This window comes from Planktothrix sp. PCC 11201, assembly GCF_900009135.1.
Lineage (GTDB): Bacteria > Cyanobacteriota > Cyanobacteriia > Cyanobacteriales > Microcoleaceae > Planktothrix.
The window spans coordinates 73,057-114,574 of the sequence record NZ_LT797706.1; the positions used below are offsets into that span (position 1 = coordinate 73,057).

Consider the following 41,518-nt stretch of genomic DNA (forward strand, 5'->3'; position numbering starts at 1 on the left):
ATATCCAGATCATCGTTTCACTTGAACATAGGGATTGGGATCTTCTGCAATCCATCCTAAATCGGAGTTATAACGGATTTCAAAATGGAGATGGGGTTGATCCGTATCCGGTTGTCCCGTTGTTCCTACTGTTCCTAATACATCCCCTAACTTTACCGCTTGACCCAATTTCACCCCAATATTGTCCAGATGGGCATAACGGGTTTGTTTCCCTGACCCATGATTAACCACAACTAATTTTCCATAGCCCTCCCGTTCTCCCGCAAAGGCTATTTTCCCTGCCCCAACGGATAAAACCGGAGTTCCCACCGTCGCCGTCAAGTCCAAACCACTGTGAAATATCACCTTACCCGAAACGGGATGGAGTTGCCAACCATAACCCATCTGTATTGTTGTCGGTTGGGGTAACGGATAACCTGGTAACACCAATATCGCCACAGTTGGTGGCCCTTTGGGTGACCAATTCACACCGGGTAAAAATAGGGCTGTTGGTTGGGTTTGACAACCATTCATTTCAAAAACCACATCAGGACGGGCATTATAAGCTCTGACCACTTCCTGCCAACTCCGACCAGGGGGAATATCTACCCGAATCCCATTATGGGGCGGAATCAAAATCTCCTGTCCGATGGGAATCGGCCCCCGTTGTAAAATTGGATTCATCCCCAGTAGGGTTGCTGGAATCAGATTATATTGGCGGGCAATACTTTCGAGGGTATCTCCAGGGGCAATCCGATGAGGTTTTAAACGGGATAATACCGGGGTTGGGCAAACATCTTGAGCTTCTGAGTTAAAGGGTTCATTTGCCTCTACAGACCTTATCCATGGCGTAATACTAACTAATATTCCGATTAGAGCCATCGACCGCAATAATAATATTTCTAAACGTTGAACCCGCATAATCAGTAATTAATCAAATTTAACTTTAAAGAAACCGATTCCCCTGTTAGTGATTGTTAAATAATAATCAGTTATCACCGTAATATGTAGTTTACAGTTATAATCAGATGGTGAAGTTTTTATTTTATTTCTTTCACTGATTACTGATAACTGATTACTGATAACTGATTACTGATTTCCACCACAGCAACAAAGATGGATTTATCATTCAAACAGTTTACGATATACCTAGCCTTAGTTTCATTAGGTGGCGGTGGTGGATGGCTGGGAAGTCGCTATGTCCAAACTAATAACTCTGCCCAGTTATCGGCGACGGTAGCCATCGTTAAACCTATGCCTGCGGTTTCTCCCCCTAGGGTTACAGAAGATCAGATGATTGACCGCAGTAGTTCTAATTTTATTGCCGATGCCGCCGAAATTGTTGGGCCGACGGTGGTGAGAATTGATGCGACCCGCAAATCGGCACAGGATGTACCCGATGCCTTTAAAAATCCCCTATTTAAACGCTTTTTTGGCAATCAAATCCCCACACCTGAAGACCGCGTTCGTAGAGGAACAGGTTCAGGATTTATTCTACATTCCGATGGTCGGATCATTACCAATGCCCATGTTGTGGATGGGGCGGATACGGTACAAGTTACCCTCAAAGATGGTCGGGTATTTGAAGGGAAAGTCAAAGGAGTTGACCCGATAACCGATGTGGCGGCGGTGAAAATTGAGGGGAAAGAGTTACCGACCGCTCCGATTGGTTTCTCTGACCATTTGGTTCCGGGTCAGTGGGCGATCGCCATTGGTAATCCCCTAGGATTAGATAATACCGTAACGATTGGGATTATCAGTGCTACAGATCGTTCCAGTACCCAAGTCGGAATTCCCGATAAACGAGTTCGCTTTATTCAAACCGATGCGGCCATCAATCCCGGAAACTCCGGCGGGCCATTATTAAACGATCAAGGTCATGTGATTGGGATTAATACGGCAATTCGGGCTAATGCCCAGGGTCTGGGATTTGCCATTCCCATTGAAACCGCAATCCGCATCGCCAGTCAACTTTTTGTTAAAGGGAAGGCAGATCATCCCTATCTGGGTGTACAGATGGTGGAACTCAGTCCGGTGGTGAAGGCGGAAATGAATCAGCAACTGGAAGTTAAATTAACCCAGGACACCGGGGTGATTGTGGTGCGGGTGGTAGAGGATTCCCCCGCCGCCCAAATGGGAATTCTCAAGGGGGATATCCTCACAGCCATTGACGGCAGTGAGGTTAATACTCCGGCTCAAGTCCAAGAACAAATTGAAACTAAGACGGTTGGGGAAGAACTTCCCGTCGAAATCAACCGTCAGGGCCAAAGACAAACCCTGATGATTAAAACCGCCGTGTTCCCAGAATCCGCCTTAGCCGGGGAATTCAATAATTAATCCGGTGTTTTGGAATCAATCGAAGCGGTGCGGGATAGGTTTTCTTCCAGGTGCATCCGTTGTTCCATTTGGCGTAAAAAGTACCCGGTCATCATTGCCGATGCTAACAGACCCGCCAAGTTTTCGCGGTTGGTTGTAATCTGCACATCAAAGTGATCGGAGGGGAGTACCCCGACTAATCCTTGGACGTTTTTACTAATGATTTCTTTAATTTCCAAACTCGCAGACTGAGCAACTGTCGCCAAGACATCGGGATGTTGACTTTGCAGGTAGGTCAACAACGGATTTTCGGCGGTCTCTTGAACATCAGATTTAAGGAAGTCAGAGTTAAAAACCATGATCTGCGTCTCTATATCATGCTTATGCTATCTATAGTTTATCTTATTTTTACACTTCGCTGGTAGGCTTGGTGTCGAGAACCGGTAAAGGGGCATCCAGGGGTAAATCGTCGCTAAAGTTTAATGAAAGTTGTTGGGGAAGCTGATCAACTTGGAAATACTGATGGAATTTTTTAGTCACTTGTAACCAATGGGAGCGGGAATTAGCTTGTTTGCGTTTCTGAACAAATCCCAGTTCTACGAGTTCGGTGACTTGTTGATAGGCTCCTGACCCTCTTAATTCTACTAAATCGGTTTGGGTAATGCCACCCTTGAGGGCGATCGCTGCTAAAGTTCTTAATGCCCCAACCCCTAACTCCGGTGCTACTAAGCTTTGCATTAATGACCGATAGGCTTCTCGCAGTTGTAAGCTATATCCAGAATCGGTTTCTACGACTTCTAAGGCACTATCCCGATGGGCGTAGTCAGACATCAGTTGAATCAGTGCTTCTTCGACTTCGGTGCGATCGCACCCGGCTAATTCTGCGAGTCCAGCAATGGAAAGCGATTGACCTTTTAAATACAAAATTGCTTCAATTTTCGCCAATAAACTCATTTTGAACAACAGATGAAAGATCACGGTTTGGGGTTCGTAACTGTTGACTGTACACACTTGTCCGTCAAGCGTCAACTTTTAGCCGGGGATTGGTGTTAGAATCCCGGTCTGTACTTACAGTTAACAAAATTTTTGTATATTTTTTCAGCAAATATTATTTGATCCCCTTTCTGTCTAAGACAATATTTTTTTCAACTCTCTAAAGATAGATTTTACTTGGAAACGGCAACTTAATTAAACTTAACAAAAATATAGATGAACTGTAAGTTAGATAACAAAGTTAGGGAAATCGATCATCCATAATTGAGTTTATATAATTATTTGGGATCGATCAACATGAACAGGGAAAATGCAGTTCCCTCAAATTGCCGTAATTGCCTCCACTACAAACCAGAAGGCAGACGGGGAGGAACTTGTCAGATGTTCCACGCGCCTGTCCAAAGTCATTGGAAATCCTGTTCCTTAGCCGCCTTACCCTTTATTTACTTATTAGATCGGGCAGATGCGGAATTTTATGGCATACCCGATGAAAAAGAGCAGAAAGTTTCCTGAACCCAACCCCCGATCAATTTTATCATTAATTAGGACAAAAACCATGACTGACATCGCCAAAAAATCTATAAAAGAAAACAAAAATTGTTGCTGCTTTAAAGTATTAAATTTTGACTAAATTTCCAGAAACTTGTTTTGAAAATTTATGTTAGAATGGAATTTCAGATTTTTTTAAGATTAATCAATGACCATAAGTTTAAAATCCCAATTAACTCAGCATCTACAACAAATTATTAGAGAACGTGACCCTTATTTGGCTTCTGAGGGTCATTTTTATGTCCGTGAATATATTCGTCAGCAACTCCAACAATGGGGAACTGTGATCACCGATGAGTTTGAACTTAGGGGAAAAACTCATCAAAATTTAATCCTAAATTTACCTGCTATTTCCAAATCAAACAATTCTATTATTTTAATTGGTGCCCATTATGATACCGTACCAGGGTGTCCTGGGGCCGATGATAATGGTACAGGAGTTGCGGTTTTATTGGAATTAGCCGCATCGATTGCTCAACATCCTCTTAAATACCCGGTTCAATGTGTAGCTTTTGATTTAGAAGAATATGGTTTTTTAGGGAGTCAACATTATGCCCAATCCTTAAAAGAACAAAACCAGTCTATTCGCCTGATGCTTTCCCTAGAAATGTTAGGCTATTGTAATCCTAATCCTAATTCTCAACGCTATCCCCCCGGATTAAAATATTTTTATCCGAATTGTGGGGATTATATTGCTTTAATTGGTAACTTAAAAACTATCCCTGATTTAATTAGAATTAGTCGAGGAATTCGCCAAACTAAAACGCCTTGTCAATGGCTACCTGTTCCCAACCGAGGAATGATGGTTCCCGATACCAGACGGAGTGATCAGGTTCCTTTTTGGGATTTAGGATATGCAGCAATTATGGTGACAGATACAGCCAATTTACGGAATCCTCACTACCATCAACCGACGGATACTTTAGAAACCCTAGATTTAGATTTTCTCGCCGGAGTTTGTCAAGGTTTATTATCAGGTTTGCGAAGAATTTGACCTTCTATTCGGGAGATTCTGGGTTCAGAAAAAAAAATTTATAGGCGGAGAAAAAGTCCCTGAATAAATTAAAATTTATTACAACTTGTTGAACAGTTATAGCACTACGCACTAGGGAACAGGCAATAGATAACAGTAAGTAGTGAATGAATTTCGGGATTTAGAAGTGTCCTAACTGTAATGCGTAGCACTATAGCCACTGCCTGATTATCAGTTACAGAAATCATTAAGGAATGAAAAATAAATAACTTGCACAATTAAACCCTAGAAACCCTGATCTACGGTAAACTATTACTCAATTAGTCACCTTATTGGTTTTTCATTCCTAAGTTTTAAACAGTTGCCAAGGCGGTTAGGACATTCACCGAAAGCGAAAAGCATTCCCCATTCCCTTGCGTTCATTAGAATCACAATGACTATCGACTTAGCTGGTTATCAACTCGTTGAAACCCTTCACAGCGGGGTCAGAACTTCCGTTTATCGCGCTCGCAAGGAGTCGGAAGTTTCCAGCGTGATTATCAAAACCTTAAGGGCTGAATATCCCACCCTTTCTGATATCACCCACCTGCGGCACGAATATCAAATTCTGCACAGCCTGAACGCCGAAAATATTGTCAAAGCGATTAGTTTAGAAAGCCATAAAAACGGTTTAGCACTAATCCTAGAAGATTCAGGTGCGGAGTCTTTGAGCGATTGGATTCAGGGTAAAAAATTACCCATGATTCAATTTCTTTCCCTGGCTTTGCAACTGGTCTGTGCCTTAGCCGAACTGCATAAACATAATATTATTCATAAAGATATCAAGCCCCAAAATATTGTCATCAACCCAACCACAGAAACAGTTAAAATAATTGATTTCAGCATCGCTTCTCGCCTAGAACGAGAAAATCAGGCACTATCCCATCCCGACCTCCTCGAAGGCACTTTAGCCTATATGTCCCCCGAACAAACGGGCAGAATGAATCGGTCAATTGACTACCGCACCGACTTTTATTCCCTGGGAGTCACCTTCTATGAAATACTCACAGGACAGTTGCCTTTTAATAGCACAGATCCGTTGGAATTAGTCCATAGTCATATTGCTAAAACTCCCATTCCCCCCGATCAGATCAATCCAGAAATTCCGCCCCAAATTTCAGCGATCGCCCTCAAATTATTAGCCAAAAATGCCGAAGATCGCTATCAAAGTGCCCAGGGACTGAAATTCGACTTAGAAACCTGCTTAATGAATCTCAAGGCGAAGGTCGAGATCACCGACTTTGTGGCCGGGAGTGCGGATAAAGCCGGACAATTGAATATACCCCAAAAGCTCTACGGTCGCGACCCAGAAGTGAATGAACTCCTAGAAACCTTTAATTGTGTAGTCCGGGGTACAACGGAATTAATGCTAGTTTCCGGTTATTCTGGGATTGGCAAAACCGTTTTAGTCAATGAAGTTCACAAACCCATTGTCCGCCAACGGGGTTATTTTATTGCCGGAAAATTTGACCAATTCAAACGCAATATTCCCTATGCTTCCTTAATTCAAGCCTTCCAATCCTTAATTCAACAATTACTCACCGAAAGTGAAGCAGAAATTCAGATTTGGAAACAAAAACTCCTAGGTGCTTTGGGGGTTAACGGGCAAATCATTATTGATGTGATTCCCGAAGTTGAATTAATTATTAGTAAACAGCCTCCCGTACAGCAACTCGGGCCGACCGAATCTCAAAACCGTTTTAGTCGAGTCTTTAAACAATTTATTGGCGTATTTACCACCGTTGAACACCCCCTCGTTGTCTTTCTCGATGACTTGCAATGGGCAGATTCGGCGTCCCTGAAATTAATTGAACTCCTGATCACTGATAGCGACAGCCAATATTTATTAATCATTGGAGCCTATCGAGATAACGAAGTTTTTCCCACCCATCCGACCATTCAAACCATTGAAAAAATTCAACAAGCGGGTGCAACGGTCAAGAAGATCTTACTTAAGCCCCTGCAACTGGTTCATGTCACAGAATTAATCGACGAGACTTTGAATAATGAAGCAATCAAACCAGAATCTCTGTCGGTAGAGACGCAAACTTTTGCCTCTTTACTGTTCAATAAAACCCAAGGAAATCCCTTTTTCTTAACTCAACTGCTCAAAACTCTTTACCAAGAAGATTTGCTGGTTTATGACTTGTATTCAAGTTGGTGGCAGTGGAACATCGAACACATTCAAGCCATTGGCATCACCGATTATAATGTAGTGGAACTGATTGCCAGAAATATTCGCAAACTGTCCCCGGAAACTCAAAAAGTCCTAAAATTAGCAGCTTGTATTGGCAACACCTTTAACTTAGATGTCCTGGCAATTGTTAACGAGAAATCCTGCTTACTGACGGCTGCACATTTGTGGTCAGCACTTCAGGCGGGCTTGATTTTGCCCCTGGGCAATGAGTACAAAATTCCCCTGGCATTTAATCAAGAAGAATCGGCAGACGTCATTTTAACTGATGTCAAGGTAGACTACAAATTTTTACATGACCGCGTGCAGCAAGCCGCCTATTCTTTGATTCCCGACGAGCAAAAAAAACAAACTCACCTAAAAATCGGTCAACTGCTTCTACACTCAACCACACCGGAAGAACAAAAAGAAAATATTTTTGCTTTAGTTAATCAACTCAATTATGGGATTGAATTACTGATAACTAAAACAGAAAAATATGAATTAGCTCGACTTAATCTGATCGCTGGACAGAAAGCCAAAGCAGCCACCGCCTACGAGTCGGCGGTCAAATATTTGAATCTAGGCATAGGAATCCTCGCTTCAGATTCCTGGGAAACCGACTATGATTTAACCTTTGATCTGTATATAGAAACGATGGCTGCGGAATTTTTAAACATCAACTTTGAGCAGGCAAAACTGCTATCAGAAGTGGTGTTAAACCACGCCCAAACTATCCTAGGTCGAGTCAAAGTTTATGAACTACAAGTACAGTTTTATATTGCTCAAAACCAAATGCAACCTGCTTTAGAAGCGGGTCTGCAAGCAATAGAGATGTTGGGGATATCCCTTTCTAAAGAACCGCCCGGTCAGATGAACCCTGAAGATCTAGCCAATTTACCGGAAATGACGGCACTGGAGGAGCTTGCAGCCATGCGTCTGTTAATGATGATTGCCCCTCCGGTTTATTTCGGGGCTCCGGCGATGTTTCCCCAGGTGCCCTATACCATGATGGCTCTTTCGATTCAATATGGTAATTCACCACTGGCCTCTATTGGCTATGGATTTTATGCCATGATTTTGTGTGGTTCGTCCGCCGGGATTAATTCGGGATATCAATTTGGACAACTGGCGGTCAAGGTACTTGATCAATTTGATGCTCGCTCCCATAAAGCTCAAATCACCACCATATTTAATGCCCATATCAGACACTGGAAAGAACACATTAAGGAAACTTTTAACCCGTTGCTGGAGGGAATTCAAAGCGGGCTAGAAACCGGAAATATAGATTGGGCTGGCTACAATGCTTTTTACTATTGTGACCACATATTTTTTGCAGGTGAACCGCTAGATTTGGTTTATCAAAAGCAAGTGCAACACCTTGAGTTAATGCTAAAAGTTAAACAGGAAATGCACAGTGCTTATATCAAAGTCGGGATAGTAATGGTTTTAAAATTACTCAATGCCTCGCCTGAAAAATATCAAATTAAGGGCGAAATCTTGAACGAAGAAGAAATTTTACAAAAATTAATTGCAGCTAATCAAGCTACGTTTATTTTTTCAGCTTATTTATTCAAAACAATTCGCTGTTATTTGTTTAAAGATTACCAAGAATCGGTAAAAAATGCTTGTTTAGCCGAAAAATATGAAGAAGGCGTAACGGGTTTAATGACCACGGCTGAACTCAATTTTTATTATTCTTTGGCTCTCCTAGGTCAATATCCAGAAGTTTCTCAAAGCCAACAAAAAAAATCCTTAGAACAAGTGGTAAACAATCAGAAAAAAATGCAGGATTGGGCGATGAATGGGCCGATGAATTATCAACACAAATACGATTTAGTTGAAGCCGAGAAAGCGCGGGTTTTGGGGCAAAAAGACAAAGCCATGGATGATTACGAGCAAGCCATTCAAGGAGCCGCATTGCAGGGATATATCCAAGAAGAAGCCTTAGCGAATGAACTAGCAGCAGAGTTTCATCTCTCTTTGGGCAGACAGAAGATTGCTAAAACCTATATGACCGATGCCTACTATGGTTACATCCGATGGGGAGCCGCATCGAAAGTCGAAGATTTAGAAGCACGATATCCGCAATTACTCACCGATGTTCTGAATCAGAAATTGAGGGAAAAGACAGATCGAACAATGATCCAGACGATGCAAGGAACCCTAACTTCTAGCGGAGCAGGAATTTCAGAATTTCTGGACTTGGCAACAGTCATGAAAGCATCCCAGGCGATTTCTGGGGAAATTATTCTAGCTAATTTGCTTGATAAGTTAATGAAAATTCTGATAGAAAATGCGGGGGCGGAAACGGGCTCGCTGATCCACTCAAAGAACGGGCAATTTTTCATAGAAGCAGTGGGGAATAAAGATCAAGTGCAAGTGCTGCAATCTCTACCCGTATCCAATGGCCAGCAGTTGCCGATCTCAATCCTGAATTACGTCGCTAGAACTCAGAAAGATATCCTTTTAAACGATGCCAGTCGCGAGGGAACATTTAACACTGACCCCTACATCACCCAACACCAAACCCAATCGATTCTGTGTGTGCCGATTATTTATCAAAGCCAACTCACGGCGATTCTTTACCTGGAAAATAACCTGACAGTCGGAGCTTTTACTCAGGATCGGGTGGAAGTCTTGCGACTATTATCAGGACAAGCGGCGATCGCCTTAGAAAACGCCAACCTCTATCACAGCTTAGAGCTGAAAGTGGAGGAGCGCACCGAAGAATTACAAGTTAAAAATGCCCGCCTGGAAGTAGAAATTCAAGAGCGGCAGCGAGCCGAACAAGCAGCCGAAGTGGCGAATACTGCCAAAAGCAAATTTCTGGCGAACATGAGCCACGAACTTCGCACCCGCCTAAACGGTATTTTGGGTCATCCCCCAGGGTGAAAATTCGTTTCCAAGTCGAAGACACAGGAATTGGTATTGGAGCCGAGCAAGTGTCAAAAATATTTTTACCCTACCTGAAAAAATCATCAGAAGTTTCTCCGGTGCTCGACGGAAAGTTTTAGTGGTGGATAATTACCTTGAAAGATGTGATTGTGATCGGAACTTTTGTGAGTATTTCATCCACCTATACCGAGGGATGAGAAATTAACATGGATATCGAATTAATCAAGACATTTGTTGATCTAACTTAAGTAAGGCTTGAATTCTAGCTTCCGTTGGCGGATGAGTCGAAAATAAACTTGCCATTGTTTGTCCTGAAAAACTATTCATAATTAATAGGGCTTCAAAGGCAGGATTTCCTGCAATTGGTATCTGTCTAGCCGTAGCATCTAAGCGTTGTAAGGCTCTGGCTAATGCTTTCGGATTTCCGGTTAATTTAGCCGCCCGGGCATCGGCGGAAAATTCCCGGGTTCGGGAAATCGCTAATTGAATCACAGTGGCAGCCATAGGAGCTAGAATTATTGTTAATAATAATCCTATGGGATTTCCGCCCCCATTCCGATTGCGTGAACCTCCAAACCACATCGAATAACTGGCAAATTGAGCCAGTCCAGAAATAGCTCCGGCGATGGTTGCAGCTACGGCTTGGGTGAGGGTATCTCGATTTTGAACATGGCTTAATTCATGGGCAATGACGGCTTCTAATTCGTCTTCGGGTAAGAGTTTTATAATCCCTTCTGTGACAGCAACAGCAGCATTTTGGGGATTTCGACCGGTGGCGAAAGCATTAGCCGCTTGAGTCGGGACAATATAAATCCCTGGTACGGGTAAATTGGCGCGATCGCATAATCGTTGTACCATGGCATATAATCCCGGAGCCTGTTCAGCCGTAACAGGTTGGGCATTATAGGCTTTGAGGGCAATTTGGTCGGAAAAATACCAGCTTCCTAGATTAGTGACCGCCGCTAAGGCGATACCCACCAATAGACCGCCAGTTCCCCCAATCACCCAGTAGCTAATCATAACTAAAAGGGCACTTAATAATCCGAGTAAAGCAACGGTTTTAAATAGATTCATAGCAATTTTTCTCGGGTATAACTGTTTGTTTTGAGTTCTATTGTAGTCCTAAATGTGTCAAGAATAGGGGGAATATAACCCCAAATAATAGGTTTTACGGAATTCTTGAGAATCGAGTTGTTATACTAAATAACAATAATTTCATCAGAAACCCGAAAACCTATGCGAGAAATGTTAGCAAATACAATGGAGATTTTTGACCGACACAGTGGTTGGATTATTTGGAATCTTTTCCTCGCATTTATTCCTTGGGTTTTGAGTTTTTGGTTATTTCGCAGAAAAGTTATAACTCGAAATTGGGGTTGGTGGATTATCTATATTATTTTTATTGCTTTCTTACCCAATGCTCCCTATCTGCTCACGGATATTATTCATTTAATTCGGATTATTCAGGCGGGGTATTCGGTTTGGCTAATTACCTTAATTTTTATTCCACTCCATGTATTTGCAATTATGGCGGGTTTACAAGCCTATGTTTTATCCTTAATTAATCAAGGGCATTATTTGAGAAGGCAAGGGGTGAAACAATATATTTTTGCTTCGGAAATCATGACTCATCTTTTATGTGCGATTGGGGTTTATTTAGGAAGATTTAGGCGGTTTAATAGTTGGGATTTAGTGACTCAACCCGATGTTATTTTCTTGCAAACTTTAGATGATTTAACTGATAAAAAACCTTTGTTTGTGGTGACTGTTACCTTTGTCGTCATTACCATATCCTATACATTAATGAAGCAAGTCACCCTGGGATTAATTCTTCAGTTAAAACGAATTGCTTCAGGATTGGATGAATTAGACCCGGATGAATTTCCCCAAAGATAAATTGGCATCACCTATCAAAACGACAAATGTATTTAGGATTAATCGGACATTCAGTCGATGTTAGGGGGTTATTTTGAATAAACAAAAAACGCAGTTTATTCAAAGATTTTAAGGGTGTAATGTCAACCACTTGATTATTATTGAGATTGATTTCACTTACAACCTTTAAACTCTGAAGTGGGGAAACATCAGAAATTTGATTATAGCTAAGATTAATTCGGATTAATTTGGTTAAGGATTGTAAGGGACTAATATCCGTAATTTTATTATAACTTAAATCCAATTCTTCTAAATTAGTCATACTTTGTAAGGGAGTCAGGTCGGAAATATGATTATTTCTGACCTTCAAGACAGTAATATGGGTTAATCCTTGTAGGGGACTTAAATCAGAGAGGAGAAAGGTACTTAAATCTAACACTTTTTGTTCCGCTAACATTTGATTGGCGCGATCGCAATTGGAAGTTCCCACTTGTTGCAATAAAACATCGAGGGTTCTTTTCACTTCTGGTGACAATTGCTGACGATTCAAACACCAATCTTGAAAGGTTTTAAAAGTCTGGGAATTCGGATCTGACTGGGCTAAACTCGACTGCGGTAAACCTAAAACCATTAACATTAATAAAAATTTCCCGATTTTCTGTGGAATTGTCCTTTTTGTCAAGGGTTTTTTCATCGTGATCAATCCTCGGTGAATAGTTGTGGTAGAATAGTGCAAGTTGCTTTTTAACTCTAGTATTGACGACACGATCGCTCTTTGTTCCTCAACTTCTAAACTAATGAGTATTCGGGGTATTGACGTTTCAGATTACCAGCCTACAGTAGATTGGCAAGCCGTTGCCCGTTCTGGGATTTCCTTTGCCATCATTAAATCAACAGAAGGAGAAAGCTTTGTTTGTAAAGTTTTCCCCAGCTATTGGGAACAAACAAAAGCCAACGGTTTAATTCGGGGTGCTTATCATTTTTTTAAGCCTGATAGTGATCCCATTAAACAAGCCTATCATTTTCTGAAAACTGTTAAACTCCAAGCTGGAGATCTGCCTCCGGTCTTGGATATTGAAACCATGGGAACTGTAGATGCCAAAACCCTCTGTGATCGAGCCGCCCAATGGATTGATGTGATTGAAAAAGAAACGGGTTTTCGTCCGATTATTTATACTTATCCTGGGTTTTGGCAAAAACTCAATACCACTCGTTTTTCCGATTATCCTCTGTGGATTGCCCATTATACCACGGCCGAACAACCGATTATTCCTGGCGGCTGGAAAACCTGGGTCTTTTGGCAATTTACCGACCAAGGCCAAGTTGAGGGAATTAGTGGGGGTGTGGATGTTAATTTATTTGAAAGTATTCGCAGAGGGGATAAGGGGACAAAAGTTGAAAAGATTCAAACCCTGCTAAAAAATCAAGGTCATGATCCCGGAACTATTGATGGGAGTTTTGGCAATGGTACGGAAACCGCTTTAATCAAATTTCAGCAAAAAAAACAGTTACAAGCGGATGGAGTCGCCGGGTTAAAAACATGGACGGCGTTGATGGGGCCCTCTGATTCTTTTGTTCTGCCTGTAGGAAGTGTTGAACCTACACCTGAGCCCACACCCACACCTGTACTCACACCTGTACCTACACCCGAACCCACACCCGAACCCACACCCGAACCCACGCCCGCACCTGCCCCCATTCCCAGTATTGAACTCATTGATATTTGTAAAGTTTATAAAGGAACTCCCAATCAGGATCAGGTGCTAACCTGGTTTGAGCCACAAATTCCCCAGACTATATTATTAGAATTTTCTAAACTCTGGAGAAACCAAACAAAGGTTCCAACTGTTTCTGTAAAGTTCATTAATGTTTGTAAATATTATCGAGGTTTAGCTAATCAAGATCAAGCCTTGCGGTGGTTACAAGAGAAAATTTCACCCACCCTTTTAAGTGAATTGGCTCAAAAATGGAATCAACAAACTTTATCACCACCGAGTATTAAATTAGAGGACGTCTGTAAATACTATAAAGGTTTACCCGGCCAAGTAAAGGCATTAGAATGGCTACAAAGTCAAATTCCTGCGGCTACCTTAGATGAATTTGTTAGACAGTGGAGAAAACCTTAAATCAGTCATCAGTTATCAGTTATCAGTTATTAGTGGTCAGTTATTAGTTATTAGTTATTAGTCAATAAATTAACTTTTACACTGTTGACTGATAACTGTTTACTGATAACTGTTTAGGCGCCAAGCAATTAAAGGTTCGACTTTTCCTTTCACAAAAATTGGATCACAAGGTTGAACATTTAGTTTACAATTTAAGGCTTGATACATAGGATCAGAAAGGGTGATTTCTCCAGCCGGAGTAATTCCTTCTAAACGTTTACCCGTATTTACCACATCTCCAATAACGGTGTAAGTTCTAACTTTTTTTCCGCCAAATAATCCTTCTATTACTTCCCCACAGTGAATACTACAACCTGCTCCTAAGCCATAGGGATTAAGAACATTTTTAGCTGCTGCTTGCATGGCTTGAGCCGCTTGAATCCCCTGTTGTGGGGTAGCATAAATTGCCATAATTTCATCCCCTGTTAGGGTAACTTTTAAAGGGTGATATCGTGAAGATTCTGGTTCTACGGTTTGATAATAATGGTTTAAAACTTGGGCAGCAATATCGGGCTGTGTTTGTTCACACCATTGAGTAAAACCGCGAATATCCATAAATAAAATAGTGCGATCGCATTTTTGAAACGCCAAGGCTTCAGGATTATTTAAAGCCGTTGCTACCATATAACTGCCCATCCCCCATTCTGCCATATTTCCTAAGAGTCTTGCCGTCTTTTGGAGTTGATTTCGCTGTTGTGAGAGTTGAAACGCTTGCAAACCTAACAGTAACCCAATTAAAATCAGACTTAACGTTAAAAATGAGTGAGTTTTACTTTGAAGAAAATGTAAAAAAGTTTTCCCGTATAATCGATTAGACTCTTGGGAAATTTCAACAACAATATAAAAAGCAATAATCATTAAAGTTCTGGTTATACTTTCCAGAGGGAAAAATAACCAATCAGCCTTTAATTTCCCATGAAATCTTAATCCCTGGAGAGTAGCAATGATCAAAGAAAATATCAAGAATACTAGATGAATAGGTTCTTTAAAAAAATTTACTCCATCAATGGGTAAATCCATTGCTATGTACAAACCAACACCAACCAAATTTCCCCAAAACCGATTAGAATTGGGACGAGAAATCACCCATGCTTGGACTAACATGGCTACAATTAATAAATATTCTGTGGGGTTAGTAAAATATTCAATCCAACTTTTAGAAATAATAGTAGAGAGACTTTTTAAGATCAAAAAATAACCACTGTTACTGAAAAGCTCACCCCAAAAAGCACTCCAGCGATTTCCTGTGAATAGAGATTCTAAAAGGGGTTTGAAGGAATTAGATGATGTATACATGAGTTCATAGTTTAATACCAATCTCATTTTTGAGATTTATTGTTTCACACAGACTGCCGTACACCGATTGTTTTTACGCCAGCTTTATTCACATCAATAATTTATTTTTTATAGACTGTGAATAGGGATTTTTTAAATTCTCAGCACCCAAACCGTAAGTAGTTATATTAGAAAGCCACACTCTGCATTATAACATACTTTATGATCTGGAGTATTAGTAATTAATTTCTGAACTCAATTTCGCTTGAGTCCTATCTAAATTAACTGAACTTAACTAAAATTAAACTATATTTCCTTATATTTTAGCGATATAAGATGTTAATCTTTTTAAAAGAGTAACAGTGCCTAGAATAGCCATTTGGCGAAATAGGAAGTGAAATTTCAAGGAATAGTTCATCGGATGGAGCTTCCTTGCTCAGTATTGAACCGTTGAATGTCATCTAAACTTGAGAGTAAACCTAAAAAGTGACAATCTAGTGACGATGCAAGTGTTTTAGGAAGTAGGCTACCTTCCCCGTAACAGTCAGTGGCCCAGAATTATTCAAGAAATCTTAACACTCCCTTGATAAGTTCAGAAATTTCTGTAACAATAAATACAGTAGTGAAAATATTTATTAGGGCTGTTCCTGTCAATCAACCGACTGTTCAGGATGGGAGGAAACTGGGAAATGAATGTTTCTTTGTTCCGTTTTAACCCGATGGCAACAGGCTTGATAGTCCAATTCAAAATGTCAAGGCTATTTTTAGCACCTAAACCTTCTTAAAAAGGAGTGTTTCTTATGAAAACTCAATGGGAAATTTATCGCAAATTAGAATTAATTCCTGAGACAGTTTCATTACCTTTAGATGAACAGGGAATATCAAGATTTTATCAAAGTAAAATATGGCACTCTTGGGTAATTTTTTGCGCCAAAAATTTATCGGAACAACAAACATTTGACCATATCGAGGGCTGTTTTAAACTAGATTCTTCTGATCCTAATTCGACAAAAAGATTTCATTTATTCCGAACCCTTTGGCTGATTTTAAATCAACCCATTAAATTCTCTCATTTTTCCACAAAATCAGAACCTTATATTTGGAAAAGTTATAATTTGGGAGGTTCCACCCAATGGCATATTTACGATCCCAAAAGTGGACTAACCTATGATTTAGACTCGGAGGAAGATGTTTTAAGTTGGCTGGAAAAACAGAATTCTAATTAGGCAAAATTGAAATAGTTGTTGAGCGAGATCGGACTTTTCTCAAGGCTTGAATGGTGTTGATCGTATGCTCTGCCACTTGGTTAATTTCTGATTCTGTGGTGAACCGACCCAAACCAAAACGAATCGAAGCATAGGCTAAATGATCCGAATGACCTAATGCTTTTAAAACGTGGGAGGGTTCAATTTTAGTTGAGGTACAAGCAGAACCAGATGATACCGCCATCATCGTTTGTAATCCCAATAATAAAGCCTGACCATCAACGCCGTCAATACTAATATTTAAATTTCCAGCTAACCGTTGGGTTGGATGACCATTCAAATAAATTCCTTCTAGGGCTGATAATTTATTCCAGAGGGTTTCTCTGAGTTGAATTAATTGTTGAGTTTCTGTTAGTCTTTGGGATAGGGCAATCTCAATTGCTTTAGCAAATCCGACAATTTGGGGGGTACATAAAGTTCCTGAACGCATTCCCCGTTCATGCCCCCCACCATGGAGTTGAGCCGCTAATTTCACTCTAGGATTTCTCCGCCGTACATATAATGCTCCGATCCCTTTGGGGCCATAAATTTTATGGGCGGTTAAAGACATTAAATCAATATTTAATTGCTGAACATCTAAAGGAATTTTACCGACAGCTTGGGCGGCATCGGTATGAAATAAAACTCCATGATGATGACAAAGTTCTCCAATTTCAGCCAGGGGTTGCAGTACCCCAATTTCATTATTAGCCGCCATAATTGAGACTAAAATAGTATCGGGACGCAGGCCTATTTTCAGGTCAGCTAAATCAATAATTCCATCGGATTTCACCCCAAGATAAGTAACTTCAAACCCCAAAGTTTCCAAATAATGACAAGGATCAAGAACAGCATTATGTTCGGTCATGACGGTAATAATATGTCTGCCTTTATTAAAATAGGCTTCAGCTACTCCTTTTAAGGCTAAATTGTTAGATTCCGTGGCTCCACTGGTGAAAATAATTTCTTCAGGAGCACAGTTAATCCCATTAGCAATAATTTCCCTAGCCTGTTTAACGGCCGCTTCAGCTTCCCACCCATAAATATGATTAATACTGGCGGCATTGCCAAAATATTCGTTAAAATAGGGTAACATTGCTTCTAAAACCAAGGGATCAACGGGGGTTGTGGCGTTACAATCCAGATAAATTGGACGTTTAGACATAATTATTGCTAATAAAAATAGGTGGGTTTTAATCTCTAGTCCTCAAGTTTAGTCTATTTTTTTTGATACCGAACCCAGTAAACCCTTAATATTCTATAATAGAGATTGTGGTGCTGTTCATCCCTAACTATTTTATGGCTGAATCAAAAAACGCTTTAGATTTATTTCGGACTGCTTATGAACATCGTTATACCTGGGACTCTCACTTCCCCGGTTATCGGGCTGATATTGAACTGAAACAGGGGGATGAAGTCTACACCGGACAGATTCAGATTAACCCAGACCTGACGGTAGAAGTGAGTCAAATTGCCGACGAAGAAGTCAAGCAAAGCGTCTATACCCAACTGCGGGATGTGGTCACCCATCGCAAACGCAGTTCTTTTGAACAAGCCCATGGAAAAAATAAATTTAGTTTAGGAGAAATTGACGATACCGGGGCTTTAGAAATCCTAGTCGAAGGTGATGCGATGGGATCAAATTATTCCGTGCGTGGCGATCAAATTTCTCGGGTTAGTCGCGTCATGGGTCGGATGGCATTTGTGATTAATACCCATGAAAGTTTAGACACCGGAGAAGGTTACGCCGCCGCCCGTTATGATGCGGTATTTCGTAACCCTCAAACTCAGGAAATCATCAAGGAACTTGAGTTTGAAGATACCTTTGAAAAATTTGGCAACTATTACATTATGACTCGCCAAGTAGTTCATTCTAAAGAAGCCGACAAAACCACAAAAACGGAGTTCAACTATTCCCAAGTCAAACTACTTGAACCCGTTGCTGTTTAACTTTGATCAGTGATCAATAACCTAGAATTAATTGATCTGCAAATAACGTTAGGGTCAACAACTCACCGTTAAATCAAATTCTGTACTATCAATTTAAGGTAAATCATGGATACATTAGCACTAACTGAAGAAAACGTAGAGACAGTTTTAGATGAACTTCGTCCTTATCTAATGTCGGACGGGGGAAATGTAGAAATTGTTGAACTTGATGGCCCGATTGTTCGACTCCGACTCCAAGGCGCCTGTGGTTCCTGTCCGAGTTCGACGATGACTTTAAAAATGGGAATCGAACGCCGTTTACGCGAAAGAATTCCTGAAATTGATCTGGTGGAAGCCGTGGCTTAGGAGAGCTTTTCCCGAACCCATTGTCCAAGGTTCAATGAGCAATCATCATGAACTTTGGACTCGATAAATTTTCCCTTTTTCTCTCTCATTTCTGTTCCCTCCATGCGTGTTTTATTGGTAGAAGATGATCCGGATCTGGCTGAGACTTTGGTGGTGGCTTTAGTTCACCAAGGGTACACTGTTGACAGGGCAACAGATGGCAGGGATGGGTGGGAAAAAGCACAAAAATTGACCTATGATTTAATGATCTTAGATGTGGGATTACCCCATTTAGATGGGATTAGTTTATGTAAAAAACTGCGATCGCAAAATATTATAAATCCAATTATCTTATTAACCGCTTACAATCATCGAGAAGATAAGGTTAAAGGCTTTGATGCGGGTGCGGATGATTATGTGGTTAAACCCTTTGATATTCAGGAATTATTAGCTCGAATTCGAGCCATCTTGCGCCGACAGCAGCAAATACCCTCGACTCTCTTAGAATGGGAAAATCTACATTTGGATACAAATACCTGTGAAGTGACCTATCAACAAACTCACCTCAATTTAACCCCTAAAGAATATGGGCTATTAGAATTATTTCTCAAACATCATCAACAGGTTTTTAGTTTAGACCTCATCTTAGAAAAACTTTGGACATTTGAAGATCCCCCAACGGAAAATACTGTACGGGCGCATATTAAAGGATTAAGAAATAAACTTAAAAATGTGGGTGCCCCCTCAGATTTGATTGAAACAGTGTATGGCATAGGTTATCGTCTTAAACAACAATCTCACCCTAAAATAGAACCTAAAAAAAATAGTAAAAAATCCGAACCCAATCAAGATAAACTGAATCAAGCCATTGTTGAAATTTGGCATAGGTATCAAGGCAAAATTTTTGACCGCATTACCCTATTAGAAGAATTTTCTCTCTCCCACCAACAGGAAAAACCCGATCAAAATATTCAAAAAGCTCGACAAGAAGCCCATAAACTTGCCGGATCTTTAGGAACTTTTGGTTTAGGGGGAGGCTCAATTATCGCCAGAGAAATCGAACAACTCTGTCAAAATTCAACCTTAAACCTAGCAGAAATCACCCTCTTTCAAAAATTAGTCTCTAAACTCAAGCAGGAAGTTGAGCAATACTCTCCCGCTTCCACCAGAGAAAACTCCCAACCCACCCCGATTAAATCCGACCATCAAGTTTGGATTATTAGTCAAGATCAATTATTAATTGAATCCGTACAAATAGCCGCTAATAATTTAGGAATAAAAACCCAAATTCTCACCGATTTATCATTAATTACAGCCATCCAATTACAATCCCATAAAAAATCCTATCCTCCCCTCGTATTTTTAGATTTTGACTTCTATTTCTCCTATGAGTTATTAACCCAACTCACCCAACAAACTCCCCCGATTCCTGTGATTGTTTTAACGCAACAAAAAAACTTAACCCAACGGGTAAAAGTCGCCCAATTTGGCGGCCAAGGATTCCTAGAAAAACCCATCACCTCAGAACAAATTATTAAACTGATGATGGATACCTTTCGTCAAAACTGTAGCTTCAATGCTAAAGTTTTAATTGTTGATGATGATGCCCAGATTCTAGCCACCTTTCAAACCCTACTGGAACCTTGGGGAATTCAAACCTTTACTGTCGAAGACCCCCGAAATTTTTGGGAAATTCTCAAAACCACCACCCCAGACCTACTGATTTTAGATATTGAAATGCCCTATTTAGATGGTATTGAACTCTGTCAAATTGTTCGGGCTGACTCCCGTTGGAAAAGTTTACCCGTGATGTTCCTGACCGCCCATACCAATCGAGATCTACAACATCAAGTTTTTATGGTCGGTGCCGATGACTACTTAACAAAAACAACAGAAGCTTCTATCCTTGTTAATCGCATTTTAAATCGATTACGACGAACCCAGAGTTTACGAGAATCCTCAACCTAAGTTGAGTGGATTTTTCCCTAATCCCGATTAAAATTCACAAAACCATTGAAACTTTATTAAAATGATTAACTTTTTTCCTGAACCCGATCAAAATCAACAAAACCATTAAAACTTTATTAAAATGATTAATCAAAATTCCGAAACTGAAACTCAATTGATTGCTTCCCTACAAGCAATCAATCAGCGCTTAATTCAAGAAATTCAAGAACGAAAGCGGGTAGAAGAAGAATTGCGAGAGAGTTCAGAACGGTTGAAAACCTTAATTAATGCCATGCCGGATTTAGTCTGTTTCAAAGACGCTTCAGGACGTTGGTTAGAAGCCAATCAAGCAACCATAGAATTGTTTCAACTCCAGACCTTAGACTATCAAGGAAAATCCGATATTGAACTAGCAGAATTAGTGGCACAGTTTCAGGGTAGAACCCTCGGTCAAAATGCCTTAATCAATTTTAATAGTCAACAATCTGACCAAGAAGCCTGGAAAAACAAACAACCCTCCCAGCAGCAAGAAATTATCCCAGATGTTAATGGCAACCCTAAAATTTTTGATGTGATTAAGGTTCCTTTATTTCATCCGAATGGAGAACGAAAAGGATTAGTGATCTTAGGACGAGATATTACCGAACATCAACAAGCCGAAAATGCTTATAAACAATTAGCTGCCATTGTAGAATCCTCCGAAGATGGAATTATTGGCAAAACCTTAGAAGGACAAATTATTAGCTGGAATAACGGGGCGAAACAAATTTATGGTTACTCCGAAACTGAAGTTAAAGACTGTCCCTTTAGCTTATTAACCTTACCTGAAAGATCGAGTGAAGTGCCTCAAATTCTAGCCAGTATCCAATCCGGGGGAAGTATTGATCATTATGAAACCGTTCATATTCGTAAAGATGGACAACATATTGATGTTTCTTTAACCATTTCTCCGATGAAAGATGAACGGGGAAATATTACGGGAATCTCTACAATTTCTCGGGATATTAGTTATCAAAAAAGAATCGAAAAAACCCTAGAACAACTCCGTCATCAAAATGAGTTAATTTTAGATTCAGCCGGAGAAGGAATTTGTGGTTTAAACCAAGAGGGCAAAATCACCTTTGCTAATCCCGCTGCTGCCAGAATCACCGGATACACTGTCCGAGAATTACTGATGAGTGATTGGCAAAAAATTACCCAAGAAATGATCACTTTTTCTTCCTCTGAGACTCCCCAAAAAAACCTCTATTCCGGTTATAAATCACTAACTAATCAACAAAGTTCCCAAATTTTTGCCACCTTAGAAGATGGTTTAGTTCGTCATGTTGTTCACGAAGTTTTTTGGCATCGAAATGGGTCTTATTTCCCCGTCGAATATGTGAGCACGCCCATTCAAAACCAAGGAAAAATTATTGGGGCTGTGGTCATCTTTAAAGATATTACTGAAAGGCAAGCCATGGAAAAAATGAAAGATGAATTTATCTCCGTTGTCAGTCATGAACTTAGGACTCCTTTAACCTCAATTCATGGTGCTTTAGGATTATTAGCCAGTGGATTATTAGATACCCAACCCGAACGAGTTAAACGAATGTTTGACATTGCTGTTGCTAATACAACTCGTTTGGTTCGTTTAATTAACGATATTCTCGATTTAGAACGGATGCAGGCTGGGCAAATTACCCTCGATAAAAAATACTGTAATTTAGCCGATTTAATGGTTCAAGCGAATAATGAAATGATCGCCATGGCGGAAAAATCTGGTGTAAAGTTATCAATGAAACCCCTAGGAGTTCATCTCTGGGTCGCCCCAGACCGAATTATTCAAGTATTCACTAATTTATTAAGTAATGCGATCAGATTTTCTCATGTTGATAGTTGCATTTGGTTTGATGCCACCCTCCACCATTCCAGTCTATCCAGTTCCCGCTTGGAAGTTTTAATTACCATCAAAGACCAAGGACGGGGAATTCCCAGCGATAAACTGGAAACCATTTTTGGTCGTTTTCAACAGGTGGACGCCTCCGACTCCCGCCAGAAAGGGGGAACTGGACTGGGACTCGCTATTTGTCGCAGCATTGTGCAGCAACACGGGGGTCACATTTGGGCGGAAAGTCAATTGGGCAAGGGAAGCACCTTTTTTGTGCGTTTACCCATTGCGGCCGAAGTTGGAGAAGATATTGATTTTCAGTAATATAAAGTTTTGTAAAAAAAAACGAATTTCTATCACTATTTTTCTTTTCTTCACAAGATCTTCATACTTCCCTTTTATCCTGAATAGTGTAGTCCACCTGCACTTGCAGCCAGACTTAATGCAACTCACCTAGGAGGTGGAGATCATGCCCTCAGTCTATCTTATGCTTCTGACTTTTGCCCTGGGTTCCATCTGGATCTATACACAAACCTCTAATGATGTTCCCTTCGTTTTAGCGGGAGTGATTGGACTTATCTGCCTAGTTTGGGGGTTTGCCTTCGCCCATTGGAGTCTTCAACTTCTGATTTTACTGGGGTTGTGGCGTTTATATAAAGTTTATCTACCTGAAGAAGTTAACCTGGGTTGATCTCAATTTCCTTTGTCTATTTTGAACCGCAAAAATCCCCCAAACACTACGAATTTGAGGGATTATTGCTATTTAGGGAGTAAATGGGGTTCTGAGGTTAAGTCCTAGAACCCTTCAATGCGTTGAAAAGAATCCGAACAATTACATTAAACCTAATTGAGACAGAATCCCTTGACCGGTTAGGAATTCCGTGGCTAAACCAATAGCGAACCCTAGCATCGCTAAACGGCCATTCCAAGTCTCAGCGAAGTCTGTGAACCCAAACTTGGTATCTTTGCTTTCCATAATCAAAAACTCTCCTGTTTGCTTGAGCCAACTACATAAAAGTTAACACAAATTTCTCAAGTTTGCAACTTTTTGTTAAAAATGATTGACAAAAATCCAAAACCTTTATTTATCTGGGATTCAATTCTTGTAAATTCGATTGATCAACCACAGCGCCCCAGCAATCCCAACAAAATGAGCAAGAATCGTATGGGTATTGGCTAGAACCACGAAAAAATCCAGGGGTTGGATAAAATCCTGCAAGTTGCCAGAAGGGGAGAATAAACCCCGAGGTTGAGAGATGGCTTTTGCCAAGAGAATCCCATTAATGGCTTCTGAAGCCAGTAAGGTCACCGCCATTCCACTTAAATTACTGGTTAATCCTATACGAATGCGTTTGAAAGTTTCTCCCCGACTGGGACGGGTGATACCCGGCGCTTTCAGCCTACGGGCCAAACGAGTATAACCAAAGGCCTGAAAAATACTAAACCCCAAAATCCCCAATCCGATTAAGGCAAAGACCAAACCCCCACCAATTCCCGATGTAGAGGCCGTTGTTCCCGCCGTCCCGCGACTAAAAACTAAAATAGCGAAAAGCTGAATAATAACCGCAATTACCCATAAAACCAGTTGTGTCCAAAAGCAAATCCAGCCTGTGGTACGCAGGGCAGAGGCAACTCGTTGAACCGAATTCGGAGTCGGTGATGGGTCAGGTAGATAGGACATTTTTTATACGATCAGGGGGTAAAATCAAAATCAACGCATGAAAAACCCAAGGAATTCAATATGAACCAACCCCAACCCACAACAACCCCCAACCTCAACGAACCCAAATTTGGATTCAATCAATATGCTGAACGGTTAAATGGTCGAGCCGCCATGATTGGTTTTTTGATCACCTTGGCGATTGAATATTTTAGCGGGCAGGGTTTGTTATCCTGGCTAGGGCTGAGTTAATCTTACCAAATCGATTGATTATTGGTCATCAGTCTTCCGTTCAGGAGTGAGGGTAAATTTAGGATTTCAAGGGTTCACCAGCTGTTTTTGTGATTCACTCAAATCCAGGCTAAATAGAATCCTAAGTTTCCCCTCCATCGAGCGGATGACTAATCACCCAAATCCAGTCAATCCCTATAAATTAGGTTAAATTGGGATTAGATAAACTTTCAAGTGAAGAAGATTATAGGATAATGCTATCGGCTCCCAATCCGAGAGATTGTACTCAAGTTAACCCGTAAAAATTTAGAGTGAAATTGTGATGAATGCTTTATGGCCGCGTGTTCTCAAGTCTGCGTATCGTCGAGAACCTATTGTTAGTTTTGTGGTCACGGTGGGAACCGTAGATGCAGTGATTGGTGGGGTCAGTTCCAGTGTGTCCTTATTAAGTTTCGGCCTCTCCACCGTTGGGATCATCTTGGTTTTGCGGTGGTGGATGTGGCAAAAGTCTAAACTGCAACAAGCCGAAACCGCCCCAGAATATGCTCTCCCCCCAAGTTCTGCCCGCTCTCCCCTTCCTAGATTAACCGATAAGAATCGTTCTTCCTATTAAGTCCGTTAATAGTTGGGATTACGGAAAATGGATGCTGTGATTGCAGATGAAAGATTAAAAATCGGTGATGTCGCTCAACAAAGTGGCTTGTCGGTGAAAACCGTTCGCTATTATGAAGAAATTGGCTTGCTGGCGCCAACGGTTGAACGGTCAGACTCTGGATATCGACTGTTTGCTCCGTCGGTGATTAATCGTTTGGGTTTTGTTAGACGTGCTCAAGCTTTGGGTTTGAGTTTAAATGAAATTAGAGATATTTTAAAGGTTAGCGATCGCGGGGAACTTCCCTGTGAGGAGGTTAAACAACATTTGGCACTTAAAGTTGAGGAGATTAATCACCAAATCACAGCCTTGGAAATCTTAAAAGACGAGTTGCAACAGTTACTCAGCCACTGGCAAGATCATCCTTCATCCGTTCAGGTGAACACAACAATCTGCCCCAATATTCAGGGAGAATCCCCTTAAAAAAATCGGGAAGGAATCCGATTGATCCTTCCCGTTGCTTTGTTGATTCAGTTTATTTCTCAGGGTTTGCCGTTGTTTTTTTAGTTGTCGCGCCCTGGCAGAACCGCCTTTTCCTTTCGTATTTCTCCCTTGAGAGCGGGGAGATTCCCAACTTTTCAGGTACTGCGCCATTTTCTTTTGTTTTTTCCACACTACCCCAACATTCTACACTAATTTTTAGCTCTGTGTCAAGTCAAATAGCTGATTACTTCTGCCGCCATTCTTAACTCTTAGATATTATTAAAAAAAATCTTAAATATTATTAAAAAAAAATGAATATTTGGACTAATTAGAGTAATAATCTATACAGCAAAGGATTGCATAGATTAAAAATTCTAATCTTAAAAGTTCACTGGGAACTTTTTTAAAAAATTTATTAAGGCTACACTACAGATCAAATAAAGAAACGACTTTAGATGCAAGATATTTAGCAAAGTCTCATAACAACTAGAAAATTTCAAGTTGTTAATTTCAACCCCCTGGCTCGAATGTGACCTTATATAAAGGACTTTTCTATGCGAACCCTTTCTACTCAATATTTATCCCATTCTCCCGGGCATTATCTTTCCCCTGATGCTTCTCCCATGGGAATCGTAGCCCTCGGAGATAGTTTGATTTATGGTTTTGGTGATCCGGTTGGTGGCGGCTGGGTCGAACGTTTACGTCGTCAATGGATGTCCACGGGAAATACAGGTCATGCCCTTTATAATTTAGGAATGCGAGGCAACGGTGTGGCCCAGGTTTCACAACGACTGGAAAAAGAATGGAGTCACCGCGGACATCCACAAAATCGCCGACCGGAATTAATGATTCTTTCGGTGGGTCTGAATGATTCTCCCCGTTTAGGACGCCCTAACGGAAGGGGTTTTACAGAATTTGAACAGTGGAAAACCCAAGTGGCGCACTTATTAGATCAGGCGGTCAATCTCTGTCCCGTCGTATTTATCGGAATGGTACCTGTTGATGAAAGCAAAATGCCATTTCTTAACTGTTTTTATTATAATCACACTGACCAATATCGTTACAAAGAAGCTACAAAATCAGCCTGTGAACAACGTCAAATTCCCTATCTGGATATCTTTGATCTTTGGTTAAAACGAGGAGAAAATTGGCTGCGACTAAACCTGAGTGCCGATGGTCTTCATCCCAATGTCCGAGGATATCAAGCCCTATTACATGACATCCTCAACTGGTAATCAGTTATCAGTCAACAGTTATCAGTTATCAGTTTAAGAGTTATCAGTTATCAGTTATTAGTTACCAGAACACCGAAACACCGGAACAGTAAGTAGTGAATGAGTTGGTTGGATTTGGAATTGTCCTAACTGTAATGGGTAGCGCTATACCACCGATAATAACTCCCAAACTGATAACTCCCAAACTGATAACTTCTAAACTGATAACTTCTAAACTGATAACTTCTAAACTGATAACTGATAACTGATAACTGATGACTGATTACAAAGATCGCGATCGCTCGTTTGGACTTTAGGATTAGTTCGGAGATAATCATGAACCCAATCACAAGCACGATCAATCAAATTATCTAAATCCAGATTCCACATAATTAATGTACGATCCCGACTAGCAGAAACCAAAACCCGACCATCGGGACTAAAACTAATCCCCATCACACTATCCCGATGTCCTACCAGGGTTTTCAGTAAAGTGCCGTCATCACGACTCCACAACTTCACCGTACCATCGTAACTCGCCGAAGCAATTAACTGACTATCTGGACTAAACACCACACTGGTCACACTATCACTTGATCCCTTTAACAGCGTCTTCAGATAGTTCCCCCGATTATCCCAAAGTTTAACCGTATTGTCATAGCCAGCAGAAGCAATAAATTGACCATCGGGACTAAAACTGATACTCAGAACATAACCCTGATCAGCCATAATCGTCTTTAACAACTTTCCCTGATCATCCCAAAGTTTAATCGTCCCATCATCACTAGAAGTAACAATCTTCTCCCCATTCGGACTAAAGGTAACACTATTAACCCAGGAACGATGTCCGATCAGAGTGTGTAATAATTTACCCTGCCGACTCCACAATTTCACTGTTTTATCCTTACTAGCTGTAGCAATTTGTTCGGCATTGGGACTGAATGTGATACTAATAATGCTATCGTCATGACCAATCCAAGTCTGAAGCAGTTGAATAGATTCCATCGAAACCCGGTTTTTTGTTTGGGGCAAAGTCGCGTCGTGAGCCCCATTTGACAAGCCCATTAAACTGCTTCTACTTCGCTCAGGAGAGCCTTGTCGAAGGGACAATTTTAATTTTGCTGCACCCCAAAGACTAAAATGATCAGGCAATTTAAACAAACCCCCACGGGATTTTTCTGAGCTTTCTAAATCAGAACTCAGTTTCCACAATTTCACCGTCCGGTCAAAGCCCGCCGTCGCTAAAAGTTCTCCATCGGGACTAAAACTCACCGTCGTTACCCGGTTTTGATGCCCGGCTAAGGTGGTCAATAATGCCCCTGTCCGGCTCCAAAGTTTCACCGTTGTGTCCTGACTCGCCGATGCAAACATCTCACCATTGGGGCTAAAACTCACCCCTAAAACCCGATTTTGATGTCCCGTCAGGGTTTTGAGGGGAATTAAATCTGAACTCCAGAGTTTCACCGTTTTGTCATAACTTGAGGAGACTAAAGTTTTGCCATCTGGGGAAAATTGAATATTCGTCACCTTATCCCCATGTCCTTGCCACTGCTTTAAGAGAGTTCCCTCCACCGTCCATAAATAGATATTTTTATTGTCCGTAGAAGTTGCCAACAGTTTACTATCGGGAGAAAAATTCACCCCATACACATTAGAACGATCTCCTTTGAAAGTTTTTAAAAGTTGACCATGAGGAGTCCACAATTTCACCGTTTGATCTTGTCCTACCGTAGCAATTAGTTGACCATTGGGAGAATAACTCACCTTATAGACGGTTTTATTCGGATTAGCTGTATGATCCAAAGTGTGGAGTACCGTTCCATCCAGTTTTAGCAGTTTTACCGTCCCATCGGCTGCCGCGATCGCTAAAACCTGACCATCGGGGCTAAAAGCCACCCAGGTTAAAGGAGCCGCAGCCCGATAGACCGTTCGCAATAAAGTCCCCTCTCGACTCCATAATTTTAATCGACGATCATCGGACACCGAAGCGATTAAACGGCCATCGGGCGAAAACGTCACTGCGGAAACACCCTGGCGATGGGCTTGGAGAGTAACGGTCGTGACCGGCCCTTTGATTGTCGATAAGGCTGCGACGGGCCAAAGTTTAATCGTCCCATCTTGAGAAGATGAGGCGATCATTTGACTATCGGGACTGAAACTGACACTGGTGACACTTCCTCGATGACCGATTAGGGTTCGCAGCAGTTGACCCTCGGGTGTCCACAATTTCACCGTTTTATCCACACTCCCAGAAACAATATAATTGCCGTCGGGACTAAAGGAAACATCCCAAACCACATCCTGATGTCCTTCTAAACGGTTATGTTCGGTTGTTCCATAGACCGCCTGTTGCAAGGTAGCCGCAATTCGAGTTTCTATGGTTTTGAGTTCCGACTGCTCTTGGGTTATGGCTTTTAACCGTTGAAATTGCCGAGCCGCCCTTAAACTTTCCAGGAGAGCATCAAATTTATATTGGGAGAAAAATAGGGCGTCGGAAGCGGCCGTTAAGGTGGCTAAATCGGCAATTTGCTTTTGCCCGTCGGCCCGTCGTTGTTGATAGGTGGCTAGTTTTGTAGTAAAACCCAATAACAGGGCAACAATGATCGATACTCCTAACAATTGTTGTAACCGTTGATTACGCTGCAACAGTTGCTCCCGACTCATTTTTTTTAAAGCTGCTTCCGCCTTTGATTTTTCAGATTGGGCTTTGTGTAACCGTTGCTGAATATCGTGCTGGCGCTGTTTTTCCTGTAGTCCGTAGCGCTGTCGAATTGGCAGGACTAAATAATCATGTAAAAGTTGATATCGATCTTCAGGTTCTTCCCGTCTTCTTAATAGCAACCCTGATTCTAAAATGATATCAATAAACGCTTCTGCTTCTTCCTGATCTTGTATATTTTCTCTGAGTTGTTGACCATAAATTCCACAATCCAAATTAAACCTCCCCCTACCCTGTNCTGCCTCCCCTGCTCCCCCAACTCCTCCAACTCTCCTCGCAGTTGTAATTAATTCTGCTTTAGTTCTAATCGGACGAGTAAATTTTTCATCTGTTAGGGTAAATAAAACTTCCCAAGCTGCATCTTCATTGATACTTCCACAATCTTTGATCACCTGTTCAATGGAATGTTTAATTAATTCAGTTTTAGGACTAGTTCCTAATTGTTTATAGGCGGTTAAGGTGGTAATTCCATGGTCTCCTTCTTCCTGAAGTTGCGCTCCGACAACTTGCAATTCAATCGGGCGAATTTCCTGCCGTTCATCGGCTAAATCTGTGACTAAAGCATCAATTAAACCTGGCTCTAATTGGAGTTTAGCCCGTTGGGTTAAGCGCTCAATTACGGTTTTTGCTTCCGCTAAAGTAAAATCTCGCAAATGATAGCGATTTTTTTTATCGAGAATATTATTATTAATGGCATCCAAATTAATTAATTGATCACATTCTAAGAGATGATGCAAATAATCTTCCCTGAGAGAAAAAATTATTTTTACATAGGGTAAATCTAAGCAAATTTTGAGAAAATCATAAAATATTTTTCGCTTTTCCTGATGACAATGGGAGACAAAAAAGAATTCCTCAAACTGATCAAAAATTAAAACTGTGAGTAAATTTCTTTCGGCATTTTCGGTGAGTTGTTTCAAAACAAAAGAGGAAGGATGCAGAATAAAAGCTGCCGGATATTCTTGATCAATTTGATTAGGATTGCGATTATTCCAATCTTGAATAGAGGATTGGGCTATCACTTTATACCAAAGTTTTTTGATTGACTCGTGGGGATATTTAAAGGAATCACAATTTAATAAGGCACTCGCTAAACTTCTTTCTAATTCTCGATTCCAATTCATATATCCTTGAATCACCACGGGCAAACAATCCCGCGCACTAATTGCCGTATTCTTTAAAGCTGGAACTAAACCCGCATTCACTAAAGAACTTTTACCCACCCCAGAACGGCCATGAATAATAATCAATTTATGATCATCACGACTTAATCGATGCAGCAAGTTCTGAATATCATGTTGGCGACAGGATGCCATCATTTCTTCCGCAATCGTAACGACATTTTCTCCTCGGGTACTAGAGGGATTAATCGCTTGTTTTGGAGGTTGCAGTTGGGCGGCTCCAATGAAGGCACGAAACCCATATTGATGCTGAAGTTCCCGTTGTTTTTTCTTGATTCTAAAAGATTGACGATACTGACCTTGCTGATACTCAATATTGCGTAATTCCTCCAAAATATCCAGATACAACTGAGGATTATATTGGGGTTCTATTTGGGTCAAAGCTAATTCTAATTTCTGCTTTGCCTGTTGCCATTCTCCCTGATATTGATAACAACGGGCTAATAATAATAAACACTGTGCTTGACTCACCGTAGGTTTCCCAGATGGTAAAATCGTTAAAGCCAATTTTGCTAACATCAAAGCCCGATGCCATTCTGAACGTTTTAGGGCTACCTCCGCCATAAATACATAATCTTGAGCCAATTGACTCGACGTGCCATAAACCAAGTGCATTTTTACGCCCCCCAGGGCTAATTCTTGCAACATTTCCCATAATTGTAAGCGTTGCAATACTTCACCTAAAGGGGAAATCACTCCCGCCACTAAATCAGGGCGTCCGGCTTGTTGAAAAATTTGCTGACTTTGTTCAAAATAGCGTTTGGCTTCTGCTAATAAAACCTGAACTAAGTTGGGATTTCGAGTGGCTTGAATACAATAGGTTAAAGCAATATGAAACAATACAATTCCCTGACGTTCCCTTAAACAAAACACAAGTGGGCGGGAAGTCTGGGGGGCCATCACAGCCAGGGACAGTCCGACACCGGAGATTTGACCGGGGAGTTCACCTTGGGCGGTATAACCTCGTAAACCCGCCTCGTGTTGCAGCAGGGCTAAACTCTGTTGATAATGTTGGCGGGCAATTTCGATGTGGTCATGGGCATCGCAATCTTGACCCAAAATAAACTGACGACTGGCTTCTAAAGCGGGTTCTAACTCATAACCTCGATTTTGTAAATCCTGCCAATGGAGTTCTAATTCTCGCCGTCGGTTGGAACCCACGCCAAAATCAGACGGAGAACTACGCGATACGGTCGATTTAAACACCTGTTGGGTTTTGGGTTCCCAGGCTTTGATTTTTAATTCTGCTAGGGTAAATAGGGTATTGGCTTGTAATTTTAAGTAATCTAATAATTCAGTCGTGGTTAATTCAAATTTAATCGTGGCCGCAGCCCAACTTTTAAAATCAGGGGCTAAACGAATTAGACCCGTGGCGATATCATCGGTAATCCAAATAATAATCGGAAAATTAAATTGTTTTCTAAATTCATCCCGAACCTGATTGGTTGAACTCAGAAGAATATCCAGATTTTCCACGGTTTCTAACCCTAAAATCATTAGTGCCGAGGGAGTATTTTTCTCGGCCCTTTCTAATAAGGTTGTATAGAGAGTTTGGGTATGAGGAGATAAAATTAAAGGCTCAATCTCAATGGCAGAATCAAGCTGTACAGCCTGTAGAACTTTTTGTCTGAGTTGACTGGAATTGCATCGAACCAAAACTAAGGAAAACTGACCTTGGGACAAGGATACAGCGCGTAACAATCGATTCAAACCTCGTTCATTCACAGAGGCTACTATTTTGGGGTCAACAAGTTTATCCATGGTAAAACGGCACATTAATGATAATTACAATGAGTATTTTAGAGTATCAATACTCTCATTCGCTTCTGTTCCCAAAAGCCAATATTTCAGATTTGGAAAATTGGGCATCTGATCCCAAAACAAATTTGAACACTTCAAAAATTAGTTGAGTGCTTAAATGTTATTTAATCTTTAATATCTTTATATTCCCTTTATATAAATTTAGCTCGTCAGGTTAGAATTGGCAAGAAAATAAACAAAAAAAAATATATCCCCCATTTTTTTGTAAATTGGACTACTAATTAATAGGTAATTACGAATTACGAATTACGAATTACGAATGGGTAATGGGTAATAGAAAGAGTTTACCTCCCCCTGCTCCCCCTGCTCCCCCTGCTCCCCCTACTCCCCCTGCTCCCCCTGCTCCCATACCTCAGTTAAGCGGTTTTATTCAGGGAATTGACCGATAATTTGTATTGACTACTCTCCGTCAAAGCGGGATTAATTCCAAACCAACGCCCCTCTTGATCCCGATATTCAAATACAAACATACTTCGGAGTAGGGTTTGACATTCATCTTCCCCTGTCACCTTTTGGGTTTTAACTACTCGTAACAATAACTCCCATTCTTCCTGATTAATTGCCCCTAAAAGATCATCTCGATATTCTTGAATCACCTGTTCCAAACAAGCCCGGGTAAAAGGTGGATCTTCTTGTTGTAAACAACTGTACATCAACATCAATAGACGTCGAATATGGCCGCCACTAATTAAACACAAACGATCCAAAGTTTCGGGACTATCAAATAAACTAGAAATCAACAGAAAACGATCTTCGGCTGCCAGATCAGGAAACGCCCGAGCTAATACCATTTGTTGTAATTTTAGCATCCCGGCGGGATTTTCTGCCCCATCGCGTAAACGTACCGGAACCATCGGTAAAACCTTGGGTTTGACTCCAAATCGACTCGACAGGCGATCATAATCATTAGAAAACATCAAGGTCAAGGGAATAGTAAAAACCACATGACAATTGAGGCGTTTGAGTTGTTCGCCGCGATCGACAAATAGATATTCCGGTTGAGTTCTGCCCCAGGGTTTAGGAGAGTTATCAATTCGATCTAAATTATCGACAATCACGACAATGCCCTTTTTTCCTTTGGCTTGTAACGCCGTATTAGCCCGTCCCAATAATTCATCATTAATGGCATCTAAAATATTACTGGTACGCGGTTCTAAATATTGTCGTAACTGGGAACGTAATTTAGGAGAATCCTTGGTTTTGGCTGTAATTCTAGCAATTCCTACGGATAATTCAGCCTCGGCCGAGAGTTGAATCGGGGTTTGCATTAACTCGGAAATTTCGGTAAATAAGTTAGCAAAATATCCGGGTTTGAGACGAATTTGATCCCCTTCTAAACTTTCACTCACCTGACGAGCAATCATTAATAAAACATCACTGATATCCACATCCGCCATATCGAGATTTTGAGAGGATTCAAAGTAAACGACATGATATCCCTGATGTTCTAATAAATCTTTCAGACGAAATAATTCAGTCGATTTCCCACAGCCTATATGACCGCTAAATAATTGACAAGTTGGTTCATCATGGGACAACAAAGTAATGGTGCGACTCAATTCTCGAATAATATCGCTACCCCGGACGGAGGAAAAATCGATGTAATACTTTCGATCTTCCGGGTTCGCCATGTCGATGGTCTTACTGGGGTTACAGGCTTTATAAAATCTGCCTAAGTCAAGCTCGATCACAATTAGACTCTTAACCTCTGTATCAATTGAATAGATAGATGATTCGGGTATTATTCTATCTGCGGAAGCTGAGTTTCAGGGTGGGGGGGATCGGGGGTAGGGGGGATAATCAGTTATTAGTTATTGGTTATCAGTTATCAGTTATTAGTTATTAGTTATCGGTAAAGAAATCCCCAAAGCAATTAGAAATAGGGGGATACAGAATATGCTAAATTGTTGGCGGTGACCAGTGGTGAGGAGGAAAATCGGGCCGCTTATGGGCAATCTGACCAATATTGACTCTCTTTCAACCCGTCAATTAGGACGTCGCCGCCAGCAGTTACGACGTCAACGTCGTCTAAAGTTAGTTCAACTGTTATGGCAAACCATGGCACTGGGGACTCTGACAGGAAGCCTGTTTTGGCTGATTAACCAACCCTTCTGGTTTATTCGCCAACCTGAACAAATCAAAGTCGAAGGCAATCAGCTATTATCCGATCGAGCGGTTCGTTCCTTAATACCGCTATCCTATCCTCAGTCTTTATGGAAAATCCAGCCCCAGGTCTTAGCCTCGGGCTTGGAATCACGAGGTCAGATTGCCTCTGCCTCTGTCACCCGTGAATTATTCCCCCCCAGTTTAACGGTTAATATTCGAGAACGAAAGCCTGTAGCGATCGCCCATCCCGCCTCTACCCCTTCTCCTATCGAAGCAAATAACGCCATAGGATGGTTAGATGCCACCGGGGACTGGATGCCGTTAGAAAACTATACGGAATTAGAAAAATCCCAAAAACTCCCCACCCTCAAGGTAATTGGCAACTTCAAGCAGTATCATTCTTACTGGCCACCAGTTTATCAAGCTATCAGTCACAGTCCGGTGAAAATCTCCCAAATCAATTGGGAAGATCCAAATAATCTGATTCTGGAGACAGAAATTGGTACAGTTCATTTGGGCCCCTATACCTCCAAATTCCCGGAACAGTTGCGGATGATTGATCGCATGAGGAATATCCCCCAACAGGTAGATCGGACTCAGATGATGTATTTTGATCTAAAAAATCCCAACCAACCCCTACTCCAAATGCAACCCGAAAGCACCGATAAAAGCAGATTACTCGAGGACAAGTCTACCTCGAACTAACAGACCGATCGCTTGGGAAAGAATAACTCTCCTCCGGGACTTGGTTTCTAATCCAACTTACCTTATATTATTTGTGTTTATTTGGTTTAAAGTGATAGAACCGTTATTCATCTACTCCCCCTATTAAAATGACAGTTAAGAATAATCTGGGGTCAACCCTTGGCAATTCTGATGCTGAAGGAAAAGCGAATCCCTGGTTGACAGAAGATTCCGCCAATCCATTCCGTAGAAAAGAACTAATAGTTAACCCTAATAACGATTCTAAAGATATGCCCCGTGAAGATTCTTGGAGTGGCGATATTATTCCGAGCAATGCTGCAAAGATCAAAGTCATTGGTGTAGGTGGCAGTGGCGGTAATGCCGTTAACCGCATGATTGATAGCCAGGTTGCCGGAATTGAGTTTTGGTCAATGAATACCGATGCCCAGGCTTTAACCCTATCTAAAGCCCAAAAACGTCTACAAGTGGGCCAGAAATTAACTAAGGGGTTAGGAGCAGGTGGAAACCCGGCCATCGGTCAAAAAGCAGCCGAAGAATCCCGGGAAGAAATTCAGAAAGCCTTGGAAGGGGCTGATTTAGTCTTTATTACCGCCGGGTTAGGAGGAGGAACAGGGACGGGTGGAGCACCCGTGGTTGCGGAGGTGGCGAAGGAACTCGGAGCTTTAACTATTGGGGTGGTGACCCGTCCTTTTCACTTTGAAGGCAAACGCCGAATTTCCCAAGCCGATGAGGGAATCGCCGCATTACAATCGAGGGTTGATACCTTGATCGTGATTCCGAATAATAAGTTATTAGAGGTGATCGCCGAACAAACCCCCGTGCAGGAAGCCTTCCGTTATGCCGATGATGTCCTTCGTCAAGGGGTACAGGGGATTTCGGATATTATTACGATTCCGGGGCTAGTGAACGTCGATTTTGCCGACGTGCGGGCGGTGATGGCCGATGCCGGGTCTGCCCTATTAGGAATTGGCATTGCTTCTGGGAAATCCCGGGCTAGAGAAGCCGCCGTAGCCGCGATCGCCTCGCCTTTATTAGAATCTTCTATTGACGGAGCCAAGGGTGTCGTATTTAATATTACCGGAGGCACGGATTTAACCTTACATGAGGTGAACGCAGCAGCCGAAACCATCTATGAAGTGGTTGATCCCAATGCCAATATTATTTTTGGGGCGGTGATCGATGAACGGATGCAGGGAGAGGTGAAAATTACGGTAATTGCCACCGGGTTCTCGGGGGAAAACAAAAGTGCTATCCCCGTGGCTCGGACGACCAGCGTACCCCAAAGCAATATTCCAGCTATTCCGGCTCCAGTTAACCCCAACCAACCCCCAACCCCCGCCAGTCCCAGTCAACCAGGTTTGGATATTCCTGACTTCCTGCGACGCCGACGTCCTCCCAATCGTTAACCCATCCATCCATCCCGAATCGAGGCTTCCTTGCGCGAGTAATTATCGGCAAAAGCACGGTGACGGTGGGCAGCTTTCTGATTCAGCCCAGGGGGAGGGGGTACAGGGGATTCAGCAGCATGACGGGGCAAAATTTGGTGGGCAGCCTCTGGTTTTGGACTCTCCTCCTTCACCGGGGTGGATTCTTCCGGGGATAATGGGGTTGAGTGTCGTAGCAAGTCCCGTTGGACGGCTGCGATCGCCTGTCGGACTGCGGTTTTAATCGGGGCATGGAATTCTTCCCTTCCCCTCTTAAGTTGCTGTATCCAACCTTCTTGTGAAGAAGCATAAAGGGGTGGCAAACGGTTGAGAGCATAGGTTTCAACTTCAACTCGTTTAATGTATTGGCAGAGTCGAGGAGCCAGGGAAGCTAATTGAATCTTGACTTCCTGGGCAACTAAGTCTTCCATCACATTATGATATCTGCGGTTAGAATCTATAGTCATAGTATTCACCGTTCCAGATTCTGTATTCAGTATGATCACGGAGATTATCCTCTAGCTTCTAGTTTAACAATTTTCCTGGGCGCGGCGAGTTCCCCTAGAAAATCTAGGAGAGAACATGGTCGTGCTGCACTCTACTATTTACGGGGTAACAGGATTTTGGGCGTGGGTGAGGGTGATTAAATCTTCAATCTGTTTGAGATTTGGATCACCTGCTAGGTAACTAATTCCCCGATGCAGGTGCAGGCGGAACTGGGTGGCGAGGGTTTCTGCATCGGTTTCCAAATGGTCATTATGGCAACGTTGCTTCAGGGCTAGGGTGAATAAATCACCCATCTCTCCCCCAAAGACTTGCCAGGTCATTTCCACGTTACTATCGGCGGGGATGGGAACCGGGGAGGGAATGGTTGACTCGGCTAGGGAACGGCACAACGCCCAACGGCAAAGGATGTTCCAGTTATCTATTTTGGTAATTCGTTTGAGTTTGGTTAGCTGCTCCTTCGCTGTTTGGGATAGCCGAATTCGCTCTACGGGGGGTTCCATTGGTTCAGTGATCAGTTATCAGTGTGGGAGTTGTCATTGCCCATTGCCTATCTCCTATTCCGTTCTTAATATGGGAATCTACGGATTTCAGATTGATATACTAAGCATTTTATACCTGAAACCTGAGAAAGTGTTCCCCAGTATTGAGACTTCTTTACAAAATCTTGATTAAAAATGGACTTTTGTTAAGTTTTAGTTAATATAGCAAGAGGCAATAGGGAATAGGCAATCTCGCTTCGCTATGGGTAAATACTTACTGTGAGCAGCTTTTAGCTTTCAAGAATGTCCTAATAGATGTGGCGACTGCTGTACCACAAGTATCGGTCAGAATTAGATTTTTCGCCTTTTTTTCCAGCCGATAACCCGGTAAATATCAACCATTTCTTGTCTTCCTTTCAGTGGTATTAGTCCCCAAGATTCAACTTCAAAACTGTCCGCAATATATTGTAAAGTTTGGTAAGCAATTAAAATTCGACAAATACCCGGTTGTCGATCTTTTTCACAACTTTCTAAACGGGAGGCAATATTAACACTATCTCCCAATAAACCATATTCTAAGCGTTCTTTTCCTCCCAAACTTCCGGCGACAATCGGGCCAGTAAAAATACCAACTCGCATCGAAATTTCGGGGAAGTTGCGGTTTTTCCAATCTTGATTTAACCGCTTTAAATGGTCTTCAATGGTCAAAGCACAGGCAACCGCATTATAAGCATCTTCAGCAATAGATTCCTGGTTTTTCCGAGCGAGGGGAACGCCAAAGGCTGCCATAATTCCGTCCCCGGTAAACTTATTAATAATACCATGATGGGTTTGGACACATTGGGTTAAAACGGATAAATATTCATTTAACCATTCCATTAAGGTTTCTGGGGGCATTTCTTCAGAAACGGTACTAAAATTTCTAATATCACTAAATAGAATAGTGGCAATTAACTTTTGACCGGGTAATTTTCCATCTTCCAATAAACGATCGCGACTATTCCATAAAGCATTCGCAATTTCCGGTGAGGTATTTTGTCCTAATAATCGCATCACAATTTGTTGCTGACGTTGGGCTTGAAATGCACGGTAACCAGTAACAGTACCACTGGTAAATATAAGGGCCAAACCAGGAGTTGTAGTGGGAACCCAACGGTTATGTAAAAATAGGAAAAAACTTAATCCAAATAAAACACCGACTAAAAATGGATTCCCTAGGGTAATAATCAAAGGATTTCGACTTGACCAAGCTAAGGTGGCTCCGATTAAACCCCAACTACAAATCCATAAAAGTTCTCCCCATTGTTCCCAAAAAACAAATAAATCGCGCTGACCTAAAACCGCATCTAAAATTTGACTCACCATTTGAGCATGAACGATAACTCCTGGCATTTTAAAGGCATTCTTTTCCGCCGGACTATAGGGAGTTAGAAATAAATCTTTGCCACTGGGAGCTAATGTACCAATTAAAACAATTTTATCTTTAATCCAGTTTTCGGGAAGGGTTTGATCTAAAAATTCTGTTAAACTAATCATTCTGGCAACATGATTAGCAGCCCGATAATTTAATAGAATTTGATAGCCTTGATCATCAATGGTTTGATAACCGCCAGAATTTCGAGATAATGGAACAAATTCAGCCTTTCCCCAAGTAATAAAATTAGGATCTCCCTGATTATTAGCGGGTGCAATTCCTAGGGACAATAAATACTGCAATGCCATTCTTAAAGAGAATGAATAAAAAGTGCCATCTGGGGTACTAGCAAACATCAAATTTCGACGAATGACATTATCGGGGTCAAGCAATAAATCATTAAAACCGACTCTTTCATCAGAAATATTAGGCGGTGCCGGGATGCTTTTTATTTCACTATATCCTAAATTACTAATCACAATTACATTATCGGAAATTTGAAGTTGTTTCTGAAATTTATCATATCCGGGTTCATATCTAATATCACGATAAAGATCCAAACCAATAACTTTAGGGTTATATTCAGATAGTTTTTCTAATAATCGTGCAATCACTTCATCGGACAGAGGCCAACGCTCAAGTTTTTGAATATCTTCTTCGGTAATTCCGATCACCACTAATCGAGGATCAGCTGCTAAAGCCGGACGCAATCTGACCAGTTGATCATAAGCGACTAATTCTAAGGGTTGTAACCAACCTAAATAATAAATTCCCAAGAGTACAGATAACACAAAAATTGTGGCGATAATTACGGCAGAAATCTCCGATAGATCAAGCCACTTATTGCTCAATTTATTAATTCTTAAAATACTCACAATAATCAGTGATCAGTAAATAGTTATCAGTTATCGGTCATCCGTCGTCAGTGAAATAAATAAAATCGGGACTTTACTAATCAATTATAACTTTAGATTGCCTCCTAACTGAGTAGAGAGGTGTCATAGCACGTCTTTACACTGATTACCGATCACTGATTACTGATCACTGATTTTGCAGTAGTATGGGATAGGGGGGTTCATAGTCAGCGCAGGCGATTACGGACTACAGTGAGTAGTCTGAGGAAAGTCCGGGCTCCCGAAAGACCAAACTTGCTGGGTAACGCCCAGTGCGAGCGATCGTGAGGATAGTGCCACAGAAAAATACCGCCTTCGGGTAAGGGTGCAAAGGTGCGGTAAGAGCGCACCAGCAACGTCGTGAGGCGTTGGCTCGGTAAACCCCGGTTGGGAGCAAGGTCGGAGGAACTAGGGTTGGTCTTTTTCCCGTTTCGTTAATAGTGGTACCGCTAGAGGTGTTTGGTAACAGACATCCCAGATAGATAATCGCCGTTGGTGTGCTAATTCTAGCCACCAATAACAGAACCCGGCTTATGTCTGACTCTGAACTCCCCCTAATTTTTTCCCCTACAGTGAGTCCTATTTTCGCTCTTACTACCAAAATCTATGACTATTGGCTATCCAAATCGAAAACGCCAGTTGCAAAAGCTGATTCAACGTTTGGGACTCCCGGCTCATCTCCCGATTCGATGGGATTTGTTGGACTTGGCCCTCACTCACCCGACACTTTCCGCCGAGGCTAATTATGAACAATTGGAGTTTGTCGGGGATTCGGTGGTGAGATTGGCGGCGTCTGAGTTGCTCTATGAAGTTTATCCTGACTGTCCAGTGGGAGAATTTGCGGCAATTCGTTCGATTTTGGTGAGCGATCGCACTTTGGCTGAAATTGCTGATCAGTATGGGTTTGGTACGTTTTTACTGGCAGCCGGGAGCGCGATTCGAGACAAGGCGGGGGAAGAATCCCGTCTAGCGGACTGTTTTGAAGCAGTCTTGGCGAGTTTATATCTGAGTAGCCAGAATTTAACCTTAATTCGTCCTTGGTTAGATTCCCATTTTCGCGATCGCGCTGCCAAAATTATCCGTGATCCAGCCCGAAATAATTATAAAGCGGCTCTACAGGAATGGACACAAAGCCATTATAAAGTTTTACCTGAATATAAAGTCCAGCAAAATCGCCAAATTCATAATGATGAGGGGCGTTTTACGGCGGTGGTTTGGTTACAAGGTCGTCAACTGGGAGAGGGTACCGGACGCTCAATTAAAGCCGCGGAACAGGCGGCGGCGGAAGTGGCTTTTCTTTCTGTGGTAGAAACTCAAAAACCCGCCGGGATTAAGCGATAAAAACAAGAAAAATCACCAAATAAACAATCAGCAATTGATCTCATATAGAATCCTTTAAAAATGAATTACCATCGGAAACTAGAATAATTGTTGGTATTATTAAGACGATGGAAGAATAAATCCCCATTCCCCATTCCCCATTCCCCATTCCCCATTCCCCATTCCCCCTTCCCCATTTCCC

General features: G+C 41.6%; 34 protein-coding genes and 1 other RNA gene. 21 read left to right on the top strand and 14 right to left on the bottom strand.

Features of this window, described 5'->3' with window-relative positions:
- Window positions 1-9: 9 nt before the first annotated feature.
- Window positions 10-900: a LysM peptidoglycan-binding domain-containing M23 family metallopeptidase gene (locus PL11201_RS17470; RefSeq protein ID WP_079680174.1), complete on the bottom strand. Its 891-nt coding sequence runs from the start codon at window positions 898-900 to the stop codon at window positions 10-12.
- 195 nt (window positions 901-1,095) lie between these two features.
- Between PL11201_RS17470 and PL11201_RS17475 the strand changes: the two genes are divergently transcribed.
- Complete coding sequence (locus PL11201_RS17475) at window positions 1,096-2,316, top strand: HhoA/HhoB/HtrA family serine endopeptidase (RefSeq protein WP_079680175.1); 1,221 nt, start codon at window positions 1,096-1,098, stop codon at window positions 2,314-2,316.
- Here the strand turns inward: PL11201_RS17475 and PL11201_RS17480 are convergent.
- Both PL11201_RS17480 and scpB read right to left on the bottom strand, forming a co-directional pair.
- The gene (locus PL11201_RS17480; protein ID WP_079680176.1) at window positions 2,313-2,654 is read right to left on the bottom strand and encodes a DUF760 domain-containing protein; all 342 of its coding nucleotides are present in this window, start codon (window positions 2,652-2,654) and stop codon (window positions 2,313-2,315) included. The genes PL11201_RS17475 and PL11201_RS17480 overlap by 4 nt on opposite strands.
- Window positions 2,655-2,703: 49 nt before the next feature.
- Window positions 2,704-3,249: an SMC-Scp complex subunit ScpB gene (gene scpB / locus PL11201_RS17485; protein WP_079680177.1), complete on the bottom strand. Its 546-nt coding sequence runs from the start codon at window positions 3,247-3,249 to the stop codon at window positions 2,704-2,706.
- Between the two features lie 336 nt (window positions 3,250-3,585).
- Between scpB and PL11201_RS17490 the strand changes: the two genes are divergently transcribed.
- From PL11201_RS17490 to PL11201_RS27365, 4 genes are all read left to right on the top strand, one after another.
- Window positions 3,586-3,801 carry a hypothetical protein gene (locus PL11201_RS17490; RefSeq protein ID WP_079680178.1) on the top strand — a complete coding sequence of 72 codons (216 nt, stop codon included), beginning with the start codon at window positions 3,586-3,588 and terminating at the stop codon, window positions 3,799-3,801.
- A 184-nt stretch (window positions 3,802-3,985) separates the two neighbouring features.
- Entirely contained in the window at window positions 3,986-4,831 is an 846-nt protein-coding gene (locus PL11201_RS17495) for a M28 family peptidase (RefSeq protein ID WP_079680179.1), read from the top strand.
- A gap of 412 nt (window positions 4,832-5,243) precedes the next feature.
- The gene (locus PL11201_RS17500; RefSeq protein WP_079680180.1) at window positions 5,244-9,917 is read left to right on the top strand and encodes an ATP-binding protein; all 4,674 of its coding nucleotides are present in this window, start codon (window positions 5,244-5,246) and stop codon (window positions 9,915-9,917) included.
- Window positions 9,914-10,039, top strand: coding sequence for an ATP-binding protein (locus tag PL11201_RS27365; protein WP_255377708.1), 126 nt, complete (start codon window positions 9,914-9,916; stop codon window positions 10,037-10,039). The genes PL11201_RS17500 and PL11201_RS27365 overlap by 4 nt, the downstream gene beginning before the upstream one ends.
- A gap of 103 nt (window positions 10,040-10,142) precedes the next feature.
- Here the strand turns inward: PL11201_RS27365 and PL11201_RS17505 are convergent, their stop codons facing one another.
- Window positions 10,143-10,994, bottom strand: a complete 852-nt coding sequence (locus PL11201_RS17505; RefSeq protein ID WP_079680181.1) for a M48 family metalloprotease — start codon at window positions 10,992-10,994, stop codon at window positions 10,143-10,145.
- A gap of 162 nt (window positions 10,995-11,156) precedes the next feature.
- Between PL11201_RS17505 and PL11201_RS17510 the strand changes: the two genes are divergently transcribed.
- Entirely contained in the window at window positions 11,157-11,816 is a 660-nt protein-coding gene (locus PL11201_RS17510; RefSeq protein ID WP_079680182.1) for a DUF1361 domain-containing protein, read from the top strand.
- Window positions 11,817-11,823: 7 nt separating this feature from the next.
- On the opposite strand, the gene PL11201_RS17515 is transcribed toward PL11201_RS17510, so the two are convergent.
- Window positions 11,824-12,489, bottom strand: coding sequence for a leucine-rich repeat domain-containing protein (locus PL11201_RS17515; RefSeq protein WP_079680183.1), 666 nt, complete (start codon window positions 12,487-12,489; stop codon window positions 11,824-11,826).
- 103 nt (window positions 12,490-12,592) lie between these two features.
- Here PL11201_RS17515 and PL11201_RS17520 point away from each other — a divergent pair, with 103 nt between their 5' ends.
- A complete protein-coding gene (locus tag PL11201_RS17520) occupies window positions 12,593-13,921 on the top strand; it encodes a GH25 family lysozyme (protein ID WP_079680184.1) in 1,329 nt (442 codons plus the stop codon).
- 99 nt (window positions 13,922-14,020) lie between these two features.
- Here PL11201_RS17520 and PL11201_RS17525 read toward each other — a convergent pair whose 3' ends face one another.
- Window positions 14,021-15,256, bottom strand: a complete 1,236-nt coding sequence (locus PL11201_RS17525; protein ID WP_079680185.1) for an adenylate/guanylate cyclase domain-containing protein — start codon at window positions 15,254-15,256, stop codon at window positions 14,021-14,023.
- A gap of 779 nt (window positions 15,257-16,035) precedes the next feature.
- On the opposite strand from PL11201_RS17525, the gene PL11201_RS17530 reads away from it, so the two are divergent.
- A complete protein-coding gene (locus PL11201_RS17530; protein WP_079680186.1) occupies window positions 16,036-16,461 on the top strand; it encodes a hypothetical protein in 426 nt (141 codons plus the stop codon).
- Here PL11201_RS17530 and PL11201_RS17535 read toward each other — a convergent pair.
- Window positions 16,454-17,644, bottom strand: coding sequence for an IscS subfamily cysteine desulfurase (locus tag PL11201_RS17535; RefSeq protein WP_079680187.1), 1,191 nt, complete (start codon window positions 17,642-17,644; stop codon window positions 16,454-16,456). The genes PL11201_RS17530 and PL11201_RS17535 overlap by 8 nt on opposite strands.
- Before the next feature lie 134 nt (window positions 17,645-17,778).
- On the opposite strand from PL11201_RS17535, the gene PL11201_RS17540 reads away from it, so the two are divergent.
- The 5 genes from PL11201_RS17540 (at window position 17,779) to PL11201_RS17560 (ending at window position 23,258) form a co-directional block, all read left to right on the top strand.
- Window positions 17,779-18,429, top strand: a complete 651-nt coding sequence (locus PL11201_RS17540; protein ID WP_079680188.1) for a DUF3386 domain-containing protein — start codon at window positions 17,779-17,781, stop codon at window positions 18,427-18,429.
- Between the two features lie 105 nt (window positions 18,430-18,534).
- On the top strand, window positions 18,535-18,774 hold the full coding sequence (locus PL11201_RS17545) for a NifU family protein (RefSeq protein WP_079680189.1): 240 nt from the start codon (window positions 18,535-18,537) through the stop codon (window positions 18,772-18,774).
- Between the two features lie 102 nt (window positions 18,775-18,876).
- Window positions 18,877-20,721, top strand: a complete 1,845-nt coding sequence (locus PL11201_RS17550; protein ID WP_079680190.1) for a response regulator — start codon at window positions 18,877-18,879, stop codon at window positions 20,719-20,721.
- 121 nt (window positions 20,722-20,842) lie between these two features.
- Entirely contained in the window at window positions 20,843-22,891 is a 2,049-nt protein-coding gene (locus tag PL11201_RS17555) for a PAS domain S-box protein (protein WP_079680191.1), read from the top strand.
- A gap of 145 nt (window positions 22,892-23,036) precedes the next feature.
- Window positions 23,037-23,258 carry a hypothetical protein gene (locus PL11201_RS17560; RefSeq protein ID WP_079680192.1) on the top strand — a complete coding sequence of 74 codons (222 nt, stop codon included), beginning with the start codon at window positions 23,037-23,039 and terminating at the stop codon, window positions 23,256-23,258.
- 141 nt (window positions 23,259-23,399) lie between these two features.
- On the opposite strand, the gene PL11201_RS17565 is transcribed toward PL11201_RS17560, so the two are convergent.
- Both PL11201_RS17565 and PL11201_RS17570 read right to left on the bottom strand, forming a co-directional pair.
- Window positions 23,400-23,543, bottom strand: coding sequence for a chlorophyll a/b-binding protein (locus PL11201_RS17565; protein WP_079680193.1), 144 nt, complete (start codon window positions 23,541-23,543; stop codon window positions 23,400-23,402).
- Window positions 23,544-23,663: 120 nt separating this feature from the next.
- Window positions 23,664-24,248, bottom strand: coding sequence for a DUF3611 family protein (locus PL11201_RS17570; protein WP_079680194.1), 585 nt, complete (start codon window positions 24,246-24,248; stop codon window positions 23,664-23,666).
- A 60-nt stretch (window positions 24,249-24,308) separates the two neighbouring features.
- On the opposite strand from PL11201_RS17570, the gene PL11201_RS26885 reads away from it, so the two are divergent.
- The 4 genes from PL11201_RS26885 (at window position 24,309) to PL11201_RS17590 (ending at window position 26,768) form a co-directional block, all read left to right on the top strand.
- The gene (locus PL11201_RS26885) at window positions 24,309-24,479 is read left to right on the top strand and encodes a hypothetical protein (protein ID WP_186440269.1); all 171 of its coding nucleotides are present in this window, start codon (window positions 24,309-24,311) and stop codon (window positions 24,477-24,479) included.
- A 301-nt stretch (window positions 24,480-24,780) separates the two neighbouring features.
- Window positions 24,781-25,071 carry a hypothetical protein gene (locus tag PL11201_RS17575; protein ID WP_079680195.1) on the top strand — a complete coding sequence of 97 codons (291 nt, stop codon included), beginning with the start codon at window positions 24,781-24,783 and terminating at the stop codon, window positions 25,069-25,071.
- A gap of 27 nt (window positions 25,072-25,098) precedes the next feature.
- Window positions 25,099-25,533, top strand: coding sequence for a heavy metal-responsive transcriptional regulator (locus tag PL11201_RS17580; RefSeq protein ID WP_079680196.1), 435 nt, complete (start codon window positions 25,099-25,101; stop codon window positions 25,531-25,533).
- Window positions 25,534-26,156: 623 nt separating this feature from the next.
- Complete coding sequence (locus tag PL11201_RS17590; protein WP_234996762.1) at window positions 26,157-26,768, top strand: GDSL-type esterase/lipase family protein; 612 nt, start codon at window positions 26,157-26,159, stop codon at window positions 26,766-26,768.
- 225 nt (window positions 26,769-26,993) lie between these two features.
- Here PL11201_RS17590 and PL11201_RS17595 read toward each other — a convergent pair whose 3' ends face one another.
- Window positions 26,994-32,408: a WD40 domain-containing protein gene (locus PL11201_RS17595; RefSeq protein WP_079680199.1), complete on the bottom strand. Its 5,415-nt coding sequence runs from the start codon at window positions 32,406-32,408 to the stop codon at window positions 26,994-26,996.
- A 416-nt stretch (window positions 32,409-32,824) separates the two neighbouring features.
- Entirely contained in the window at window positions 32,825-34,159 is a 1,335-nt protein-coding gene (locus PL11201_RS17600) for an AAA family ATPase (RefSeq protein WP_234996754.1), read from the bottom strand.
- Window positions 34,160-34,415: 256 nt separating this feature from the next.
- Between PL11201_RS17600 and PL11201_RS17605 the strand changes: the two genes are divergently transcribed.
- On the top strand, window positions 34,416-35,279 hold the full coding sequence (locus PL11201_RS17605) for a cell division protein FtsQ/DivIB (RefSeq protein ID WP_200816808.1): 864 nt from the start codon (window positions 34,416-34,418) through the stop codon (window positions 35,277-35,279).
- Between the two features lie 128 nt (window positions 35,280-35,407).
- Window positions 35,408-36,685: a cell division protein FtsZ gene (ftsZ, locus tag PL11201_RS17610; RefSeq protein ID WP_079680201.1), complete on the top strand. Its 1,278-nt coding sequence runs from the start codon at window positions 35,408-35,410 to the stop codon at window positions 36,683-36,685.
- Here the strand turns inward: ftsZ and PL11201_RS17615 are convergent.
- The 3 genes from PL11201_RS17615 to PL11201_RS17625 all read right to left on the bottom strand — a co-directional run bounded on the left by PL11201_RS17615 (window position 36,682) and on the right by PL11201_RS17625 (window position 39,954).
- Window positions 36,682-37,170: a late competence development ComFB family protein gene (locus tag PL11201_RS17615; RefSeq protein ID WP_234996755.1), complete on the bottom strand. Its 489-nt coding sequence runs from the start codon at window positions 37,168-37,170 to the stop codon at window positions 36,682-36,684. The two genes, ftsZ and PL11201_RS17615, sit on opposite strands and share 4 nt — an antisense overlap.
- Before the next feature lie 138 nt (window positions 37,171-37,308).
- Window positions 37,309-37,710 carry a DNA sulfur modification protein DndE gene (gene dndE / locus PL11201_RS17620; RefSeq protein WP_079680202.1) on the bottom strand — a complete coding sequence of 134 codons (402 nt, stop codon included), beginning with the start codon at window positions 37,708-37,710 and terminating at the stop codon, window positions 37,309-37,311.
- A gap of 330 nt (window positions 37,711-38,040) precedes the next feature.
- A complete protein-coding gene (locus PL11201_RS17625) occupies window positions 38,041-39,954 on the bottom strand; it encodes a CHASE2 domain-containing protein (RefSeq protein ID WP_234996756.1) in 1,914 nt (637 codons plus the stop codon).
- Between the two features lie 226 nt (window positions 39,955-40,180).
- On the opposite strand from PL11201_RS17625, the gene rnpB reads away from it, so the two are divergent.
- An RNA gene (rnpB, locus tag PL11201_RS17630) (RNase P RNA component class A) lies at window positions 40,181-40,545 on the top strand.
- A 57-nt stretch (window positions 40,546-40,602) separates the two neighbouring features.
- The gene (rnc, locus tag PL11201_RS17635; protein WP_079680204.1) at window positions 40,603-41,337 is read left to right on the top strand and encodes a ribonuclease III; all 735 of its coding nucleotides are present in this window, start codon (window positions 40,603-40,605) and stop codon (window positions 41,335-41,337) included.
- Window positions 41,338-41,518 lie beyond the last annotated feature (181 nt).

Coding starts and splice junctions, on each gene's coding strand:
- PL11201_RS17475 (WP_079680175.1), top strand. CDS start 1,096: ATGGATTTATCATTCAAACAGTTTACGATATACCTAGCCTTAGTTTCA.
- PL11201_RS17510 (WP_079680182.1), top strand. CDS start 11,157: ATGCGAGAAATGTTAGCAAATACAATGGAGATTTTTGACCGACACAGT.
- PL11201_RS17580 (WP_079680196.1), top strand. CDS start 25,099: ATGGATGCTGTGATTGCAGATGAAAGATTAAAAATCGGTGATGTCGCT.
- PL11201_RS17570 (WP_079680194.1), bottom strand. CDS start 24,248: ATGTCCTATCTACCTGACCCATCACCGACTCCGAATTCGGTTCAACGA.
- PL11201_RS17525 (WP_079680185.1), bottom strand. CDS start 15,256: ATGTATACATCATCTAATTCCTTCAAACCCCTTTTAGAATCTCTATTC.
- PL11201_RS17540 (WP_079680188.1), top strand. CDS start 17,779: ATGGCTGAATCAAAAAACGCTTTAGATTTATTTCGGACTGCTTATGAA.
- PL11201_RS17605 (WP_200816808.1), top strand. CDS start 34,416: ATGGGCAATCTGACCAATATTGACTCTCTTTCAACCCGTCAATTAGGA.
- PL11201_RS17575 (WP_079680195.1), top strand. CDS start 24,781: ATGAATGCTTTATGGCCGCGTGTTCTCAAGTCTGCGTATCGTCGAGAA.
- PL11201_RS17550 (WP_079680190.1), top strand. CDS start 18,877: ATGCGTGTTTTATTGGTAGAAGATGATCCGGATCTGGCTGAGACTTTG.
- PL11201_RS17530 (WP_079680186.1), top strand. CDS start 16,036: ATGAAAACTCAATGGGAAATTTATCGCAAATTAGAATTAATTCCTGAG.
- PL11201_RS17490 (WP_079680178.1), top strand. CDS start 3,586: ATGAACAGGGAAAATGCAGTTCCCTCAAATTGCCGTAATTGCCTCCAC.
- PL11201_RS17590 (WP_234996762.1), top strand. CDS start 26,157: ATGGGAATCGTAGCCCTCGGAGATAGTTTGATTTATGGTTTTGGTGAT.
- PL11201_RS17470 (WP_079680174.1), bottom strand. CDS start 900: ATGCGGGTTCAACGTTTAGAAATATTATTATTGCGGTCGATGGCTCTA.
- PL11201_RS17500 (WP_079680180.1), top strand. CDS start 5,244: ATGACTATCGACTTAGCTGGTTATCAACTCGTTGAAACCCTTCACAGC.
- PL11201_RS17565 (WP_079680193.1), bottom strand. CDS start 23,543: ATGGAAAGCAAAGATACCAAGTTTGGGTTCACAGACTTCGCTGAGACT.
- rnc (WP_079680204.1), top strand. CDS start 40,603: ATGACTATTGGCTATCCAAATCGAAAACGCCAGTTGCAAAAGCTGATT.
- dndE (WP_079680202.1), bottom strand. CDS start 37,710: ATGGAACCCCCCGTAGAGCGAATTCGGCTATCCCAAACAGCGAAGGAG.
- PL11201_RS17560 (WP_079680192.1), top strand. CDS start 23,037: ATGCCCTCAGTCTATCTTATGCTTCTGACTTTTGCCCTGGGTTCCATC.
- scpB (WP_079680177.1), bottom strand. CDS start 3,249: ATGAGTTTATTGGCGAAAATTGAAGCAATTTTGTATTTAAAAGGTCAA.
- PL11201_RS17520 (WP_079680184.1), top strand. CDS start 12,593: ATGAGTATTCGGGGTATTGACGTTTCAGATTACCAGCCTACAGTAGAT.
- PL11201_RS17545 (WP_079680189.1), top strand. CDS start 18,535: ATGGATACATTAGCACTAACTGAAGAAAACGTAGAGACAGTTTTAGAT.
- PL11201_RS17480 (WP_079680176.1), bottom strand. CDS start 2,654: ATGGTTTTTAACTCTGACTTCCTTAAATCTGATGTTCAAGAGACCGCC.
- PL11201_RS17495 (WP_079680179.1), top strand. CDS start 3,986: ATGACCATAAGTTTAAAATCCCAATTAACTCAGCATCTACAACAAATT.
- PL11201_RS26885 (WP_186440269.1), top strand. CDS start 24,309: ATGAACCAACCCCAACCCACAACAACCCCCAACCTCAACGAACCCAAA.
- PL11201_RS17535 (WP_079680187.1), bottom strand. CDS start 17,644: ATGTCTAAACGTCCAATTTATCTGGATTGTAACGCCACAACCCCCGTT.
- PL11201_RS17555 (WP_079680191.1), top strand. CDS start 20,843: ATGATTAATCAAAATTCCGAAACTGAAACTCAATTGATTGCTTCCCTA.
- PL11201_RS17515 (WP_079680183.1), bottom strand. CDS start 12,489: ATGAAAAAACCCTTGACAAAAAGGACAATTCCACAGAAAATCGGGAAA.
- PL11201_RS17505 (WP_079680181.1), bottom strand. CDS start 10,994: ATGAATCTATTTAAAACCGTTGCTTTACTCGGATTATTAAGTGCCCTT.
- ftsZ (WP_079680201.1), top strand. CDS start 35,408: ATGACAGTTAAGAATAATCTGGGGTCAACCCTTGGCAATTCTGATGCT.
- PL11201_RS17615 (WP_234996755.1), bottom strand. CDS start 37,170: ATGACTATAGATTCTAACCGCAGATATCATAATGTGATGGAAGACTTA.